Genomic DNA, 51161 nt, shown 5'->3' with positions numbered 1-51161 from the left:
GGGCATAGAACGAGCCGACGATCAGGCCGTTCCAGAGAAGTTGCATCATGGGCGGGTCTCCGTTCCACCGCACTCCGTCGGGGCGGAGCGGCCGCGCGCTCGCGCGGGCGCTCCGCCGAGGCGGATCAGCCCTGCAGGTCGTCCGCGAGCACGAAGTTGCCCGATGCCGGGTCGATCTTCACGATCACGAACCCGCCGCTGGTGCGCGTGCCCTGATCGGTGAACGTCAGCGGGCCGGCGAACGTCTTGAAGTCCTTCAGGCCCTTCAGCCCGGCCACGACCTTGTCGAAGTCGGTGCTCCCGGCATCCTTGATCGCCTGCGCGGCCACGCGCACGGCGTCGTACGACTGCGTCGAGTACGGGCCGGGCTCGGCGCCCGCGAGCTTCTTATAGTCGGCGATCCAGGTGTCGGCGCCGGTGAGCATGTCGGGCGTCTGCGTGAACGTGCCGAGCACCTTGTCGGTGTAGCCCTTGCCGGCGATCTGGGCGAACTTCGCGTCCACCGATCCGTCGCCGACGAGGAACAGCCCCTTGAACCCGGCGTCGGTCGCCTGACGGACGATCAGGCCGCCCTCCTGGTAATAGCCGGTCCAGTAGACCATGGCGGGCTGCTGCTTGGCCAGCTGCGTGGCGACCGCTGAGTAGTCGCTCTCGCCCGGGGTCACGGTGGAGGTGAACTGCACGGCCAGGCCGGCCTGCTTCGCCTGGTCGGCGAACGACTTCGAGAGGTCGACCGAGTACGCGGTCGAGTCATCCACCGTGGCGACGGTCTTGATGCCCGACTTCTGCGCGTACTTGACCGCGGCCTGCGCCTGCTGGGTGCCGGTGCCGTTGATCAGGAAGACCCCGGGCAGCTTCGCGTCGACGAGCTTGTTGGAGTTTGCCGCGGGGATCACCATCGGGATCTTGGCGGAGTCGAAGATCGGCAGGGTCGGCAGCGTCGAGCCCGAGCAGTACCCGCCGACCGAGACCGAGACGCCCTCGGTGACGAGCTTGTTGGCGGCGGCCACGGCGGTGGTCGCATCGCACGCGCCGTCCTCGACGACGAGCTGCAGCTTGCGGCCGTCGATCCCGCCGTCGGCGTTGAGCTCGTTGATCGCGAGCTGCGCGCCGTTCTTCATGTAGTCGCCGAACGCGGACTCGCTGCCGGAGAACGGCGCGATCATGCCGAGCTTGATCGGCCCCTTGTCGGCGGCGGCCTTGTCACCCCCGCCGGCGAGCCCGCTCGAGCAGCCCGCGGTGGCGAGCACGAGCGCTGCCGCGGCAGCGATCTGCAGAAGACGCGTGGCGCGTCGAGAACCGTGTGGCATGAGAACACTCCTTGTCAGCGACATTGCTTGACTGCACAGTAGTGCGTGACATATCACGCAGCAACCAGAGCCATGCTACTCGACTGATCCGCCACCACAAGTCGCGCTCATCACGATCGGGAAACGATCAGCCCTCGTCGCGCCCGCTCCACACACCCGTGACGTGCCCGATGTGCCGCCGCATGAGCTGCTCGGCATCCTCACCGCGCCCCGCGACAAGCAGTGCGATGAGTTGGGCGTGCTCCAGCGAGGTCGTCACGAGCGCGTCGGAGTCGGCGAGGCTGACCAGGCCCACCAACCGGGTCTGCTGCCGCAGCTCGCGCACCAGCCGCACCAGGTGTGCGTTGCCGGTCTGCTCGAGCAAGGTGAGGTGGAAGTCGGTGTCGGCCTCGAGATAGTCCTCGAACCGCCCCTTCTCGGCGGCCTCGACGATGCGATCGGCGAAGCCGGAGAGCTGGTCGACCACGGGCGCGGACAGATGCCCGGCCAGCCATCGCATCGGCGGCGCCTCGAGCAGCACGCGCACCTCGCCGAGGGCGGCGAGCTCGTCGGGCGAGACATCGGTGACCCGGAAGCCGCGATTGCGGATGGGGGTCAGGAACCCGCGCCGGGCGAGGTTGAGCATCGCTTCGCGCACGGGCGTCGCGCTGACGCCGAACTCCCCCGCGAGCGTCGGCACCGTCAGCACGGTCCCGGCGGCGAACTCGCCGCTGACGATCCTGGCTGACAGCGTGCGCTCGACCTGCTCACGCAGGCTGACCACCTCGAAGACCCCGCTCGAACTCACCGCGCTCACCTCCCCGTGTCACGTAGTACGTGACATCTTACGGTGCGCGGCGCGGTCAGCGCTTGCCGAGGAGCTTCTGGATGTCCGCCATGTCGGGCTCACCAGGCCCCTTCGCGCCGCCCAGGCCGAATCCCGACCCGGTCGGCGTCGTGTTCGAGGGGGCGGCAAGACCCGCGTTCTCGGCCGCGCGCTTGGCGGGATTACCCGAGCGCGACCCCTTCTTCTTCTGCTGCTTGCCGCGCTTGCTCGAAGCCCCCGGCTTGCCCATCGACCCCATGCCGGGGATGTTAGGCACTCCCCCGCGCGCGACGGTCTTCATCATCTTGGCAGCCTGCTCGAAGCGCTGCACGAGCTGGTTCACGTCGGTGACGGTCATGCCCGATCCGCGCGCGATGCGCAGCCGCCGCGAGCCGTTGAGGATCTTCGTGTTGCGCCGTTCACCGGGCGTCATCGACCGGATGATCGCCTCGGTGCGGTCGATCTCGCGCTCGTCGAAGTCGTCAAGCTGCTGCTTCATCTGGCCCATGCCCGGCAGCATGCCGAGCATCTTCTTCATCGAGCCCATCTTGCGCATCTGCTGCATCTGGTCGAGGAAGTCCTCGAGCGTGAACTGCTCGGTCGCGAGCTTCTCGGCGACTTTGCGCGCCTCTTCTTCGTCGAACGCCTGCTGCGCCTGCTCGATGAGGGTGAGGATGTCGCCGAGATCGAGGATCCGGCTGGCCATCCGATCCGGGTGGAACGGCTCGACGTCGTCGAGCCCTTCGCCCGTGGACGCGAAGATGATCGGGCGCCCGGTGACCGAGGCCACCGACAGCGCGGCGCCGCCGCGTGCGTCGCCGTCGAGCTTGGAGAGCACCACGCCGGTGAAGTCCACTCCGTCCTGGAAGGCCTTGGCCGTGTTCACGGCATCCTGACCGATCATCGCGTCGATGACGAACAGCACCTCATCGGGGTCGGTGGCCCTGCGGATGTCGGCCGCCTGCTGCATGAGCTCGGCGTCGACACCCAGGCGCCCCGCGGTGTCGATGATCACGACGTCGTGCTGGGCGCGCCGCGCGTGCTCGACGCCGTCGCGCGAGACGCGCACCGGGTCGCCGACGCCGTTGCCCGGCTCGGGAGCGTAGATCGCGGCGCCGGCCTGCTGGGCGACGACCTGCAGCTGGTTCACGGCGTTCGGACGCTGCAGGTCGGCGGCCACCAGCAGCGGCGTGTGGCCGTCCTTCTCGAGCATCTTCGCAAGCTTGCCCGCGAACGTCGTCTTGCCCGAGCCCTGCAGCCCCGCGAGCATGATCACCGTCGGCGGGTTCTTGGCGAACTGCAGCCGGCGCTGCACGCCACCGAGGATCGCGACGAGCTCTTCGTTGACGATCTGCACGACCTGCTGCGCCGGGTTCAGCGCGCGATTGACCTCGTCCGACAGGGCGCGCTCGCGCACCTTCGCGGTGAACTCCTTGACCACCGTGAGCGCGACGTCGGCATCCAGCAGGGCGCGCCGGATCTCGCGGACGGTGCCGTCCACGTCGGCGGGCGAGAGCTTGCCCTTGGTGCGGAGATTCCGGAAGGTCTCGGTGAGCCGGTCGGAGAGCGTGCCGAAAGTAGCCATGATCCCCCGATTCTACGTGAGTGGATGCCGCGTCCCGGCCGCGCGCCGATCGTCACCCGTCGGCGGGGCCGAGCTCCTGGAAGAGCGTGAGCTGCAGGTCGGCCGGGCCCGCCAGGCGCGCGTTCAGCGACCGCCACGGCGTCTCACGAGCGGAGGCCAGCACCTCGACCCCGGCGTCCGCCAGCCGCTCGGTCTCGCGGACGGCGTCGGCCACCTCGAACGCGAGACGGATGTGCGGGCTCGTCACGCCGCCGGTCTCGACGCGGTCGATGAAGCGCACCTGCGCCGGATTCGACAGTTCGAGCGTGGCTCTGCCGGCGCCGAGGATCACGACACGAGCGCCCTCGTCGCCGGCGTACGACTCCTGTTCCACGAGGCCGAGCGCGTCCCGGTACACGGCGAGGGCAGCGTCCAGGTCGTCGGCCTGCACGACCACGCGCAGCTGCGCGACCCGCCCTTCCGGCGCGATCCCGGGCACGATGTCGGGCACCATGGCCAGGGCGCGCGCCATCGTCGGCTCCAGCGGTGCGCGGCCCGCCCCCTGGTGCGCCCAGGCCCACACCGCCGAGAGCACCGCGGCCGCGTACGTCGCGCCGGCGATCTCGGCGCGCATCGGCTCGACGCCGTCGCGCTCCAGGCGCCGGGCGACGGCGTCGGCGATCCGCGCGCGGCGCAGCGACGCCTCGCGCGCGAGCTCCGCCCCGATCCCCATCGCCTCGGCGTTGACGATTGCCAGCGCCAGGCTGTCGGGCGCGAAGCCGGCCAATGCGTGCGACAGGACGGCGTCGACCTGGCCGGCGTCGTCCAGGCGGGCCGTGGCATCCCGCAGTCGCTCGTCCAGCCCGTCCCACAGGATGTCGGCCTTCGACGAGAAGTAGTTGAAGAAGCTCGACCTGCTGACGCCGGCGCGGGCCGCGATGTCGTTGACCGACGTCGCCGCATAGCCGCGCTCGAGGAACAGCTCGCAGGCGGCTTCGGCGAGTGTCTCGCGCGACGACGCCTTCGGCCGGCCGGCCCGTGCCTCACCCATGTCCCCACCCTACGGGGCGCCGCGTCGCCGTCGACCACGCGCGTCTGTCGGGTATTGTTGGATCCCGTTCATCAATACTGTGGGAGCAAGGGAGCATCATGCTCGAGATCCTGAATGCGGGCCTCGGACCCGATTTCGTGCCCTACCTGGACGGGTGGGCGCTGCAGCGCCGCATCCACGACGAGGTCGTCGCGGGCACCCGGCCCGACACCATGATCGTGCTCGAGCACGAGGCGGTGTACACCGCCGGCAAGCGCACCGAACCGCACGAGCGCCCCCAGGACGGCACGCCCGTGATCGACGTCGACCGCGGCGGCAAGATCACCTGGCACGGCCCGGGTCAGCTCGTCGGCTACCCGATCGTACGGCTGCCCGAGCCGATGGACGTGGTCGAGCACGTGCGCCGCATCGAGCGCCTGCTCATCGCGGCGCTCGGCGAGCACGGGGTGAACGGCTACCAGGTCGCCGGCCGCAGCGGGGTCTGGGTGCGCCGCCCGCTGTCGGAGGACAAGGTCGCGGCGATCGGTGTCAGGGTCGAGAAGGGCGTGACGATGCACGGGTTCGCGATCAACTGCGACAACACGCTGGCCGGGTTCCGCGGCATCATCCCGTGCGGGATCACGGATGCCGGGGTCACGACGGTCAGCGAGGTCGTCGGGCGCGACGTCTCCCCCGCCGACATCCTCGACTCCGTGGTGCGGGTCTTCCAGGCCGAGCACGCGGCGGTGGCGGCATGATCGCGGCCCATCCCGACGGGCGCAGGCTGCTGCGGCTCGAGGTCCGCAACGCCCAGACGCCGATCGAGCGCAAGCCCGAGTGGATCAAGACCAAGGCGAAGATGGGCCCGCAGTACACCGAGCTGCAGCATCTCGTGAAGGACGAAGGCCTGCACACGGTGTGCCAGGAGGCGGGCTGCCCCAACATCTTCGAGTGCTGGGAGGACCGTGAGGCGACCTTCCTCATCGGCGGGTCGCAGTGCACCAGGCGCTGCGACTTCTGTCAGATCGACACGGGCAAGCCCGCCGACTACGACACCGACGAGCCGCGCCGCGTGGCCGAGAGCGTGCAGCGGATGGGCCTGCGCTATGCGACCATCACGAGCGTCGCCCGCGACGACCTTCCCGACACGGGCGCGTGGCTGAACGCCGAGACGGTGCGGCAGATCCACGAGAAGAACCCGAACACCGGGGTCGAGCTGCTCGCCAACGAGCACAACGGAGACCCGGCCCTGCTCGGGCAGATCTTCGATGCGCGCCCCGAGGTGTTCGCGCACAACCTCGAGACGGTGCCGCGCATCTTCAAGCGCATCCGCCCCGCGTTCCGGTACGAGCGCTCGCTCGACGTTCTTACCCAGGCGCGCAACGCCGGCCTCATCACGAAGTCCAACCTGATCCTCGGCATGGGCGAAGAGCCCGAAGAGGTCGTGCAGGCGCTGGAGGACCTGCACGAGGCAGGGTGCGACATCATCACGATCACGCAGTACCTGCGACCCACCCCGCGGCACCATCCCGTGGACCGCTGGGTCAAGCCCGACGAGTTCGTCGAGTTCAAAGAAGAGGCCGAGCGCATCGGCTTCCTCGGCGTTCTGGCCGGCCCCCTGGTGCGCTCGTCGTACCGCGCGGGCCGCCTGTGGGCCCAGTCGATGATCTCGAGGGGCCGCGACATCCCCGCCCACCTCTCGCACATCGCGGCCGACGTGCACGTCGAGCGGGGGTTCGCCCAGGCCGTGTGACACCCGCGCCGCGACGGCGGCGTCAGTCGGCGCTGGTCACCGACTGCACGTCGCCGTCGGTGTTGAGGTTCACCAGCAGCACGTCGTCGGTCTCGTCGGGGTCGAGCCCGTATTCGAGCACTGCGAACGGATCGGTGCCGCCGTGCTCGTCGGCGAGGATCGTGAGGCTGATCAGGCGCAGCGAACGGATGATGTCGATGTGCGCGTCGCCGGAGATGTCGACGAGGTGGTCCTCGAGCGTGTCGCCGAGCGTCTCCTGCTGCTGCAGGATGAACTCGATGACCTCGCTCGTGCGATCGTCGAGTTCCGAGACCATCGCATTGCGGGCGGTGCGATCGATCGCCTCGAGCGACGCGATCATGCCGGCGGCGACGTCGAGGGCCGCCTGCGAGACATCGTCTTCGTCCGGCGCGGTCAGATCGACCGTCACCGCCTGATCACCCAGTTCGACGGTCTCGGACCAGAAGATCGAACCGTCCGGTCCGGATTCCAGCAGTCCGAAGTAGTCGTGTTCGATCGCCATGAACTTATGCAAGCAGACTCGGCGCGGATGCGGTAGCCCGCGCGGTCACTCTACAAGGGACGCCGCGAACACGTGCGGCGTGAAGCCCGTGAGATCGCCGATGCCCTCGCCCTGCCCGAGCAGTTTGACGGGGATGCCGGTGCGCTCCTGCACCGCGAGCACGAAGCCCCCCTTGGCCGATCCGTCGAGCTTCGTCAGCACGAGTCCGGTCACTCCGGCGTGCTCGAGGAACGCTTCGGCCTGCATGACGCCGTTCTGCCCGGTCGTGGCATCCAGCACCAGCAGCACTTCGCTGATGGGCGCCTGCTTCTCGATCACACGGCGGATCTTGGTCAGCTCGTCCATCAGCCCGCCCTTGGTGTGCAGGCGCCCGGCGGTGTCGACGATCACGATCTCGGTGCCGGTGCGCTTGGCGAAGTCGATGGTCTGGAAGGCGACGGATGCCGGGTCCTGGCCCTCTTGCTGCGGCCGTACGATCGCCGCGCCCGAGCGGTCGGCCCACGTCGCGAGCTGGTCGACCGCGGCGGCGCGGAACGTGTCGGCGGCCCCGACGACGACGGAGCGCCCGTAGCGCTGCAGGAACTTCGCGAACTTGCCGATCGTGGTCGTCTTGCCGACGCCGTTGACGCCGACCACGAGGACGACCGCGGGCCGCTCGGTGAGCTTGAGCGTGGTGTCGAACTTCGCGAAGTGCTCTTCGAGCGTCTCCTTCAGCATCCGCTGCAGGTCGCGGGGATCGGTCGTGTGGAACCGCTCGACCTTGTCTTTCAGGTCGTCGACGATGCGCTCGGTGATGTCGGGGCCGAAGTCGGCGGTCAGCAGCGCCGTCTCGAGGTCGTCCCATGTCGTCTCGTCGATGGTGGGTTTGACGAACATCCCGCGCAGCGCGCGCCCCAACGACCACTTCTCCGCCATGCCCCCAGCCTACGGGGCGGCGCCCGCCGCCCCCGCGCGAAGCGACCATACGGGACGGCAGACGCGGGTGCGGATGCCGCCGTCAGGCCGTGGCCGCCTCGGACTCGCGCGCCTTGCGGTCGCCGACGCGCTGGCCGACGACGGCCGATACGCCGTCCTGGCGCATAGAGACGCCGTAAAGGGCGTCGGCGATCTCCATCGTGCGCTTCTGGTGCGTGATCACGATCAGCTGACTCGAGGCGCGCAGCTGCTCGAACACGCCGAGCAGCCGTCCGAGGTTCGCGTCGTCGAGCGCCGCCTCGACCTCGTCGAGGATGTAGAACGGGCTCGGCCGGGCCTTGAAGATCGCCGTCAGCAGCGCGACGGCCGCAAGCGACCGCTCGCCGCCGGACAGCAGCGACAGCCGCTCGATCTTCTTGCCGACCGGGCGCACCGCGACTTCGATGCCGGTCGTCAGCGGGTTGTCGGGATCGTTCAGCGTGATGCTGCCGGTGCCGCCGGGGAACAGGATCGGGAAGACCTCGGTGAATGCGATACGGGTGTCTTCGAACGCGGCGAGGAAGATCGTCTGCATCCGTTCGTCGAGCTCCGCGATGATCGTCAGCAGGTCCTTGCGGGTCTGCGTCAGATCGGCGAGCTGCTCGGTGAGGAAGCTGTGCCGCTGCTCGAGCGCCTCGAACTCCTCGAGCGCCAGCGGATTGACCCGGCCGAGCTGAGCGAGCTTGCGTTCGGCATCGGCGAGCCGCCTGCGCTGCGCGGCCCTGTCGAACGCCTGCGGCTCGGCAGAGGCATCCGTGTCGTCCTCATCGCTCTCGGCCGGGAGCGGCTGATCCGGTCCATATTCCGAAACGAGAATATCTTCGTCGACACCGAGCTCGGACTGCACCCGTTCGAGCAGGCTCGTCACGTGCAGCCGCTTCTCGTGGATCTGCAGCTCGAGAGAGTGCACGTTCTCGGTCAGGCCGGCCAGGCGTTCTCGCACCGCCGACTCCTGAGCGCGCAGTTCGGCGAGCTCCGCGGTCAGCGCCGTCCGCGCGGTCTCGGCCGCGGCCAGCTCCACCCGTGCCTGGCTGACCGACCGATCGACCGAGTCCAGCAGCGGGGGCAGTCGGCCCGCGACCCCGGCGGCGACGTCCCGCTGCGCACGCCGGATCACCGCGCGCCGCGCGGCCTCTTCGGCCGCCGCCTTCTCGCGCTCGCGCTGCCGTTCGAGCCCCACCGCGCGCGCCTCTTCGGCGCGGATCCGCTCCTTGAGCGTCTCGACTTCGAGGCGTGCCCGCATCTCGCCGTCACGCCTGTCGTCGAGCTCCTGCAGCAGACCATCGCGCGCCGAGGCGTCGAGGATCGGACGCGGCGCCTCGAGCGCGGCGTCGAGCTGCTCCTGCGCCACGCGAGCGGAGTCCCTCGCATCGTCGACCGCCGCCTGCGCCTGGCGCAGCGTCGCCTCGAGTCGCTCGCATTCGGCGACCGCCGCCTCATGGCGCACGGTCACCCGGTTCGCCGTCTCGGCCTGCGAGGCCAGAGCGGCGTCGTGCGCACGCAGCGCCTCGAGGGCGGCCTTGGCATGCGTGCGGGCCGCGTCGTGGACGGCGACCTTCTCGGCCAGAGCCTCCCGCATCGAGTCGACGACGACCTCGAGGCGCTCGCGCTGCTCGGCTGCGGCATCCCGTTCCGCCGACAGCTCGAGGCGCGAGCGTCCCTGCCCCGATCCCGCCCGCACCGAGAAGGGCGTCACGAGCTCGCCCGCCCGCGTCGCGACGGTGATCGTGCGATCGGCTGCGGCGACGGCCTCGAGCGCACCGGCCAGATCGTCGGCGATGTACACGCCGTGCAGCAGCCCCAGCACGCCGTCGGGCGCCGACACGACGTCGCGCGCCACCCGCAGACCCGCGATCGGCGGGGTGGGGTGGGATGCCGCGGCCCCGGCGATCGCGATGTCGACGACGCCGTAGTCGCCCGATCGGGCCGCACCGGCCGCGGCCAGGGCGTCGGCGGCACCGTCCACGAGCACGCCCTCGGCGAGCGGACCGAGAACGCCGGCGATCGCGGCTTCGAACCCCGGCTCGACCTGGACCGCGTCGGCGACGAGGCCGAGCAGGCCGTCCCCTCCCTCGGCGAGCAGCTGCGCGGCGCCGTTGCGCACGTCCAGGGCACGCGAGAGGGCGGCCGTCTGCGCGGTGAGCGCGTCCTTCTCGCGCTCGGCGGCGTGCAGCCGCTCGCGCAGCTCGGCGACCGCCGCCTCGCCGTCGGCGACCGCGCGCTGGCTGCGCTCGTAGCCGGCGGCGTGCTCGGCCGCCGCAGCGTCGGCGGATTCCTGGGGCTCGAGCGCGGCGAACGCGGCTTCGGCCTCGGCGCGCCTGGTCAGGGCCGCATCCAATGCGGATTGCTGGCGCGCGACCGCCTTCTCGACCGCGGCGAGGGCGGATGCCGCGGCCTCGGCGGTCCCGCGCAGGGCGGTGATCCGCATGTCGTGCTCAGAGACCAGTGCGCTCTGCGCGGCGATGTCGGCGTCCAGTGCGTCCAGCTCGGCCCGTGCGCGGCTCACGTCCCGGCCGGCCGCGGCCGCGGCATCCTGCGCAGCGCCCAATCCGGACGCGATCTCGTCGATGCCCGCGCGGACTTCGTCGATCGCCGCCTGTGTCACGGTCTGCTGCGGCGCGAGCGCATCGTCGTCGTCGGCCAGCAGCGCCAGGCGCTGCCCCGCCAGCGTGTACAGCCCGCGCAGACGCTCCTGCACCTGCTCCAGCCCGAATGCGACGCCGCGCGCCCGGTCGACGGCTTCGGAACGCTGATCGGACTCGAGCTCCTCGATGCGCGCGTGCAGGCTCTCGACCCGGTCTTGCAGCACCAGCCTCTCGGCGTGCCGCTCGTGCTCGTTCTGCGCGGCGGCGGCGAGCTCTCGTCGCAGGCCCACGAGCTCGTCGGCGAACAGCCGTGCCTTCGCGTCGCGGACGACCGCGGCGATCGTCGCGGCCTCGCGCGCGATCTCGGCTTGGCGCCCCAGCGGCTTCAGCTGGCGCCGCAGTTCGCCGGCCAGATCGCTCAGGCGGGTGAGATTGGCCTCCATGGCCTGCAGCTTGCGAACGGTCTTCTCTTTGCGACGGCGGTGCTTGAGGATCCCCGCGGCCTCCTCGATGAACCCGCGGCGCTCCTCGGGGGTCGCCTGCAGCACGGCGTCCAGACGCCCCTGCCCAACGATCACGTGCATCTCGCGGCCGAGTCCCGAGTCGCTGAGCAGCTCCTGCACGTCCAGCAGCCGGCACTGCTCGCCGTTGATCGCATACTCGCTCGCGCCATTGCGGAACAGGATCCGGCTGATCGTCACCTCGGCGTACTCGATCGGCAGGGCGCCGTCGCTGTTGTCGATCGTCAGCTGCACCTCGGCACGACCGAGCGGCCCGCGCGTGGACGTACCGGCGAAGATGACGTCTTCCATCTTGCCGCCGCGCAGGGTCTTGGCGCCCTGCTCCCCCATCACCCAGGCCAGGGCGTCGACGACATTGGATTTGCCCGATCCGTTCGGGCCGACGATGGCGGTGACCCCGGGCTCCAGCGCGAACGTGGTCGGCTGCGCAAAGGACTTGAACCCCTTGAGCGTCACGCTCTTCAGGTGCATACCCGCGCCTTCCCGCCCCTACCGGTCACCGCAACACGTTATCGGATGCGGACCGGATCGCCGGAACGGCGAGCCGCACAGCCCCCGATTCGATGCGCGACACGCCCGGAGTTCTGCGATTTCTGGAGAATCGCTTGACGCGGTGTCTTCCGCCGCGCTAGTGTCGGTGCTCGCACATTCGAGCCGGAAGGAGGCCGCCATGATGATGATCACCGAACCAATCGCGTTCGCAGGCATTTCGCGTTCAGACGCCATGTCGGCGGCCACCCGCTCCGCGGTCTCCCTCCCTGTCGCGGGCTAGCGCTCCGCCCTTCTCGCTGACGAGGACTCCGCCCTCCGCGCGCACGGCACTCGCCGGCGTCGCCCCGTCGTTCTGACGGCTCCCGCACGAGCATCCCATCGTGCCTCTCCGGTCGCATCAGCGGCCCCGGTGCCCCGCACCCAGTTCCATCGACATCGAAAGCACAGATCATGCATACCTTGCTGTCCGATGTGCGGTCCGACGAGCACCAACGGCTCCAGGACTACGCACAGCTCACGCACGACACCCATGTTCCCTACACCGACCGCATCGCCCTGCGGCTCGGCCTGTGGCTGCTGCTGGCCGGCGCTCGACGCGCCGACGCCCGCGCCGACCGCAGCGCGCGAGACCGACGGGCCCTCGCCCGAGACACGTACGCGCGTCTCGAACGAGAGGCAGCCCTCACGCGGGCCGCGATGCTGTCCCACTACCGCTGATCGGAGAAATCATGAAGAACCTGACGACGACCGAAGGCACGGAGGTCCGGATGCCGGACCTCCCCGCCGGGGTCGAACTGCGGCGCCTCGTCGTCCCCGTCTCGGTGGACGCCCCCGACGCCGGGGACTTCGTCGCCATGATCGAGGCCCGCAACGCGATCTACCGCGAGATCAACGGCCACGACGACGAGCGCATCGGCCCCGCCGAGCTTCTGCCCCGCTACACGAACCAGAAGTACGAGCGGACGCTGATGTGGCTCGTCGTGGCGGACGACGAGGTGGTCGGCCGGGCGCAGGTGAACCTGCCGCTCGAGGTCGGCTCGCGGGTCGCCTACCTGAACATCGAGCTTCTGCGTCGCGTGTGGGGCCGCGGGATCGGGTCAGCCGCGCACGAGCTGCTCGTCGCCACGGCCGCCGCGAACGGACGCACGGTGCTGCAGGGATGGGCGTCGCACCCCGACGCTCCCGGCGACCGTCTCGAGGCGCCGACCGGATTCGGGTCGGTACCGAACGATCATGCCGCGCGGTTCCTGCACTCGCACGGCTACACGCTGGAGCAGATCGAACGCAACAGCGCTCTCGTGTTGGACGATCGGACGCATCAGCGCCTGGGCGAGCTGCTGGCCGACGCGCAGAAGGCGGCGACCGGCTACCGGATCGTGCAGTGGATGGTGCCCACCCCGCCCCAGTTCGTCGCCGGCTACGGCTGGATGAAGTCACGGATGATCACCGACGCCCCGGCGGCGGGGATCGAGTTCGACGAAGAGGTGTGGGACGCCGCGCGGGTCGCCGAACACGACGCCAAGTACGTGGATGCCGGACTGACCCTGCAGGTCACCGCGGCGCAGCACGTCGAGACGGGCGACCTGGTGGCGTTCAACGAGCTCGTGGTCGGCAACGACCGGACCGAGGCGACGCATCAGGAAGACACGCTGGTGCTCGCGTCGCACCGTGGTCACCGGCTCGGGATGCTGGTGAAGTGCGCCGGTCTGCTCTCGTGGGCCGACGTCGCGCCCGACTCGCCGCGCGTGCTGACCTACAACGCCGAAGAGAACCGGCCCATGCTCGACATCAACGAGGCCATGGGGTTCGTCCCGATCATGTACAACGGCGCGTGGAAGCGGACGCTGCCGGCGTGACGGTCTCTCTGGCCTATCCGTTCCCTCGCGTCCGAGGACGCGCCCGGACGCGAGGGAACGTCGGTCGCGTCAGCGCAGCCGTTGGCACCGCGGGCAGAAGTGGCTGGAGCGGTTCATGAACGACATCCGCGTGATCGCGCGGCCGCACCGGGCGCACGGCAGTCCGGAACGCCCGTAGGCGTTCAGCGAGTGCGCGAAGTAGCCCCACTCCACACGTTTGTGACATTGATGCTCGACGAGTCGAAGATCGCCGTGTTTCCGCAGGTGAGAGGCGGTTTGGGCGGGGCATGGATCGATCTTCTGGCGAGCAGCGCTCTTCCCAGTCGGACATGAGCACTCGACCATCATGACATTAAATGGACACGCTGTGGGTGGTCAGACACCACCCGCGTGACTACAGCAGTGTCCCTCCTTGGAGGTCTCGAGAAGGAGATGTCTGCGAGACGCCGATGACGCTACACCGTCTCGCTCTCGTCGAACACGATCTCGACCAAGGGGCTGCCCGTCGTCCAGGCGTCGATGTTCTCCGGCGACGCGCTGGCCCAGCCGTCCATCTCCTCCAGGCCCTGCAGGATCAGCGCGATGACCCGGCGCTTCTCGTCGGGGTCGGTGATCGGCGCGCCCCGGGCCGGCAGGTCTGCCGTCACGCCGTGCTTGAGGTGCACGATCATCCGAGGGTCCTTGCGCAGGTTGGCGTACCAGTCGCGGCGGCCGGGGCTGCCGGAGAGGAACCAGCGCCCGTCGACGTGGTGGAACCAGATCTCGATCCGCCGGGCCCTGCCGCTCGACGCCCCGTAGGTGGTGATGTCGACGGTGTGGTCCCGGGACGGGGCGTTCGGGGCGATCTCGAGGGCTGCGCTGGTCCTCTCGTCCATGGTCACCAGGCGTAGGACATCGGAGCGACGCCCGGCCCCGGCCAGATGCGGTCCAGCTCAGCCAGTGCATCCTCGTCGAGCTCCACGCGCAGCGCGTCGACCGCGGCCTCCAGCTGCGCCTTGGTCCGCGAGCCCGCGATCAGAGTCGACACGACCGGCTGGTGCAGCAGCCACGCCTGGGCGACCGCGGCCGGGCTGTGGCCGAGCTTCGCGCACAGCGCCTCGTAGGCGTCGAGCTGGTCGGACAGCGCCTCGTACGTCTCGCCCTGCAGCGCGCGCCGCTCGGTCCTCTCCCCCGACTTCGGGCGGCCAGCGAGGACGCCCATCGCCAGCGGGCTCCACGGGATCAGCCCGATCCCGAAGTGCTCCAGGGCCGGGACGAGCTCCTGCTCGATCGCCCGGTTGGTGAGGTTGTACAGGCTCTGCTCCGAGACCAGGCCGAAGGAGCCGCGGTGCTGGGCGGTCAGCTGCGCGGTGGCGACGTCCCAGCCGGCGAAGTTGGACGAGCCGACGTAGCTGATCTTGCCCGCGGCGACCAGCTGTTCCATCGCCTGCCAGATCTCCTCGAACGGGGTGGCCCGGTCGACGTGGTGCATCTGGTAGACGTCGATGTGGTCGGTCTGCAGCCGGCGCAGGCTCGCGTCGACCGCGCGGCGGATGTGGTAGGCCGAGAGCCGGCGGTCGTTCGGCCCGAGGCCCATGGGCTGGTACAGCTTGGTGGCGAGCACGATGTCGTCGCGGTGGCCGGACTTCTTCAGCCAGCTGCCGACGATCTCCTCGCTGGTGCCGAAGCCCTTCTCCATGTCCGGGGTCTGCGGGCCGCCGTAGACGTCGGCGGTGTCGAAGAAGTTCACGCCGAGCTCGATGGCCCGGTCCATGATCTCGAACGCCTCGGGCTCGGCAGTCGCGTCGCCGAAGTTCATGCAGCCCAGTCCGACCGCGCTCACCAGCAGCCCCGAGCGTCCCAGGTGCCTGTATTCCATCGTGTTCTCAGTCATGTCTTCCACGCTAGGCAGGCGCGTCCGCGGGAGGGAGTCCTTGTCGTGGGGGGTAACGGCAGGGTCTCCCACACCGCTTCGACTCGGCTCGAGGGCGTGAGTCTCAGGCCGCCGGAAGGGTCGCGGTGTCGATCACGAAGCGGTAGCGGACGTCGGAGGCCAAGACCCGCCGGTAGGCGTCGTTGATCTCCGCTGCGGTGATGATCTCGACGTCGGCCCCGATGCCGTGCTCGCCGCAGAAGTCGAGCATCTCCTGCGTGATGGGGATCCCGCCGATCATGGAGCCGGTCACCGATTTGTGCCCTGCCAGGAACATCCCGCCCACCGGCATCGGGGCGGGTGCCGCGCCGAGGTTGACAATCGCGCCGTGCAGGTCGAGGAGACCCAGGTAGGCGTTGATGTCGATGTCCGCGCTGACGGTGTTGATGATGATGTCGAAGCGCCCGGCGAGCTCGCTGAACGTGGCCGGGTCGGCGGTGGCGTAGTAGTGGTCGGCACCCAGCCTGAGCCCGTCGTCCTTCTTGCGCAGCGACTGGGAGAGCACGGTGACCTCCGCGCCCATCGCATGGGCGATCTTCACCGCGATGTGACCGAGGCCGCCGAGGCCGACGACAGCAACCTGCTTGCCGGGTCCCGCGCCCCAGTGCTTCAGCGGGTTGTAGGTCGTCACACCCGCGCACAGCAGCGGGGCCGCCTGGGCGGGGTCGAGGGCGTCGGGAATGGAGAGCACGAACCCGGCGTCGACGACGACGTGAGTCGAGTAGCCGCCCTGGGTGGTGGTGCCGTCGCGGTCAGGTGAGCCGTAGGTGAAGACGGTCCCGTTCAGGCAGAACTGCTGCTCCCCGCGCAGGCAGTTGATGCACTCGCCGCACGAGTTGACCATGCAGCCGACCCCGACCCGGTCACCGACCTCGTGGGTGGTGACCGAGGCACCGACCTCGGTGACTCGGCCGACGATCTCGTGGCCAGGCGTCAGCGGGTAGGGCTGCGGACCCCAGTCCCCCGCGACGGTGTGGATGTCTGAGTGGCAGATGCCGGCGTACTCGATCTCGATGAGGACATCGTTCTCACCGACCGTACGGCGTTCGACAGTGGTGGGGATGAGCGGTTGCCCGGCAGCCGGGGCGGCGTATGCATTGACGCGCAAGAGAATTACTCCGTGACTTTCTGCCCGCCATCGGCGGGTGGGCTGGATTGAAATAGTGAGGCAGCTGAGTGCTCGGCGGCACCGCGCACCCGCAGCAGGTCGTCAGGTCGGATCGGGCTCGGCTACCGGCCGCAATGCCTCGGTGAAGAAGCTCTGGAGCTTGTCGAACGGGATGAGATCGACCCGGTCGTACATGTCGATGTGTCGGGCACCGGGCACCCAGTGCAGTTCCTTCGGCTCGGACGCCTGCTCGTACAGATGCTCGCTGAACCACGAAGAGAACGACTTGTCGCCGGTGATGAACAGCACCGGGCGAGGAGAGATGTCCGCGAGGTGACGGACTTCCCCTGCGTAGGCGTGGGCGGGGCCGCTGGTGACGGTGAAGCCGCCGATCGAGCGCGGGTGGTGGCCGCGGTCGGTGACGTAGAACTCGTGGAATTCCGCCGTCATCGGGTCGAACTTCTCCGGTGTGAACTCGTCCGGGAACACCGGAGTCAGGGCCGGCTCACCGCTGTCGACATCCGCCCACCGCTGTGCCGCGATGTCGGCGAGGTTCTTGCGGACCTGCTCCTCGCTGACCGTGTCCGCGATGCTGTTGCGGTTCAGACGACTGATGTCGACGACGGCGCTCGTGGCGACGGCCTTGATCCGCGGATCGATCGCAGCAGCATTGAGTGCGAAGCCGCCGGAACCGCAGATGCCGATCACGCCTATGCGCTCCCGGTCCACATACGCCAGAGTGCCAAGGAAGTCGACGCCCGCCGAGAAGTCCTCCGCGAAGATCTCCGGCGAGGTCACGTGGCGCGGCTCGCCGCCCGACTCGCCGTTGTAGGAAGGATCGATCGCGAGCGCCACAAAGCCGCGCTGGGCGAGCTGGTTCGCGTAGACCCCGGGTCCCTGCTCCTTGACCCCGCCGTGCGGCGGCCCGACGACGAGCGCGGAATGGAGTTCCCGCTCATCGACATCCCTCGAGGTGTACAGGCCGGCGGCAATCTCAATGCCGTAACGGTTGGTGAACCGCACCGGGGTGCGCGTCACCTCGGGCGAGATCTCGAAGATGAGGCCATCGTCATACAGCGGCATAGTTCGCTCCCCGCAGGTATGTGGATGTCGGAGCGGCAGATGCCGGCGTAGTGACCACCGGCAGCCGACGCCGCAAAATCGAGGCTAGACGCGCCGCCGGCATCTCTGGGAGTCCCTGCCGGTACCCCTCTCCGTCGGGACTCCCTCGCGCGCGATCAGCGTGGTCGAGTTGGAGTCGGACACCCGCAAACGTAAACCCGAGCCAGCGCGGCTCGAGCCAGCATGAGGACGGAGACACCATGACCGCCTGGCACACGGAGACGATCGAGACGATCGCGGCGACCGACGACTTCCACATCGCCCCGTATCACCCCGACGGCGAGACCACCGGGACGCCGACCTGGATCTGGTCCGTCGTCGTCGACGGCCGGCTGTTCGTGCGGGCCTGGAACGGGGTGAACGGCAGGTGGTACCGCGCCGCGACCGCGCAGAAGGCCGGCCGGATCACAGCCGGCGGGGCCGAGCACGAGGTCGAGTTCGCCCCGATCGCCGATGCGGCGTTGAACGAGAAGATCGACCAGGCCTATCGGGCCAAGTACGACGGCAGTCCGTATCTGCCGCCGATGGTCGCCGCCGGCCCGAGGGCCGCCACCGTCGAAGTCACCCCACGCAGCAACTGAGCACACGAAGGACACACCGAAATGAAGATCACCGTCCTCGGCACCGGCATGGTCGGCCGCACCCTCGCCGGCAAGCTCGACGAGCTCGGCCACGACGTCGCCATCGGCACCCGCGATCCGCGGGCCACCCTCGCCCGCGACGAGTGGACCAAGACCGGCGACGTCGACACCCCGCCCTACGCCGTCTGGCAGGCCGAGCACACGGACGTGCGGCTGCTGGCCTTCCCCGACGCCGGCGCGCACGCGGAACTCGTCCTCAACGCCACCAATGGCGCGAACACGCTGGCCGCATTGGAGGCGGTCGGCGCGCAGAACCTGGCCGGCAAGGTGCTGCTGGACCTGGCGCTGCCGCTGGACTTCTCCGAGGGCTTCCCACCGGTCCTGACGGTGGCCAACACCGACAGCCTCGGCGAGCAGGTCCAGCGCGCCTACCCGGACACCAAGGTCGTGAAGTCGCTGACCAGCGTGTTCTGCCAGGTCATGGTCGACCCGTCCCGGGTGCCCGGCCAGCACAGCATCTTCGTCGCAGGCGACGACGCCGACGCCAAGCGGACGGTGCGCGGGATCCTGGAGAGCTTCGGCTGGCCAGAAGCCAAGACCATCGACCTCGGCGGCATCACCGCCGCCCGCGCCGTCGAGATGTACTCGCGGCTGTACTTCACCCTCGTCGGCGCGCTCGGCACCTTCGAGCTCAACATCGACGTCGTCCGCGCAGCGGGCTGACCCGACAGGAGGGCGACACCATGGCGCTGATCCTGGTCACTGGGGCCGCGGCCGGCCTCGGACAGCTGACCGCCCGGGCGCTCATCGAGCAGGGCCATCGGGTGGTCGTGCACGCCCGCAGCCGCGCCAGGCTCGACGAGCCGGCCGTGGCGGGAGCTCGCGGCGTCGTCCTCGGGGACCTCGCCCGGGACGACGAGACCCGCCGGGTCGCCGAGCAGGCGAACGAGCACGGCAGGTTCGACGCGGTCATCCACAACGCCGGCGTCATGGGCTCGCCGGAGGTCTACGCGGTCAACGTCGTCGCGCCCTACCTGCTCACGGCGCTGATGACGCCGCCGCGGCGCGCGATCGTGCTCTCCAGCTCGATGCACCGCACCGGTGGCACCGAGCTGGGCGGCCTCTCCTCCCCCGGTGCCGGGGAACGCGCCCGCGCCTATGACACCAGCAAGCTGATGATCACCGCGTTCGCGATGGCCATGGCCGAGCGCCGGCCCGAGACGCTGTGGCACGCCGTCGACCCCGGATGGGTGCCCACCCGGATGGGCGGCCCGGGCGCGAGCGACGATCTCGAGGCCGGCCACCGCACCCAGGAGTGGCTCGCCACCGCCGACGCAGACACCATCGACCCGAGGACCGGCGGCTACTGGCACCACCGGCGGACCCAGCGTCCGCACCCGGACGCCCTCGACGAGCGCTACCAGGCCGAACTGCTGGCACGGCTCGCCGAACTGACCGGCACCGAACTGCCCTGACCCCTGCGCACCCGTGCGCGCCGAATCCGCATCGCGACAAGGAGCACCATGACCGCCTCGCCCACCATTACCTTCCACGACGGCCGCTCGATCCCCCAGCTCGGCTACGGCGTCTGGCAGGTCCCCAGCGACATCGCCGCCGACGTCGTCGGCCAGGCCCTGTCCGCCGGATACCGGCACGTCGACACCGCACGCTCCTACGGCAACGAGGCCGGCGTCGGCCAAGGGGTCAGGGACTCGGGCCTGGACCGCGACCAGGTCTTCGTCACCTCCAAGCTCCGGAACTTCGAGCATGGCCGTGACAAGGCATTCAAGGCGTTCGACGCGACCATGGACGCCCTCGGCCTGGACGAGCTCGACCTCTACCTGATCCATTTCCCCGTGCCGACGCAGGGCCTGGCCGTCGAGACCTGGAAGGCGCTGGTCGAGCTGCACGAGCAGGGCAGGGTCCGCTCCATCGGCGTCTCCAACTTCCGCATCCAGGACTTGGAGCGGATCGAGGCCGAGACCGGCGTGCTACCGGTGATCAACCAGATCGAACTGCACCCCTACTTCGCCCAGGACGAGCTGCGCTCCTACCACGCCGACAAGGGCATCGTCACCGAGTCCTGGTCCCCGCTGGGCATGGGCGGCGGCGAGCTCACCGACCCCGTCATCACCGACATCGCCGCCGCGCACGACGCGACCCCGGCCCAGGTGATCATCGCCTGGCACCTGGCCCTCGGCCTCGTCGTGATCCCCAAGTCCGTCACCCTCGAGCGGATCGTGTCCAACCACGCCGCCCTCGACCTCGCGCTCACCGACGACGAGGTGCGGGTGATCAGCGCGCTCAACAAGGGCGAGGCCGGCCGGCAGGGAGCGGACCCGAACACCTTCGCCTGACGCCGCGGATGGCCGGCCTGCTGACTCGGCGCGTCGTCAGGACCGCGGGAACGGCACGCCCGTGGCCGATTCGAGCGCGTCCAGCAGACGGCCCTGGGCCGCCGTGTCGTGGATGACCGGGTTCACGTCGCCGTAGGGCTCCCGGTGGAACAGGAACCGACCGGACACGCGGCTGCCGGGCTCGGTCGCCTCGGCCAGCCACGTCTGGGTCGTGTAGCCTTGGCGCAGGTCGTCGGTCGGTGTGCCGGTCAGCTCGCCCATCCGGGTGGGCACCCAGCCCGGGTGCACGAGGTTGACCCACACGCCCGGCCACAGCCTGTCCACCGCCATCGCCAGTGTGGAGACCTCCGCCTTGGACTCGCCGTAGGAGACGCCCGCGCCCCGGCGGCCGATGTCGTCCAGCCGGAGGTCGCCGTGGTGGGCGTTGGAGGACAGGTACACCAGCCGCTTCGGCTTCTCGACAAGGCTGGTGAGGATGTAGGGCGAGAGCACGTTGACCGCCAGCGTCTCCTCCGGCGTCCCGTCGTACACCCCGACGTTGTGGACGACCACGTCGAACGGGCCCAGCCCGTTGACTTCTTCGGCCAGCCGCCGCGTGCGGTCCAGGTCGGCGAAGTCCCCGACCACCACGTCCTCGAGTCCCGGGACGTCGCGGCGGACGTCGGCGGCGCGCTGCTCGCTGCGGGCGTGCGCGACCACGTGATGGCCGCGATGGGTCAGGTAGGAGGCGGTCAGCTGGCCGAGGCCGGCGGTCGACCCGGTCACCAGGACGCGCAGGCCGCTGCCGGAGCCCGCGGGCTCGATGTCGTCCTCGATGTGCTGCAGCTCTGCTGCCATCGCCGCGGTGTTGTAGGTGCCGGCACCGAACCTCGAGGATCCTGACGCCGCCGACGCGGCCGGACTCCTCCGGCCGCTGCTCGTCGGGGTCGGCTCCGTGGTGCAGCCGGTGAGCAGCAGGCCGCCGCCCAGCAGGACGGCTCCGATGGCTTCGCGTCTGGTGATCATGGGTGTCCTTCGCTCGGTCAGTCGGCTCGCTGGATGGTCACGGCGAACGGCTCGTCCCGGTGGTCCAGCACCGTCAGGTCGCCGTCGATGCGCCCGAGCCGGGCCGCGCCCTCCCACTCCCCGAGGTCGGAGTAGGTCAGCGACACGACACCGGTGGGCGCGTAGAAGCTCAGGTCGCCCGCGACCGGGGAGTCGCGCTCCGGCATGCCCTCCATCGTCAGCGGACGCGGCGGCTCCGCGACCGCCTCCCGTCCGCCGTAGTCGGAGAACTCCAGCGTCAGCGGCAGCTGCTCCAGCAGCGAGTCGGCCGCCGGGTTGTCCCACAGCCTCGCCTCGAGGGTCTGCTCGCCGACGACGATGCGGACCGGCGTCCCGACGCCAGAGCTGTCCGAGTCGCTGGAGGACGCGGCGGACGAAGTGGGAGACGACGAGCGCTCCGGCGCGCCTGGGCCTGGCGAGGCGCAGGAGGCGAGGCCGAGGCCGGCCAGCAGCAGGGCCGTGGCGACCGCGGCGAGCCTTCCGGCGGCGCTTCGGGGAGCAGTGGTCTGGTCGGGCACGCGTTCCACGCTAGGCACGGACTGCGCGGGTCGGGAGCCCCTGTCGGTGGGAGTACCCGCAGGGGCCCCCACCGCAGCGAGGTCGTCCGGCGTCGAAGAGAGGGGGACCCGGATGCGGTCCTTCAGGTCCGCCGGCTGTCCGGCCGCTGCTTCTGGTGATGACTCATGTCGCCGAGGCCGTCGGTCAGGATCCACCGCTCGGTGAACCGCCACTCGCCGTCGATGATGGCGAAGCGGTCGTCGTAGCGGGCCTGCGACAGCAGCTGCAGCGGAAAGGCCTCGGTGACCTGGGTCAGGTGCACGTACGACACGGCGCTGGCGGTCCTTCCGTCGTCGGCGACGTCGACCAGGACGTTGGTGACCATGTGCCGGGTGCCCAGACGCCCGCCGTGCACCTGCAGGTTCTCCCTCAGCCAGGCCAGCTTCGCATCCGCGCCGCGCAGCGACGTCTCCGCGGAGAAGTGCCAGGTCGCGTCGGAGAACAGCTCCGCGACGGCCTCGAAGTCGGCGGCGTCGAGCCGGTGGCAGTAGGCATAGATCAGGCGGGTGATCCGGTGCTCGGCCTCGAGCCGCTCCAGCGCAGAGATCATGCGACGCTCCTCAGGTCTCCGGGACGGACGCCGTCGCATCGTCACCCATCGATGTTGTGGTCCGGCTCAGTCGGCGAGCTCGATCCTGCCGGGCTTGGAGCCGTCCCAGCCCTGGAAGGCCGCCACGTCGACGTCCATGTGGCCGAGCACGGCGGTGCCGGGGAAGTAGCCGATCTTGGAGTAGTGGAAGACGATCACCTGGCCGCCGTGGTTGTAGCCGATGTCGGCGATCTCCGGGTCGCAGCCGGCGGGCATGCCCTCCATGGCGAGCCGCTCGGGCAGCTCGGCCAGGACCTCCTGCCGGGCGTAGTCGCGGAACTCCAGGTCCAGCGGCAGCTGGTCGCGCAGCGCGTTCGCCGCGGGATTGTCGTGCAGGACTGCCTCGATCACCTGGTCGTCCAGACTGATGCGGAGATCGGGGTGTCGCTCATCGTGGATCTCCTTCGGCTCAGGCCGGCTCTTCGCCGACGGTGGTGCGGAACGGACCGGGCTGGGCGTGGAGCTGCCACAGCCGATCGGCCAAGGCGTCGGAGGCGAACAGCGGGTCCCCTCCGTCGATGCCACCGGGGATGATCAGCTGGGCGACGCGGATGCCATCCGGCTCCAGGGCATCGTGGAGCATCTGCCCGTAGGCCGACTCACCGGCGAACGCGACCGAAGTGCCGGTCACGCTCCCGTTCGGGGTCGCGGCGCTGGAGCCGTTGGGGAACAGGATCGTGCCCCGCCCCGCCTCCTGCATGGCCGGCAGCACAGCGCGCACGGCGGTGACCGGGGCGTAGACCGACTGCTCGACCGGGCCCACCAGGTCCTCGGCGGTGGTCTCCAACACAGGCTTCATGAACTCCTTGGCCGGCACCGGGCTGTACTGCAACACCTCGATCGTGCCCAGGTCGGCGGACGCGGCATCAAGCGCCGCGGTGAGGGCATGCGGATCGCGGGCGTTCGCCGCGTAGCCACGGGCGGTGATGCCCTCGGCGGTCAGCTCGGCGGCGAGCCTGTCGACGTTGGCCTGGGTGCGGGAGACGAGGGCGACGGAGTAGCCCTCGCGTCCGAACCGGCGGGCGGTGGCGATGCCGAGCCCGGGGCCGGCACCGATGATGGCGATCGTGGGCATGGAGTCCTCTTCTGTCGACGCTGGTTGCGCGGGCTGCTCCCGCCCGATCAACGCTAGGTGCGGGGCCTGGCTCGAGGGAGACCCTCCGGGTACCCCCACCGACCGGGGCTCCTTCATCCGCCTCGGAGGTGGTTGCGTGGAGGCTCAGGACCACCGCATCGCGAGGAGCGACCCATGACGAACGCACGCGGCATCGCTGCCATCTCGACCGCCGCGGCCATCGCCGCACTCCTCGCCGCCTGCAGCGCGCCGGGCCCCCAGGACAGATCGGCCCCGTCGACCACCGCCGCACCGTCCACCCGGCCCTCCCCGTCGGCCTCGGAGACCTCGGCGGCACCAGCGGACCAGGTCGAAGGCACCCGCGTGCATTTCACCGCAGGGTCCACCGTGGTGGAAGCGACGATCACCGAGGACAGCGCGACCACGCGGGACTTCCTGTCCCGGCTGCCGATGACCCAGGAGTTCGAGGACTTCCACGGGCAGGAGAAGATCACCTACCCCGAGGAGCCGTTCGACTACACCGGGACCGCGGGTATGACACCGAAGGTGGGCGACCTCTTCTCCTACAAGCCCTGGGGCAATCTCGGCTTCTTCTACGACACCGACGGCCTCGGGCACTCCGACGGCCTCGGGCACTCCGACGACCTCGTCCGCCTGGGCACCACCGACGACCTCGACGCCGTCAAGAAGCTCGACGGCCAGCAGGTCACCATCTCCGCCGCTCGATGACGCGGACTCCGGGCCCGATGATCCAGTCGGCTCCGTCCGGGCCGGGGTGGCGCACACGATGACGGGGCTCGCAGGGAGGTCGTGACGGACGGCTCGGAGATCATCGCCCTGCAACCAGGCCACCCAAAACCGATCCGCCCTCGATCGCTAGGAATCCGTCCGTTCGAAGTCGAGGATGATCCGGCCCCGCAGTCCGCCCGCGTCGAGGAGCGCGTGCGCGGTGCTCGCCTCGGCCGCCGGGAGCACCCTCGCGACCCGCAGCGGCAGCACGCCCTCCGACGCCTGCGCGCCCAGCACCGTGATCGCGTCGTGGTCGGTCACGCGGTCGCGGACGTTGACGTGCACGATCCGGACGCCTCGGCCGGGGTCTGCGTCGGACCAGGGGCGCAGCGCGATCAACGCTCCGCCGTCGCGCACCGCGGGCAGGATCTGCGCGCCGAGCCCGGCCGCGTCGATGACCGCGTCCACGCCGCCGGGGACCAGAGATCGCACGCGCGCCGCGGGGTCGCCGCCGCGCGGGACGACCCCCGACGCGCCGACAGAGCTCAGGAACTGCTCATCCGCCGGCGATGCCAGCGCCACCGGGCGCAGCCCGTCGGCGGCGGCCAGCGCGACGGCGTACCCGCCGACGGCCCCGGCCGCGCCGGTGACCAGCACCGTCGATCCGGATGGGAGGTGGAGCGCGTCCAGGGCGCAGCGGGCGGTCAGCGCGTTCATCAGGAACGACGCGCCCTCGGGGAAGGTCGCCCCGTCCGGCATGGGGATCACCGAGGCTGCCGGCAGGCAGACGAACTCGCTGTAGCCGCCGTGGGAGCCGATGTTGTCCACGACCCCGGTCACTGCCTGACCGGGGCGGATCCCGGGGCCGGGTTCGACATCGTCGCCGATCTCGTCGATCGCTCCGGCGACATCCATGCCGGGGATGAACGGCGGGGCCATCCCTTCGTACCAGGATGCCAGCGCGCCGGTGCGCAGCACCGCGTCGGCCGGGTTGACGCCGGCCGCGTGCACCCGGATCCGCACCTGCCCGGAGCCCGGGTGCGGGTCGGGCAGCTCGACCGGGCCCAGGACCTCCGGGCCGCCGTAGCGGGACAGGCCCACCGCCTGCATCGTCAGTCCGCCTCGAGGAGTGCGACCTCGTCGGCCGTGAGCGCGAGGTCGGCAGCGAGGGCCGAGTCCTGGATGCTCGCGGGCCGGGAGGCACCCGGGATGGGGATCACGACCGGCGACAGCGCCAGCTCCCAGGCCAGGCAGACCTGCTGCGGGCTGACGCCGTGCTGCTCGGCGACCCGCGCGAACGGCGCGAAGCGCTCACCGAGCTGCCCCGCCTTGCCGATGCCGCCCAGCGGGCTGTACGGCAGGAAGGCGACTCCCAGCTCGGTGCACAGCTCCAGTTCGGGCCGGCTGGAGCGGAACGCGGGCGAGAACTGGTTCTGCACCGACGCGAGACGACCGCCCAGGATCTCGTGGGCCGCGCGGATCTGGTCCGGGTCGGCGTTGGAGATCCCGGCCATGCGGATGACGCCTTCGTCGAGCAGCTCGGCCAGCGCCCCGATCGACTCCTGGTACGGAACCTGCGGGTCGGGCCGGTGGTGCTGGTAGAGGCCGATGGCGTCGACGCCGAGCCGGGCCGCGGACGCCTTCGCGGCCTCTTTGAGGTGCTCGGGCCGACCGTCGACGGCCCACGGCCCGCCGGTGGGGCGCAGGTGGCCGCCCTTGGTCGCCACCAGGATGGTGCTCTTGTCGCCGGTCCAGGTCGACAGGGCCTTGGCGATCAGGTGCTCGTTGTGTCCGACCGTCTCTCCGTCCGCCTCGTCCAGCGGAAGGTGGTAGGCGTCTGCGGTGTCGATGAGCGTGACCCCGGCGTCCAGGGCCGCGTGGATGGTCGCGATCGAGCGCGACTCGTCCTGGGGCCGGCCCTCGATGGACATCGGCATCGCGCCGAGCCCGATCGCGCCGACGTGCACATCACCGATCGTGCGCTGCTGCATACTTCCGTCTTCCTTCTCGTTGTTCATCGATCAATTCCCGGTCGCAGCCAGCGCATCAGAGGACGGAGGTGCGCTGTGCAGGCAGCAGTGCCGAACGGGCGCTCGGCGCACCGGTCGCGGGGGCCGCACCAGCCCGAGGCGTGTCGAACCGTGGTTCAGCTCTTGGACTTCTTCTCGTCGAGCGCCGGCTCCTCGATCGCCGACACGGGGTACTCGCTGGCCGCCCACGAGGCGAGCAACTGCATCTTCTCCTCCGACTCCGAGCCCGGTTCGGCGGCGTAGATCGTGATCGACAGGCCCGGCTCGGACTCCATCTCCATGCCCTCGTAGGCCAGGGTCATCTCGCCGACCACGGAGTGGTGGAACGTCTTGAACCCGGTGCCGTGGTGGCGGACGTTGTGCGAGCCCCACCGTGCCCGGAAGTCGGTGCTGCGGGTGGACAGCTCCCCGATCAGGTCGTGCAGCTCCTTGTTGTGCGGGTCACGGCCCGCCTCGGTGCGCAGGATCGCCACCGTCACGTCGGCGAACATGTCCCAGTCCGGATAGAAGTCGTAGGCCCGCTCGTCCAGGAAGGTGAACCGGGCGATGTTCGGCGGCTGGCCCTGGATGCGGCCGGGCATGTCGTAGACGTCCTTGTAGAACGCCCGCGCCAGCGTGTTGGCCGCGAGGATGTCCATGCGCCCGTTGCGCACGAACGCTGGTCCGGCGGTCACGGCGTCGAGGATCCACTGCAGGCTCGCATGCGGTTGCCAGCACTTCGGGTTGCGCCGCCGCGGCGGACGGGCCACCGGGCTGGCCGCGTGGGCCAGGTCGAACAGGTGGGCCCGCTCGGCGTCGTCCAGCCGCAGCGCCTTCGAGATCGCGTCGAGGATCTCCGGGGACGCGCCGCTGATCGCGCCGCGCTCGAGCTTGGTGTAGTACTCCACGCTCACCCCGGCCAGGGTCGCCACCTCGGTGCGGCGCAGCCCCTCCACGCGGCGGTTCGCGCCGCCCGGCAGGCCGACGTCGTCCGGCGTGACCCGAGCGCGCCGGGACGTGAGGAACTCACGCACTTCAGCTCGATTGTCCATGCCGTCAACGGTAGGCCGGTGCGCCGTGCCGATGGGAGTCCCTCGCGGTACCCCTCTCGAGCGGGACTCCCGCGGACGCGAGAAGCGAAGAAGCATGGATGTATGCCGGCAGCGAGGGAAGAGCCCGTGGCCGCCGGCGCACGAATCGACACAGAAGCCAAGAGGAGATCCCACATGCGCGCCGTCATTCTGCAGGCACCCCGCGAAGTCAGCGTCGAGACCGTCGAGGACCCGACGATCGTTGACCCCGCCGACGCCGTCATCCGCCTCACCGCTACCTGCATCTGCGGCTCCGACCTCTGGCCCTACCGCGGCATCGAGCACAAGGACGGTCCTGAGCAGATGGGTCACGAGTACATCGGCGTCGTCGAGCAGATCGGCCCCGACGTGAAGGAGATCCAGGTCGGCGACTACGTCGTCGGCTCGTTCGTCGCATCCGACAACACCTGCGAGATCTGCCAGGCCGGCTACCAGTCCCGCTGCGTCCACCAGGTCATGATGGGCGCGATCGGCACTCAGTCCGAGAAGGCCCGGATCCCGCTGGCCGACGGGACACTCGTCAAGGTCCCCGGCGAGCCCACCGAAGCCCAGGCCAAGAGCCTGCTGGCCGCCTCCGACGTCCTCGGCACGGGCTGGTTCGCCGCCGTCGCCGCCGAAGCCGGACCCGGCAAGACCGTCGCCGTCGTCGGCGACGGGGCCGTCGGCCTCCTCGGCATCCTCGCCGCCAAGCGCCTCGGCGCGGACCGGATCATCGCGATGTCCCGCCATGCCGACCGCCAGGCCCTCGCGAAGAAGTTCGGCGCGACCGATGTCGTCGAGGAGCGCGGCGAGGAGGGGATCGCCAAGATCAAGGAGCTCACGAACGGCTACGGCGCGCACTCCACCATCGAGGCCGTCGGTACCCAGGAGTCGATGGAGCAGGCCATCCACGCCACCCGGCCCGGCGGCCACGTCGGGTTCGTGGGCGTCGGCCACGGCGTCGAGCTCGACGGCCTGGACCTGTTCTTCTCCTCGGTACACCTGCACGGTGGCCCCGCCCCGGTGCGCCGGTTCCTGCCCGAGCTCATCGACCTGATCATGACCGACCAGATCGACCCCGGAGCCGTCTTCGACCTCACCCTGCCCCTCGACGAGGCCGCCGAGGGCTACCGGGCGATGGACGAACGCCGCGCCACCAAGGTGCTCCTCACCGTCTGATCCTCGTCCGCGGTGCGGGGCCCCGGACTTCCCCGGTCCGCACCGCCCAACCCCTTTCCCTACTCATCTGAAAGAGACATGACAGACACCGCCTCCTCCCGCCGCGTCGGCACAGCGCTGGCCACCCTGCTGATGCTGCTGACCGTCTTCGGGCCCATCTCGATGGACCTCTACCTCCCGGTTCTGCCCGCCTTGACCGGCGACCTGGGCGCGTCGACCTCGGCCGCCCAGTTCACCCTCACCGCCTGCCTGGTCGGGCTGGCCGTCGGGCAGGTGATCGCCGGGCCGCTGTCCGACCGGTTCGGCCGCCGGACGCCGCTGATCATCGGCATCGTCGCCTACGTCGCCGCCTCCGCGCTGTGCGCGGTCAGCCCGAGCATCGCCACCCTCGTCGTCGCCCGGCTCGTCCAGGGCCTGGCCGGCGCGGTCGGCATCGTCATCGCCCAGGCCGCCGGCCGAGACGTCTACGAGGGCGGGGCACTCATCCGCTACTACGGCCGGCTCACGGTCCTCGGCGGCCTGGCCGCGATCGTCGGCCCGGTCATCGGCGGGCAGCTGGCCGGCGTCACCGACTGGCGCGGCATCTTCGCCTTCCTCGCCGGCATCGGCGTGCTCCTGCTCCTGGCGACGCTGCTCATCTTCAGAGAGACCCTCCCCGCCGACCAGCGCACCAGCGGCGGGCTGAAGCAGACCGGGCGGGACTTCCGCCGGCTCTTCTCCGACCGGCTCTTCGTCGGCGCGATCGCGATCTGCGGCCTGACCTACGCCGCCCTGTTCGCTTACCTGTCCGGAGCCGCCTACATCCTGCAGGGCACCTACGGCCTGTCGCCCCAGGCCTACTCGATCGCGTTCGGCGCGAACTCCGCCGGCTTCATGGTCTTCGGATGGATCGCCGGGCGTGCCGCCGAGCGCTGGTCCGAGCGCGGCACCCTGGTGATCGGCATCGCGATGAGCGGACTCGGTGCCCTGGGCCTGCTCGCCACCGGGCTGTGGCAGCTGCCCCTGCCGGTCGTGCTCGGCTCGCTGTTCGTGGTGGCATCCGGCGTCGCGTTCGCCTCGCCCCCGTCGACGTCCCTGGCACTGGCCGACTACCCCGAGCTCGCCGGGACGGCCTCCTCGGTCCTGGGCTGTGCCCGGTTCGGCCTGGGCGGCGTCGCCGCGCCGCTGGTCGGGATCGGCGGCGGCCAGAGCGTGCTCCCGCTGGGCATCGTCACCGTCGCTTCGGTCGCCCTCGCGGGGATCGCGTATCTGCTCTTCGTCGGCAGGCGGCACGGGCATCGCGGGCCCGTCGACCGCGCGGCCATCGCGGAGACCGGCTCCGTCCAGGCCGTCACCGCCGAATGACCGATCACGCCCGACGCCACCGAGCCGCAGCACGACCAGGAGGAACGATGGCCGAACAGGCCCTCGAGGCAGAGCCCGGCGAGGTGCGCCGCGACGCAGCCGTCGAGCCGACGGCGCGGTGGGGCGGGGTCATCGCGATGTCGGTGTGCGCCTTCGCCCTGGTCGCCTCGGAGTTCATGCCCGTCAGCCTCCTGACGCCGATCGCTGCAGACCTCCACATCACCGAAGGAATGGCCGGCCAGGGCATCGCGGTCTCGGGACTGCTCGCGGTGCTGACCAGCCTGTCGATCTCCCGGATCGCCGCCCGCGTCGACCGGCGGACGCTCCTCCTTGCGCTGACCGCCGCGATGGCGGTCTCCGGCGCGGCCGTCGCGCTCGCCCCGAGCTTCCCCGTGTACCTGATCGGCCGGGCGCTCATCGGCGTCGTCGTCGGCGGGTTCTGGTCCCTGTCCGCGGCGACCGCCATCCGGCTCGTCCCGGCCGAGCAGGTGCCGAGGGCACTGGCCGTCTTCAACGGCGGCAACGCCCTGGCCACGGTCCTGGCCGCCCCGCTGGGCAGTTACGTCGGATCGATCGTCGGGTGGCGCGGCGCGTTCTTCGCCCTCGTCCCGATCGCGCTGATCACCCTGGTCTGGCAAGGCGTCAGCCTGCCCAGGATGCCCGCCGTCCCGCGCGCCGACGGCACCGGCGGCGTCCTCGCGGTGTTCGGCGCGCTCAAGCGCCGACCCATCGCCCTGGGCATGGCCGCGTGCGGCCTGTTCTTCATGGGCCAGTTCCTCGCCTTCACCTACGTCCGGCCCTTCCTGGAGACCGAGCCCCAGGCGGGCTCCGCCACGGTCTCCCTGGTGCTGCTCGTCATCGGGGCCGCCGGACTGCTCGGCACCGCCCTCATCGGCAGGTTCCTCGCCCGCGACCTGTACCGCACGCTGACGGTGATCCCGATCCTGATGGCGGTCATCGCGCTGGCCGTGATCCCCGTCGGCGGCTGGATCGCCCCCGTCGTAGTGCTGCTCGGCCTGTGGGGCCTGCTCGCCACCGCGGCACCCGTGGGCTGGTGGAGCTGGGTCGCCCAGGCCATGCCCGACGACGCCGAAGCCGGAGGCGGCCTCATGGTCGCCGTCGTCCAGACCTGCATCGCCCTGGGCTCCACGCTGGGCGGACTGCTCTACGACGCCGCAGGATTCCGCGGCACCTTCCTGTCCAGCGCCCTGGTCCTCACGATGGCCGCCGCGACGGCGCTCATCACCGCCCGCGCGAGCCGCGCGTCGCAGTAGCGCCTCATGCCGGCGGACCTGGGCAACAGGGGTACTGACGAGGACTCCCACCGGAAGCCCACCGCGCCTAGCGTTGGAAGACGGTGCACGGACCGCCGGCCACGCAGGTGGCGGGCCTCGACGAAGGAGAACCACGTGACCGACGAGCAGTTCGACCAGATCTTCCCGCTCGGAGATCCGAACGACGCGTTCGCGCAGTACTTCACCGGCCAGAGCTACCTCGCCCCGCTGGTCGGCGAGGGAAACGTCGCCGTCAGCAACGTGAGCTTCGAGCCCAGCTGCCGGAACAACTGGCACATCCACCACGGCGAGGACGGCGGCGGGGACCAGATCCTCATCTGCACCGCGGGATCAGGCTGGTACCAGGCCGACGGCGAGGAGCCGGTGAGCATGGTGCCGGGATCGGTGGTTCGCGTCCCGGCGGGGACGAAGCACTGGCACGGCGCAAAGGCGGACTCGTGGTCCAGCCACCTCGCCTTCATCACCCCTGGCGAGGGCGTCAGCAACGAGTGGCTGGAGCCGGTCACCGACGAGGAGTACGACGCGCTGCCGACCAGCAGCGAGGACGGAGAGAACGCATGAGCATCCTGGACGAGACCTACACCCTGTCCAACGGCGTCGAGATCCCCCGGCTCGGGCTCGGCACCTGGTTCATCGACGACGACAAGGCCGCCGATGCCGTCAAGGCCGCCATCGAGATCGGCTACCGCAACATCGACACCGCCCGGGCCTACGGCAACGAGCGCGGCGTCGGCGAAGGCGTCCGCACCTCTGGCGTGCCCCGCGAGGAGCTGTTCGTCTCCACCAAGCTCGCCGCCGAGATCAAGGACTACGACGGCGCGGTCACCGCGATCGACGAGTCTTTGCAGAAGCTCGACATCGGCTACATCGACCTGATGCTCATCCACTCCCCGCAGCCCTGGGACGACTTCCGCGGCGGCGACTACGCCGAGGGCAACCTCGCCGCCTGGAAGGCCCTCGAGGAGGCCCACCAGGCAGGCAAGATCCGCGCCATCGGCGTCTCCAACTTCCTGCAGGCCGACCTGGAGAACATCCTCCGGAACGGCACCGTCGCGCCGCACGCCAACCAGGTCCTCGCCCACGCGGGCAACACGCCCACCGAGCTGATCGACTACTGCCGCGAGAAGAGCATCCTCGTCGAGGCGTACTCCCCCATCGCCCACGGCGAGATCCTCGACAACGAGGCAGTCAAGGCCATCGCAGAGAAGTACTCCGTGACCGTGCCGCAGCTGTGCATCCGGTACACCCTCCAGCTCGGCACCGTCTCCCTGCCGAAGACCGCCAACCCCGAGCACATGCGCTCCAACGCCGACGTCGACTTCGAGATCTCCGACGAGGACATGCAGGCCCTCCGGGACCTCGACGAGCGCGACTACGGCGACTCCAGCGCGTTCCCGGTCTACAGCGGCAAGTAGGAGACGAAGGAGATCGTCATGGCTGAGAAGGTCACCGCCGGCCGCGATGCATTGGGAGAGTTCGCGCCGACGTTCGCAGCGCTGAACGACGACGTCCTCTTCGGACAGGTCTGGGCGCGCGAGGAACAGCTCCCGCCCAGGATCAGGAGCATCGTCACCGTCACTGCCCTGATGTCCAGCGGTGTGCTGGACGGCTCGCTGCAGCACCACATCGAGCGGGCGAAGAGCAACGGCGTCACCGCCGAGGAGATGGCCGAGGTCCTCACCCACGTGGCCTTCTACGCCGGCTGGCCCAAGGCCTGGGCGGCGTTCCGCATGGCCAAGGAGGTCTACGAGGGCTGAGGCAGGAGTCGCTCGATCCGTGTTAGTCTGAGAGCACTACATCCCCCACGCCTCTCCACGATGCGCACTTGGGGGATTTTCTCTGCCCGCGTCCAGGAGGAGCGCCGATGTCCCAGTCGCGTCGTCCTTCCCGTCCGCCCCGCCCGCGTGGGACCTTGCACTACGACAAGCCGCCCATGGAGCTGGACGACCTTGCCGACCGTCTCACCGACCGCGGACTGATCGTCCCCGATCGGGACCGGGCCCTCCGATACCTGCGCCACATCGGCTACTACCGGCTCTCCCCGTACACGATCCCCTTCCAGCAGGGCGGCGCGGACCACCTCCTGCGCGACGGGACGTCCTTCGACGACGTGCTCGACCTCTATGTCTTCGACCGCGCGCTCCGCCTGGTGGTCATGGACGCCCTCGAGCGGGTCGAGGTCGCTGTGCGCGCGGCGCTGACCGACCACATGTCCACCGCTTACGGCGATGCGCACTGGTACATGGACGCCTCTCACTTCCGCGACCGCGGCAAGCACGCCGGGCTCCTGAAGATCGTCCGAGACACCTGCGACGAAAGGCTCCGCGGCACTCCCGACGCCGGCGAGGACTCACTCGTCCACCGCTCCGCCCTTGAGCACTACCTGACTACCTACGGCTCCCCCGAACTCCCGCCCTCCTGGCTCATGGTCGAGACCCTCACCGTCGGCCAGCTCACCAGCGCGTACCGCAATCTCAAGCGGCGCGCCGATCGGACGGCCGTCGCCCGCAGCATCGGCCTGACGGCCCCGGTGCTCGAGTCCTGGATGCAGACCTACGTCCGAGTCCGCAACGTCTGTGCCCATCACGGCCGGCTCTGGAACGTCGGCCTCGGTGTCTATCCGGCGATCCCGAACTCCTCGACGGTGTCCTGGCTCGAAGCAGACGATGCGCTGCCGGAGCGATCCAGGAAGCGGCTCTACCCCGTTCTGGTCTCGCTGCAGACGGTCCTCGAGACGATCTCACCGCGCAGCGGCTGGGCGCACCGACTTCACGAGCTGCTCCGTACGAGACCCACGATGAACCTCCGCGGCATGGGCGTCCCCGAGGGCTGGGCAGACGATCCGTTCTGGCGTCGACACCTCGACTGAACCACCCGATCGCCTGACGAATGTCCCTCAGGAGCTGTCGTCGAACAGGGTGCGGCGACAGCTTCCTAGCACCCGCAGTCGCGCCGGGCCCACCATTCAAACTAGCGTTTTCGCTGGCAGGCTGGGCAAAAGTGGCTCGAGCGGTTCATGAACTGCTTCCGCACGATGGGAGCGCCGCAGCGCGGGCAAGGCTGCCCGGCGAGTCCGTAGGCGTTGAGGCTGCGGGCAAAGTATCCGCTGCTGCCGGCCACGTCGACATAGAGCGAATCAAACGAGGTCCCGCCCTGGGCGAGTGCCGCAGCCATGACGTCTCGCGCTGCGTCGATCACGGCAGAGATCCTCGGCTTGCTCATCGACGATGCCGTCGTCTCGCCATGCACTTTGGCCGCCCACAAGGCCTCGTCGGCGTAGATGTTGCCGATGCCGGACACCAGCGTCTGGTCCAGCAACGCACGCTTGATCCCGGTCCGCCTGGTCTTGATCCGCGCAACTGCAGCCGCTTGATCGAACTGCGGATCGAACGGGTCCGGCGCGATATGCGCGATGGGCGAGGGCAGCACGGCTCCGCCCTCGTCGTACATCAGGTGACCGAACGTGCGCTGATCATCAAAGCGCAGATCGTGGCCGCCGTCGGTAAAGGTGAACCGCGCCCGTTCGTGCGCAGCGATCGGTGTATCCGACGAGGTGATGAGCATCTGCCCACTCATCCCCAGATGCGCGAGCAACGCGTCCCGATTGTCCAGGACCAGCCAGAGGTACTTGCCGCGGCGCGCAATCCCCGTAACCGTCGTACCGGCCATCTGCGCTGCGAGATCTTCAGGACCGGCCATGTGCCGGCGTGCGGCCCGCGGATGCCGAATGATCGCCGAGGCAATCGTCCGGCCACGGACATGATCGTCGAGCCCTCGACGCACAACCTCGACTTCGGGAAGTTCAGGCATGGCCAACTACTTCCAGTCCCCGGACGACAGACCGGCTGCGATCTGTCACATCACCCACCACCAGCCCTCGATTCCACCCGTACACCTTCAACTCCCGCGTCGCGCTACCAAGCGCTATGCATTGACGTACAGTCGATCGAACCGTTGGGCCGGGTGAGAACTCGCGAGCCCTGATCATGAGTGATGCTTCGACGAAGGTTTCCGCTGGCAAACCAGGCAAACACGGCTCGAGCGGTTCATGAACTTCTCCCGTAGGATCAGGGTCCCGCAGCGCTTGCATGGCAGTCCCTCACGCCCATAGATATTGAAGTCTGCGTGTAAAGAACCGGCCTGACCGTTGACGTTCACGTACTGGGCGTCGAAGCTCGTGCCGCCCTCGGCCAGCGCTTTGTCGAGCACGGCGCGGATCTCGGCCAGCAGTCGCCCCACGGCCCGCGTCGACAGGGTGTCCGCAGCGGTCTCGGGGTGGATGCGCGCCGCCCAGAGCGACTCGTCGGCGTAGATGTTGCCCACACCGCTGATGGCCGTCTGGTCCAGCAGCACGCGTTTGATGCCCGATCGTTTGCGCGACAGAGCGCGGCGGAAGCCCGCGTCGTCGAAGGCCGGGTCCAGCGGGTCGCGGGCGATGTGCGCGACCTGCGTCGGCACCCGGGCCGACGGGTCGCCCAGGCCACCGGCCGCGCCATCGGGTGTGTCCACGAGCGTGTCGACGGCGAGCGAGCCGAACGTGCGCTGGTCGGCGAAGACCGCGGCCAGCTCGCCGTGCACGGGATGCTCGAGGTCGATGCGGATGCGTTCGAACCGCTCGACCGGCGCACCAGCGGGCCGCAGCAGGATCTGTCCGCTCATCCCGAGATGGGCGATCAGCGCTCGATCGGCGCCGACGAGCGGCAGCCAGAGGAACTTGCCCCGGCGGACTGCGGAGGTGAGCTGCATCCCGGCAAGCTGCGACTCGAAGTCGGCGGCGCCGCCGATGTGGCGGGTGAGCGCACGCTCGTCCCACACCGTGACAGCTGCCACCCGCGCGCCGGCCACGGCGGGAGCCAGGCCCAGGCGCACGACCTCGACTTCGGGCAGTTCGGGCACGTCAGACGCGGTCCGACAGAGTGCGCCAGAGCAGCAGCGCGGCCGCCATCTCGGCATGCTTCTTGCTCGTGCCGATGCCAGTGGCCGAGCACTCGCCCACCGTGACGGTCGCTGTGAACGTACGGTCGTGATCCGGCCCGTCGGCCTCGATCATGTACACCGGCGGGGTGTGCCCGAGGTGGGCGGCCAGCTCCTGCAGGCTCGTCTTGGGATCGACGGCGGCACCGTACCGGTCGGGATCGGCCAGCAACGGCTCGACCAGTCGATGCACCAGCGCGGTCGCGGCATCCTGCCCCGCCGACAGGTAGGTCGCACCGATCACGGCCTCCATGGTGTCGGCGAGGATCGAGTCCTTGTCGCGGCCGCCGGTCTGGTCCTCGCCGCGCCCCAGATGCAGGAACGAGCCGAGGCCGATACCGCGGGCGACCTCGGCGAGGGCGACCGTCGACACGACGCTGGCACGGCGCTTCGCGAGCGCGCCCTCGTCGAGATCGGGATGGCGGGTGTACAGCAGCACCGTCACGGCCTGTCCCAGCACTGAGTCGCCGAGGAACTCGAGGCGCTCGTTGTGCGGCAGATGGCCGTGCTCGTACGCGTAGGACCGATGCGTCAGAGCGAGCGAAAGAAGCTCGGGGTCGATGTCGACCCCGAGCCCTTCGATCAGCCGGGAGGCGTCTCCCGCTGCAGACGTCATCGGACGCGGATCAGATGTCTGCGACCTTGCGGCCCTTGTACTCGAGGAACAGCTCGGTGCCCTGCGAGTCCGTCACGACCTTCGCCTGGTGCGGGCGGCTGTAGACGACCTTGCCGTTCTCGACGGTCTTGACCAGCGTGGGCGCTTCGGCCTTCCACTGCGCGCGACGCGTGCGGGTGTTCGAACGGGAGACCTTCCGCTTCGGGGGGTTACCTGCCATGGCTGTTCTTCCTTCGTGTGTGAGGTCTAGGATTCGGGCGCAGAACTGTCCGTGCCCTCGGCCGGGTCGGAGGCCAGGTCCGCCAGTGCGGCCCAGCGCGGGTCGATGTTCTGACGAGGTCCGGCTTCCGGAGACTCGGCCAGACGCGCGCCCGTGATCGGGTCCAACCCCGGGCAGTCCGGCCAGCACACCGGCTGAAACGGAAGCGACAGGACGATGGCGTCCCTGACCAGAGTTTCAAGATCCACGTGGTCGTCTTGAACCTCGAAGTCATTCGCTTCTTCATCAGGATACGCGAAAAGCTCCTGGAACTCGACTTCGACAGGCGCCTCGATGTCGGTCAGACACCGGCCGCACTCGCCCGCATACCGCGTGAAGGCGGTTCCGGAGGCGAGGATGCCCTCGTGCACCGACTCGAGCCGAGCGTCGATCTGCACCGTCTCGCCCTCGGGAATGGCCACCAGGCCCTCTCCCCAGTGCTCGCGCAGAGCCACATCGAAGGAAACCTCGCGCATCTCTCCGGGATGCCGGACGAGATCGCGGACGAGCACGCTGAAAGCTCCGGGACGGGGATTTCTCACCCAGCGAGTCTACCGTGCGCCCTCGCTGCCGGGGCCGAGGTCAGATGCCGCGGGCGCCCGTGTCGAGGAAGCGTGCGACCGGGCCGGGCACATAGGGAGAGACGTCGCCGCCGAGGCTCGCCACCTGTCGCACCAGCGAGCTCGACACGAGCGCGTGGGCCGGGTCGGGCAGCAGGAACACCGTCTCGATGTCGGCCAGGTGCCGGTTGACGATGGCCATCGGCGTCTCGTAGGCCACATCGACCTGCGAGCGGATGCCCTTGATCAGCACTCCGGCGTCGACGTCGACGGCGTAGTCGACCAGCAGGCCCATGCTCCACGACGCGACGACGATGTCGCCGGCGACCTCGAGTTCGGCGATCGACTGCTCGAGCAGCGACAGACGTTGGGCGATCGGCAGCATCGCCTGCTTGTCGGGGTTGTGCACGACCAGCACATGCACGGTGTCGTACAGCGCGGCGGCTCTGCTGATCACATCGAGGTGACCGAGGGTGGGCGGGTCGAAAGACCCCGGGACGACGGCGATCCGGTTGCTCACGCCCCCAGCCTACCGGGCCGTCTTTGAGGTTCCTGAACGCGAAGGTCAGCTCTTGGCGAGGGCGGCGCGCTCGGCGGTGTCCAGCCGCCGTTCGATGGCCTGGCCCAGTCCCGGGTGTCGCACCAGCGCCGGGTCGTCGGCAAGGATCGACTCGGCCTCTTCGCGGGCGAGCGCGATCAGATCGGCATCCTTGACGACGCGGAGCATGCGCAGCGACGTGCGCGCGCCGGACTGGGCGTCGCCGAGCACGTCGCCTTCGCCGCGCAGCTCGAGATCCTTCTCGGCCAGTTCGAACCCGTCGGTGGTGTGCGCCACCGCCTCGATGCGCTCGCGGGCGGGCGTGTGCGGCACGGCCTCGGTCACCAGCAGGCACAGTCCCGGGATCGCGCCACGCCCCACACGCCCGCGCAGCTGGTGCAGCTGCGAGACCCCGAAGCGGTCCGCGTCGAGAATGACCATGGTCGACGCGTTCGGCACGTCGACGCCGACTTCGACGACGGTCGTCGCCACCAGGACGTCGATCTCGCCGTCGGCGAACGCGCGCATCACGGCGTCCTTGGTCTCGCCGGGCATGCGCCCGTGCAGGGTCTGTACGCGGATGTCGTGGAACGCGGGGTGGTCTGCCAGCAGGCGCGACGCCTGTTCCACGCCCCAGGTGATCGGCTTCGCGGCCGCCTCGTCGGCGACCAGTGCGTCCGGGTCTTCCACCGCCTTCGCGGCAGTGGCCTCGGCGTCGATCGCCGGACACACGACGAAAGCCTGCCGGCCCCGTGCGACCTCTTCGGCGACCCGATCCCACACCCGCGAGAACCACCCGGGCCGTTCGGCCACGGGTGCGACGAACGTCTCGATGCCCGCTCGTCCGGGGGGCATCGACCGGATGGTCGAGACGTCCAGGTCGCCGAACACGGTCATGGCCACGGTGCGCGGGATGGGCGTCGCTGTCAGCACGAGCGCGTGCGGGCTGGATCCCTTCGCCCGCAGGGTCTCGCGCTGCTCGACCCCGAAACGGTGCTGCTCGTCGACGACGACCAGGCCGAGGTCGGCGAAGGTCGTGCTGTCGCTGAGCAGCGCATGCGTCCCCACCACGATGAGCGCCTGCCCCGCCGCCACGCGCAGCGCCGCCCGGCGCCGCTCGGCCGCGGGCATCTGACCGGTCAGCAGCGTCGGCATGATCTGCGGGGCCAGCCCGGGACCCAGCATCCTGGCGATCGAGCGCAGGTGCTGGCCGGCCAGGACCTCGGTCGGGGCGATGAGTGCGGACTGGCCGCCGGACTGGGCGACCTGCAGCATGGCACGCAGCGCCACGAGCGTCTTGCCCGAGCCGACCTCGCCCTGCACGAGGCGGTTCATCGGCCAGTCGCCGACGAGGTCGGCCGCGATCCGGTCGCCGACCGCGACCTGATCGGGGGTGCGCTCGAACGGCAGCGCCGCGTCGAATGCGGCCAGCAGGTCGCCGGCCGGGCGCGCCGTGGCCGACATCGCGCGCACCAGACCGCGCTGCTGCAGCAGCGCGGTCTGCAGCACCAGCGCCTCGTGCATGCGCAGCGTGTGCCGGGCCGGACCGATCTGGTCTTCGAAGTCCGGGCGGTGGATGCGCTCGAGCGCGTCGCGTGCGCCGATCAGCCCGTGCCGGGCCCGCACGTCGGCCGGCACCGGATCGTCGATCTCGCCCAGCCCGTCGAGGATCAGTGCGACCATCTTCGCGAAGCGCCAGCTCGGGATCGCGGCGGTGGCCGGGTAGAGCGGGATGGGCTCGTTCGCCTTGGCCTCGGCCGTCATGCGCGCCGTGTCGACGTCGTCGAACAGCTCGTAGTCGGGGTGCGCGAACTGCAGGCCGCGCTGGTAGCGGCCGACCTTGCCCGAGAAGATGCCCTGGCGGCCGACCGTCAACTCGTTCCTTCGCCAGCTCTGGTTGAAGAACGTGAGCTTCAGGTCGCCGTGCCCATCGGTGATGACGACCTCGAGGATGCTGCCCCGGCGCTGGCGCATCGGTCGGTCGCCGACGTGTTTGACCTGGGCGACGATCGTCACCTGCTCGCCCTCTTCGAGCGACTCGATCGGCGTGAGCTGGCCGCGGTACGCGTAGCGGCGCGGGTAATGGGCGAGCAGATCGGCCACGGTGCGCATGCCGAACGCCCGCGCGAGGGCGTTGGCGGTCTTGTCGCCGAGTGCGCCGTCGAGTCGCATGGACAGCGAGTAGACCGTCATGGGTTCGAGTCTAGGCATCCCGTGCGACACGCTTTGTAGGCTGTGACCATGACGCGCATCATCGCCGGCGGCGCCCGCGGCATCGCGATCGCCGTTCCGTCGGCGGGCACCCGGCCCACCAGCGACCGGGTGCGCGAGTCGCTGTTCGGCGCGCTGGACTCCGCAGACGCCGTAGCCGGCGCTCGCGTGCTGGACCTGTACGCCGGCTCGGGCGCCCTGGGACTCGAGGCGCTCAGCCGGGGCGCTGCGGCGGTCGACCTCGTCGAGCGGGCGGCCCCTGCCGCCCAGGTGGTGCGCGCGAACACCGCGAAGGTCCTCGCCGCGTCGGGGTCGAAGGCTCCGGTGCGCGTGCACCGGGCGGCTGTGGCATCCTTCCTCACGACCGCCTCCGGCCCATACGACCTGGTGTTCGCCGACCCGCCGTACGACGTCTCGGGCGCCGAGATCGACGCGATGCTCGCAGCACTCGGCTCCGCGGTCGCACCGGACGGACTCATCGTGCTGGAGCGGGCGGTGCGATCGGCCGACCCCGCACTGCCGCCGACGCTGGTGCTCGAGCGGCACAAGCGCTACGGCGACACCGTGCTGTGGTGGCTGCGGCGCGACGGCGCCTGATCAGCCGCGCTCGGCGTCCCAGTCCTGGTAGGGGTCCCATCCCCCGCGCCCGGCGTACGGGCGGCCGTCCACGCCGACTGCGTGCGCCAGACGCGGTGTGACGCGCCCGATCCGGCGGAACCCCTCCGGCAGCGGCTGCCGCGCCGAGAAGGTGGCGAGCAGGGCGTGGTCCTCGCCGCCGGCCAGCGCCCGCTGCGGGTCGGGGCCGAGCGCGTTCGCGTCCAGGTCGATCGTCACGCCCGACGCCGCGGCCAGCCGCGACGCGTCAAGCGCGAGCCCGTCCGACACGTCCATCATCGCCGTCGCCCCGGCACGCGCGGCCGCCGCGCCGAGCGCGACCGGGGGGCGCGGGCGCAGCTGCACGCCGACGGCGGATGCCTCGTCGACGCTGAGCTCATCGGGTCGCACTGCGACCGGATGACCGTCGGCGTCGCGAAAGCGGTCGAACAGCAGCTGCAGCCCGAGCGCGGCGCGACCGACATCGCCCGCGATCGCCACGACATCACCGGCGCGGGCCCCCGCCCGCGTCACCGGGGCGGCGCCGTCGAGGACGCCGAGGGCCGTGACCGCGACGGTCAGCGTGTCCGACACGGTCAGGTCGCCGCCTTCGACCGCGCAGCCGGGCGCGAGCGCGTCGCACGCGTCGCGCAGCCCGTCGGCCATCGCTGTCACGAACGACAGCCGTGTCGCGTCGGGCATCGCGAGGGCGACCAGCAGTGCGGTGGGCCGGGCACCCATGGCCGCCACGTCGGCGAGGTTCACCGCGGCCGCCTTCCAGCCCAGGTCGTAGCCGCCCGTCCACGCCAGGCGGAAATCGGGGCCGTGCACGAGCGAGTCGACCGTCGCGACGATCCGTCCGTCGCCGGCGTCGAGGACGGCGGCATCGTCGCCGGGGCCGATCGCCGCCAGCGACGGGGGGAACCGTTCGAGGATCGCGCGCAGCACGTCGCCTTCGCTCAGCTCGCCCACGGTCGGATCGGTCATCCTCTCACGCTATCCGGTCCCGCCGGTCGCCCGTCGCCGCCGGGTTAGCCTGGAAGGGTGACAGGAACCTCCCGCTCCGGCGCGCTGCGCCGCATCGCGCTCGCCGCCGCCGCCACGCTCGCCGCGACCGTCGCGCTGACCGGATGCGCGACCGAGGTGTCGCTGACCCCCGGCCCCGATGCGAACAACCCGAAGTGCGCCGAGATCATGGTGCGCCTGCCGGGCGATCTGAGCGACCAGTCGCGCGTGTGGACCGATGCGCAATCCACCGCGGCGTGGGGCTCGCCGACCCGGATCATCATGGCGTGCGGCGTCACCCCGCCGGGACCGACGACGCTCAAGTGCGTGTCGCTGGGCGGAGTGGACTGGATCGTCGACGAGTCGAAGCAGCCGAACTTCCGCATCACGTCTTACGGGCGCACCCCCGCCGTCCAGGTGTTCCTGGACGGCGCCGACAAGTCCGTCGACCCCAATTCGGTGCTGACCCAGCTGGGCCGCCTGGTGTCGGCGCAGACCACGCGCACCGGCACCTGCTCGAATCCCGACACCGTCGGCAAGTGAGGCCGGGCTCGGGCGGCGCAGCCGGGCCGCCCCTCAGGCGCGGGTCAGCGCCGTGTCGATGAGGTCGGAGATCAGCTCCGAGTAGGTCATGCCGCTGGCGATCCAGCACGTCGGGAACATCGAGATCGGGGTGAACCCCGGCATCGTGTTGATCTCGTTGACGAAGAACTCCGTACCGGTGAAGAAGAAGTCCACGCGCGACAGTCCCTGCCCGCCGAGCGCTTCGAACGCCCGCGCCGCGATCCGCTGCATCTCGCGCAGCTCGCCGTCGTGCAGATCCGCCGGGCACACCAGATCGATGCCGGGGGCGTCGAGGTACTTCGCGGCGAAGTCGTAGAAGTCGCGGCCGCTGATGACGACCTCGCCGGCGACGCTGACCCGCGGCAGTCCGTCTTCCCGCGCCTCGAGCACGCCGCATTCCAGCTCGCGCCCGACGACGGCCTGCTCGACGAGCACGGTGCCGTCCTCGGCGAACGCGGTCTCGAGCGCGTCGTCCAGCTCGCTCCAGTCGGCGACCTTCGACACCCCCACGCTCGACCCGGCGCGGGCGGGCTTGACGAACACCGGCAGCCCGAGCCCGCGCATCCGCTGCTCCCACATCCGGCGGTCGCGGGCGAGATCCGCGCGCGTGACCGACACCCACGGCACGACCGGAACGCCCGCGGACTTGAGCACGTTCTTGGTCGCGTTCTTGTCCATGCCCAGCGCCGACATCAGCAGTCCCGCGCCCGCGTATGGGATGTCGAGCAGCTCGAGGAAGCCCTGGATCGTGCCGTCCTCGCCCCACTTGCCGTGCAGGATGGGCAGGACCACGTCGACGTCCCCGAGCGAGCGCGTGCCCGCGGCATCCGTCACCCGCAGTTCACGGCTGCGCGCCGAGTCGGGCCAGACCACCCGGGTGCCGTTGTCGACCACCTCGGGAAGGTGGGCGGGATCCAGCGCGAACTTGTCGGGGTCGTCGTCCTCGAGCACGAAGGCGCCGTCGCGGGTGATCCCGACCGGAATGACCCGGAAGCGGTCGCGGTCAATCGCGCGCAGCACTCCCCCCGCCGTTGCGGAGCTGATCGAATGCTCGCTGGATCGTCCGCCAAAGAGCACCGCCACCGCCGGCTTGTCCATGCTGCGTCCTCTCACCCTTCGGTGTGTCATCGTCGGTCGTCAGGTGGGGCGCGATGTGCCGCGGGTCCATGGTGCCGTCCAGCACGCGCTTGACCTGCTCCACGATCGGCATCTCGACGTGCGACGCGCGCGCCAGATGCAGCACGGGAGCCACCGACGCCAGGCCTTCGGCCGTCTGCTGCATCTGCTTGACGACGTCCTGGAACTTATAGCCCTGTCCGAGCAGCCGCCCGGCCGTGTTGTTGCGGCTCAGCGGCGACTGGCAGGTCGCGATCAGATCGCCCAGGCCCGCCAGGCCCTGCAGCGTCTCGGGCTGCGCGCCCTGTGCGACGGCGAAGTCGGTCATCTCGACCAGGCCCCGGGTGATGATCGACGCCTTCGTGTTCTCGCCGTACCCGACGCCGTCCACGATGCCGATCGCGACGGCGATGAGGTTCTTGAGCACGCCGCCGAACTCGGTGCCGATCACGTCCGTGTTCACGAACGTGCGGAAGTACTTGTTGCGCGCGCGCCGGGCGACCGCGTCCGCGGTCTCACGGCTGGTGGATGCCACGACCGCCGCGGTCGGCTGCTCCCGCGCGATCTCGAGGGCGAGGTTCGGGCCCGACGCCACCGCGATGCGGTCGGGATCGCACCGCAGCTCCTGCTCCAGCACCTGGCTCATGCGCAGCCCGGTGCGCCGTTCGATGCCCTTCATCAGCGACACGATCGGCGCCGTCGACCCGGAGACCAGAGGGCGCGCCTCTTTCAGGATGTCGCGGGCCGACTGGCTGGGGATGCACACGTACACCTGTTCGGCGCCGTCGAGCGCGGCACGCAGGTCGGAGGTCGCGGCGATCGACCGCGGCAGGTTGATCCCGGGCAGGTACTGGCTGTTGCGCTTGGCCTCGCCGATCTCGTGCGCGAGCTCGGGACGGCGCGCCCATACGGTCACGCGGGCGCCGCCGTCGGCGAGGATCTTGCCGAACGTCGTGCCCCAGCTTCCGGCGCCGAGCACGGTCACCCGGCTCGGCGCTTCATGTCTCGGTGTCAAAGCGACCCGTCTCCTTCTGACCGTGCGCGACCGGGTCCCACCGTTCGGCGGGGGCCGGGATGCCGCGCAGCTGCGCGAGCAGGTCGGCAATGGCATCCATCGTCTTCGTCGTCGCGCGTGCCAGAGTGGCCGGCTGACTGCGGGTGCCCGTGAACTCCGACACGTCGATCGGGTCGCCCAGCAGCACGGTCATGCGCTTGCGCAGCGGCCACAGGCTGAGCTTGCCGTATCGCGGCAGCAGCTCCTGCGCGCCCCACTGTGCCATCGGGATGAGCGGGATCTCGCCCGACAGCGCCAGCCGAACCGCGCCGGACTTGCCGCGCATGGGCCACAGGTCGGGGTCGCGGGTGAGCGTGCCCTCGGGGTAGACGATGACTCCGCGGCCGTGCTCGACCAGCGCCCGCGACTGCTTGATCGTCTCGCGGGCCGCGGCGGCGGTCGTCGCGCGGGCGACGGGCACCATGCCGGTGGCACGCAGCGCCGCGCCCACGACCGGGATGCGGAACAGGCTCTCTTTGGCCATGAACCGCGGTGCCCGGCCGAGGCGCCATACCGCGATGGCCACCACGAGCGGGTCGATCTCGCTGTGGTGGTTCACCGCGATCACGAAGGGGCCCGTGCGCGGGAGCTTGTCAGCACCGCGGATCTCGATGCGTGCGAACAGCCCGAACACGGGCAGCACGATCGCGGCGAGCAGCCAGAAGACGCTCGGTCTGCGGGTCTCGTGGGGCGTCTGTGCAGGGGCGCGCCGCGCCCGGTCACCGGCCACCCGCGTCACCCCAGGACGTCGAAGTCGGCGCCGAGTGCCTCGAGCTTGGCGAAGAACTTCTCGTAGCCGCGGCTGATGATCCCCACATTGTGCACGGTCGACTCACCCGTGGCGGTCAGCGCGGCGATCACGTGGCTGTAGCCGCCGCGCAGGTCGGGCACCGTGATGTCGGCGCCGGTCAGCGCGGTCGGCCCGCTGATGACCGCCGCCTGTTCGAGGTTGCGCCGCGGGACGCGGCGGGGCCCTTCCTGCAGTCCGTGCGGGTGCACGACGATGCGCGCGCCCATCTTCACGAGCGCATCGGTGAACCCGAACCGGTTCTCGTACACGGTCTCGTGCACGATCGACTCGCCGTGCGCCTGCGTCAGGGCGACGATCAGCGGCTGCTGCCAGTCGGTCATGAAGCCGGGGTGCACGTCGGTCTCGACCGTGACCGGCCGGAGGGCCCCGCCGCGACGGAAGAGGATGCCGTCCTCGCGGATCACGAAGTCGCCGCCGACCTTGCGCACGACGTTCAGGAACGTCAGCATCTCGGGCTGGCGGGCGCCGCCGACGAAGATCTCGCCGTCGGTCGCCAGCGCCGCGCTGGCCCAGCTCGCGGCCTCGTTGCGGTCGAAGATGGCGCGGTGGTCGTAGCCCTCGAGCCGGTCGACCCCCTCGATGAGGATCGTGCGGTTCGGCTCGTACGAGACGATGGCGCCCATCTTCTGCAGCACCGCGATGAGATCCATGATCTCGGGCTCGATCGCGGCGTTGCGCAGTTCGGTGGTGCCGGCCGCCCGCACCGCGGTCAGCAGCACCTGCTCGGTCGCCCCGACGCTCGGGTACGGCAGGTGGATGTTCGCCCCGCGCAGGCCGGCAGGAGCCGACAGTCGGATGCCGCTGGGGAGCTTCTCGACCACCGCGCCGAACTTGCGCAGCGCGTCGAGGTGGAAGTCGATCGGGCGGTCGCCGATGCGGCACCCGCCGAGATCGGGGATGAACGCCTGGCCGAGGCGGTGCAGCAGCGGCCCGCAGAACAGGATCGGGATGCGGGATGCCCCGGCGTGCGCGTCGATCTCCTCCATGTGCGCCGACTCCACGTCCGACGGGTCGAGCACGAACGTGCCCTCTTCGTCGCCATCGGTGACCCGCACGCCGTGCACCTCGAGGAGCGAGCGCACCACGGCGACGTCGCTGATGTCGGGGACGTCGCGCAGCACGCTCGGCGTCTCGCCGAGCAGGGCTGCGACCATCGCCTTGGTGACGAGGTTCTTCGCGCCCTTGACGTCGACGCGACCGTGCAGCGGACGACCGCCGCGGATCGCGAGAGTCTCACCGGACCCTCCCGTCCGACCGCCCGTGGATGCCAAGCCGTTCAGGAGTGTCATTCAGTGTGCCTCACATTGTCAGTGGATCAATCGGCGTGCTGGGGCTGCACCGGGAGGGTGCGGGGCCGCCAGCTCTCACGGCGCGCCTCGTAAGCGGCGATCCTCTCTTCGTCACGGAGGGTGAGCCCGATGTCGTCGAGACCCTCCAGAAGCCGCCACCTAGTGTAATCGTCGATCTCGAAATCGACCTGGAGGTCTCCCAGGACCGCCGTGCGCGCCGTCAGGTCGACGGTCATCTGCACGCCCGGGTCCGCCGTGACAGCCGCCCACAGTCGCTCCACGTCCGCCTCCGAGATCACTCCGGTGACCAGGCCCTGCTTGCCCGCGTTGCCGCGGAAGATGTCGGCGAACCGCGGGCTGAGCACGACCTTGAAGCCGTAGTCGCGCAGCGCCCAGACGGCGTGCTCGCGGCTGGATCCGGTGCCGAAGTCGGGGCCGGCGACGAGGATGGATGCCGCGCGGTAGGGCTCCTGGTTCAGGACGAAGGCGGGATCCTGCCGCCAGGTGGCGAACAGCGCGTCGTCGAAGCCGGTCTTGGTGACCCGCTTCAGGTACACGGCGGGGATGATCTGGTCGGTGTCGACGGCCGAGCGCTGCAGAGGTGCTGCGACGCCGGTGTGCGTGGTGAACTTCTCCATGTCAGGCGCCCTTCACATCGGTCGTCGCGCGGGCGGACGAAGTCGAAACGCCCTCCGCCTCGTCCAGGTCGCTCGGGCTCGACAGCGTGCCGCGCACCGCGGTCGCGGCCGCCACCAGCGGTGAGACGAGGTGGGTCCGACCGCCCTTGCCCTGGCGGCCCTCGAAGTTGCGGTTGCTGGTCGAGGCGCAGCGCTCCCCCGGAGCGAGCTGGTCGGGATTCATGCCCAGGCACATCGAGCAGCCGGCGAACCGCCACTCGGCGCCGAACTCCTCGAACACCTTGTCGAGGCCTTCTGCCTCGGCCTCCAGCCGCACACGGGCAGAACCCGGCACGACCATGACGCGCACGCCGTCGGCCTTCTTGCGGCCCTTGACGATCGAGGCGAACTGGCGCAGGTCCTCGATGCGGCTGTTCGTGCACGAGCCCATGAAGACGGCGTCCACCGGGATCTGCTTCATCGGCGTGCCCGGCTGCAGGTCCATGTACGCCAGGGCCCGCTCCGCCGCGGCCTTCGCGTTGGGGTCGTCGAAGTCGGCCGGCGAGGGCACGGCCGCCGACAGCGACACCCCCTGGCCGGGGTTCGTGCCCCACGTGACGAACGGCTCCAGCTCGGCCGCGTCGATGAACACCTCGGCGTCGTAGACGGCGCCCTCGTCCGACGGCAGGGTGCGCCAGTAGGCGACGGCGTCCGCCCAGTCCTGCCCCTTGGGTGCGTGCGGCCGGCCCTCGAGATAGGCGAAGGTCGTCTCGTCGGGGGCGACCATCCCGGCGCGGGCGCCGGCTTCGATCGACATGTTGCACATCGTCATCCGGCCCTCCATCGACAGGGACCGGATCGCGCTGCCGCGGTACTCGAGCACATAGCCCTGGCCGCCGTTCGTGCCGATCTTGGCGATCACGGCCAGGATGACGTCCTTCGCGGTGACGCCGGGCCTCAGCTCGCCCTCGACGGTGATCGCCATGGTCTTGAACGGCTTGAGCGGCAGGGTCTGCGTGGCCAGGACGTGCTCGACCTCGCTGGTGCCGATGCCGAACGCCATTGCGCCGAACGCGCCGTGGGTCGAGGTGTGGCTGTCGCCGCAGACCACCGTGATGCCCGGCATCGTCAGGCCCAGCTGCGGGCCGACCACGTGCACGATGCCCTGCTCCTTGTCGCCCAGCGAGTGCAGCCGGACGCCGAACTCCGCACAGTTGCGGCGCAGGGTCTCGATCTGGGTGCGGCTGGTCAGATCGGCGATCGGCTTGTCGATGTCGACCGTCGGCGTGTTGTGGTCCTCGGTGGCGATCGTCAGATCCAGACGGCGGACGCCACGACCCTCGGCGCGCAGACCGTCGAACGCCTGCGGGCTGGTCACCTCGTGCACGAGGTGCAGGTCTATGTAGATGAGATCGGGTCTGCCGTCCTCGCCCTTGACCACCAGGTGGTCGTCCCAGACCTTCTCGGCGAGGGTCCTCGGGTGCTCCGGGATGACGGATGCGGGTGTGCTCATTGCTGTTCGTGCTCCTTGAGAGAGGGGGTCACGCCCACGACGAACTCCGCGACGAGCCTGGGCTGTGGGTCAGAACTCGCCGCGGCAGCTAAGAAGGAGCCGCACGCTTTGCACCCGCCAAGAGTAACACCGCGTCACTGTGCCCCCGCCCACGATGACACCCGGCGCAACATGTCACGCGGTCATTCGGCGTCGTCGGGACCGGTCACCGCCGAGCTCGCCCGATCTCGGCGCGAGGCGATCAGACTCGCTCCGGTGGCGACGGCCATGGCCACCACGATGACCACGAGTGACGCCACGGTCGAGATCTCGGGCGCCCAATCGACCGGCTCGCCGCCATTGATGAACGGCACCTCGTTCACATGCAGCGCGTGCGCGAACAGCTTCACGCCGATGAAGGCGAGGATGAACGCGATGCCGTAGTGCAGGTACTTGAGCCGGTCCAACAGCCCGCCGAGCAGGAAGTAGAGCTGGCGCAGGCCCATCAGGGCGAAGACGTTGGTCGTGAACACGATGAAGGCGTGGTGCGTGATGCCGAAGATCGCCGGGATCGAGTCGATCGCGAAGATCAGGTCGGTGACCCCGATCGAGAGGAACACGAGCAGCATCGGGGTGAACATGCGCTTGCCCTCGACCGTGGTGCGCAGCTTCGCCCCTTCATAGTGGTCGCTGATGTCGATGAACCGGCGCAGGAACCGGACGATGCCGGTCTCGGTCTCGGCATCCTCGTCCTCGTTCGAGAAGGCCTGACGCCAGGCGGTGTACACGAGGAACAGCCCGAAGATGTAGAAGATCCAGCTGAAGTTCTCGATGAGGGCCGCCCCGAGCAGGATGAACACGCCGCGCAGCACGAGCGCGATGATGATCCCCACCATGAGCACTTCCTGCTGGTAGCGCCGCGGCACCGCGAACTGGCTCATCAACAGGACGAACACGAACAGGTTGTCGATGGACAGGCTGTACTCGGTCAGCCAGCCGGCGACGAACTGGCCCGCGGCATCCGTGCTCCCCGTCGCCCACAGCAGCAGAAGGGCGAACAGCAGCGCCAGAGCGACGTAGAAGCCGACCCAGGCCGACGCCTCTTTCATCGAGGGGATGTGGGGTCGCTTGAGGATGATGAGCAGGTCGGCGGCGAGGATGAGCACCACGACCGCCATTGCGGTGATCTCGAACCACGCGGGGATGACGAAGTCCATGCAGGCCTTTCGAGGGTCGGCTGTCCGTCGAAAGTCTCTCCCCCGCCTCGGCGGTGCGCGCCCGGGGATCCTCCGACGGATCCCGTGATGACGGACGCGCGATATCGGGATACTCCCTCTCGCTCGCCCAGTCTACCGGGCGCGCGAGGCCGCAATCGACCGGCGGTCAGCCGGCGAGCAGGGCGTCGTGCCCGGCGATCTCGATGCCGCCGGCCCAGCGCCGCACCGATCCGTCGGCGGCCACGATCAGACCGCTGCGCGACGCGGCCACGACGAGCGGGTCGACTCCCCCGGCCACGACCGCGGTGGTGGCCCAGACGTCGGCGTCGGTCAGGCTGCCGGCGACGACGGTGGCCGAGAGCACCGAGGCGGCGGGGCGCCCGGTGCGCGGGTCGCGGATGTGCATTCCGCGCTGGGCGGTGCCGGATGTGGCGACCGCGCCGTCGCGGACGGTCACGGTGGCCACGAGCCGGCCGGCCTGCGACGGATGCTCGATGCCGATCCGCCACGTCCATTCTGCGCCGCGAGCGGTGAACAGCTGCATGTCGCCGCCCGCGTTGATGCCGGCGGCCACGACGCCGGCCCGGGCCACCAGCGGCTCGAGGACGGCGCGTGCGACGCCTTCGACCGCCCAGCCCTTGACGTAGCCGGTGGGGTCGAACCGGCCGTCCCACAATGCGCTGAACCGGCCACCGGTCGCCTGCGCCGCACGATCGCAGGCGGCGGCCACCTCCGCCACACGGGGATCGGCCGTGTCGACCGACAGCTCGCCGCGGCGGATGCGCGACACGTCGGAGTCTGGCCGGTACGTCGAGAAGACCCGGTCGATCTCGACCAGCCGCGACCAGCAGTCGGCGGCTGCGGCATCCACCATGGCGT

Annotated in this window: 53 protein-coding genes and 1 pseudogene (1 of these 54 only partly in view); 18 read left to right on the top strand and 36 right to left on the bottom strand. The window is 70.1% G+C overall.

The features are described 5' to 3' along the window. Positions 1–125: 125 nt before the first annotated feature. From AC3RX0_RS04895 to AC3RX0_RS04880, 4 genes are all read right to left on the bottom strand, one after another. Positions 126–1310, bottom strand: coding sequence for a branched-chain amino acid ABC transporter substrate-binding protein (locus AC3RX0_RS04895; protein WP_491504803.1), 1185 nt, complete (start codon positions 1308–1310; stop codon positions 126–128). A gap of 127 nt (positions 1311–1437) precedes the next feature. After that, positions 1438–2097 carry a GntR family transcriptional regulator gene (locus AC3RX0_RS04890; protein WP_491504802.1) on the bottom strand — a complete coding sequence of 220 codons (660 nt, stop codon included), beginning with the start codon at positions 2095–2097 and terminating at the stop codon, positions 1438–1440. Positions 2098–2152: 55 nt separating this feature from the next. After that, positions 2153–3700 carry a signal recognition particle protein gene (ffh, locus tag AC3RX0_RS04885; protein WP_491504801.1) on the bottom strand — a complete coding sequence of 516 codons (1548 nt, stop codon included), beginning with the start codon at positions 3698–3700 and terminating at the stop codon, positions 2153–2155. Positions 3701–3752: 52 nt separating this feature from the next. After that, positions 3753–4730: a TetR family transcriptional regulator gene (locus AC3RX0_RS04880; protein WP_491504800.1), complete on the bottom strand. Its 978-nt coding sequence runs from the start codon at positions 4728–4730 to the stop codon at positions 3753–3755. Between the two features lie 98 nt (positions 4731–4828). Here AC3RX0_RS04880 and lipB point away from each other — a divergent pair, with 98 nt between their 5' ends. Together lipB and lipA are read left to right on the top strand one after the other, a co-directional pair. Beyond that, complete coding sequence (lipB, locus tag AC3RX0_RS04875) at positions 4829–5467, top strand: lipoyl(octanoyl) transferase LipB (RefSeq protein WP_491504799.1); 639 nt, start codon at positions 4829–4831, stop codon at positions 5465–5467. Further along, entirely contained in the window at positions 5467–6462 is a 996-nt protein-coding gene (lipA, locus tag AC3RX0_RS04870; RefSeq protein WP_491505385.1) for a lipoyl synthase, read from the top strand. Before lipB ends, lipA begins: the two co-directional genes overlap by 1 nt. Positions 6463–6484: 22 nt before the next feature. Here lipA and AC3RX0_RS04865 read toward each other — a convergent pair whose 3' ends face one another. The 3 genes from AC3RX0_RS04865 to smc form a co-directional block, all read right to left on the bottom strand. Further along, positions 6485–6985 (bottom strand): DUF2004 domain-containing protein, encoded by a 501-nt coding sequence (locus AC3RX0_RS04865; protein WP_491504798.1) that lies wholly within the window; start codon positions 6983–6985, stop codon positions 6485–6487. 45 nt (positions 6986–7030) lie between these two features. Beyond that, entirely contained in the window at positions 7031–7900 is an 870-nt protein-coding gene (gene ftsY / locus AC3RX0_RS04860; protein WP_491504797.1) for a signal recognition particle-docking protein FtsY, read from the bottom strand. Between the two features lie 82 nt (positions 7901–7982). Further along, the gene (gene smc, locus AC3RX0_RS04855; RefSeq protein WP_491504796.1) at positions 7983–11516 is read right to left on the bottom strand and encodes a chromosome segregation protein SMC; all 3534 of its coding nucleotides are present in this window, start codon (positions 11514–11516) and stop codon (positions 7983–7985) included. A 471-nt stretch (positions 11517–11987) separates the two neighbouring features. On the opposite strand from smc, the gene AC3RX0_RS04850 reads away from it, so the two are divergent. Further along, positions 11988–12254, top strand: a complete 267-nt coding sequence (locus AC3RX0_RS04850) for a hypothetical protein (protein WP_491504795.1) — start codon at positions 11988–11990, stop codon at positions 12252–12254. Between the two features lie 11 nt (positions 12255–12265). Further along, complete coding sequence (locus AC3RX0_RS04845) at positions 12266–13393, top strand: GNAT family N-acetyltransferase (protein ID WP_491504794.1); 1128 nt, start codon at positions 12266–12268, stop codon at positions 13391–13393. Positions 13394–13462: 69 nt separating this feature from the next. On the opposite strand, the pseudogene AC3RX0_RS04840 reads toward AC3RX0_RS04845, so the two are convergent. From AC3RX0_RS04840 to AC3RX0_RS04820, 5 genes and pseudogenes are all read right to left on the bottom strand, one after another. Further along, positions 13463–13597, bottom strand: a pseudogene (locus tag AC3RX0_RS04840) (zinc finger domain-containing protein); the annotation flags it as partial. Between the two features lie 251 nt (positions 13598–13848). Beyond that, on the bottom strand, positions 13849–14268 hold the full coding sequence (locus AC3RX0_RS04835; RefSeq protein WP_491504793.1) for a nitroreductase/quinone reductase family protein: 420 nt from the start codon (positions 14266–14268) through the stop codon (positions 13849–13851). Positions 14269–14270: 2 nt separating this feature from the next. Beyond that, on the bottom strand, positions 14271–15251 hold the full coding sequence (locus tag AC3RX0_RS04830; RefSeq protein WP_491505384.1) for an aldo/keto reductase: 981 nt from the start codon (positions 15249–15251) through the stop codon (positions 14271–14273). Between the two features lie 118 nt (positions 15252–15369). Continuing rightward, positions 15370–16413 carry an NAD(P)-dependent alcohol dehydrogenase gene (locus AC3RX0_RS04825; protein WP_491504792.1) on the bottom strand — a complete coding sequence of 348 codons (1044 nt, stop codon included), beginning with the start codon at positions 16411–16413 and terminating at the stop codon, positions 15370–15372. A 102-nt stretch (positions 16414–16515) separates the two neighbouring features. Beyond that, positions 16516–17496: an alpha/beta hydrolase gene (locus AC3RX0_RS04820; protein WP_491504791.1), complete on the bottom strand. Its 981-nt coding sequence runs from the start codon at positions 17494–17496 to the stop codon at positions 16516–16518. Positions 17497–17735: 239 nt separating this feature from the next. Between AC3RX0_RS04820 and AC3RX0_RS04815 the strand changes: the two genes are divergently transcribed. From AC3RX0_RS04815 to AC3RX0_RS04800, 4 genes are read left to right on the top strand one after another with little or no spacing between them, the layout of a single operon-like run. Further along, the gene (locus AC3RX0_RS04815; RefSeq protein ID WP_491504790.1) at positions 17736–18116 is read left to right on the top strand and encodes a DUF2255 family protein; all 381 of its coding nucleotides are present in this window, start codon (positions 17736–17738) and stop codon (positions 18114–18116) included. A gap of 21 nt (positions 18117–18137) precedes the next feature. Beyond that, positions 18138–18839, top strand: a complete 702-nt coding sequence (locus tag AC3RX0_RS04810) for an NADPH-dependent F420 reductase (RefSeq protein WP_491504789.1) — start codon at positions 18138–18140, stop codon at positions 18837–18839. A gap of 20 nt (positions 18840–18859) precedes the next feature. Beyond that, on the top strand, positions 18860–19591 hold the full coding sequence (locus tag AC3RX0_RS04805; RefSeq protein WP_491504788.1) for an SDR family NAD(P)-dependent oxidoreductase: 732 nt from the start codon (positions 18860–18862) through the stop codon (positions 19589–19591). A 48-nt stretch (positions 19592–19639) separates the two neighbouring features. Then, complete coding sequence (locus AC3RX0_RS04800; RefSeq protein ID WP_491504787.1) at positions 19640–20473, top strand: aldo/keto reductase; 834 nt, start codon at positions 19640–19642, stop codon at positions 20471–20473. 36 nt (positions 20474–20509) lie between these two features. On the opposite strand, the gene AC3RX0_RS04795 is transcribed toward AC3RX0_RS04800, so the two are convergent. The 5 genes from AC3RX0_RS04795 to AC3RX0_RS04775 form a co-directional block, all read right to left on the bottom strand. Next, a complete protein-coding gene (locus AC3RX0_RS04795; protein WP_491504786.1) occupies positions 20510–21478 on the bottom strand; it encodes an SDR family NAD(P)-dependent oxidoreductase in 969 nt (322 codons plus the stop codon). Between the two features lie 17 nt (positions 21479–21495). Further along, positions 21496–22035: a cyclophilin-like fold protein gene (locus tag AC3RX0_RS04790; protein WP_491504785.1), complete on the bottom strand. Its 540-nt coding sequence runs from the start codon at positions 22033–22035 to the stop codon at positions 21496–21498. Between the two features lie 122 nt (positions 22036–22157). Then, positions 22158–22625 (bottom strand): nuclear transport factor 2 family protein, encoded by a 468-nt coding sequence (locus tag AC3RX0_RS04785; RefSeq protein WP_491504784.1) that lies wholly within the window; start codon positions 22623–22625, stop codon positions 22158–22160. 66 nt (positions 22626–22691) lie between these two features. Next, the gene (locus AC3RX0_RS04780; protein ID WP_491504783.1) at positions 22692–23189 is read right to left on the bottom strand and encodes a cyclophilin-like fold protein; all 498 of its coding nucleotides are present in this window, start codon (positions 23187–23189) and stop codon (positions 22692–22694) included. After that, complete coding sequence (locus tag AC3RX0_RS04775; RefSeq protein ID WP_491504782.1) at positions 23074–23739, bottom strand: SDR family NAD(P)-dependent oxidoreductase; 666 nt, start codon at positions 23737–23739, stop codon at positions 23074–23076. Before AC3RX0_RS04775 ends, AC3RX0_RS04780 begins: the two co-directional genes overlap by 116 nt. Positions 23740–23913: 174 nt before the next feature. Here AC3RX0_RS04775 and AC3RX0_RS04770 point away from each other — a divergent pair, with 174 nt between their 5' ends. Beyond that, positions 23914–24468, top strand: coding sequence for a cyclophilin-like fold protein (locus tag AC3RX0_RS04770; RefSeq protein WP_491504781.1), 555 nt, complete (start codon positions 23914–23916; stop codon positions 24466–24468). A gap of 147 nt (positions 24469–24615) precedes the next feature. Here AC3RX0_RS04770 and AC3RX0_RS04765 read toward each other — a convergent pair whose 3' ends face one another. From AC3RX0_RS04765 to AC3RX0_RS04755, 3 genes are all read right to left on the bottom strand, one after another. Next, entirely contained in the window at positions 24616–25569 is a 954-nt protein-coding gene (locus tag AC3RX0_RS04765; protein ID WP_491504780.1) for an NADP-dependent oxidoreductase, read from the bottom strand. An 11-nt stretch (positions 25570–25580) separates the two neighbouring features. Then, positions 25581–26459 (bottom strand): aldo/keto reductase, encoded by an 879-nt coding sequence (locus AC3RX0_RS04760; RefSeq protein WP_491505383.1) that lies wholly within the window; start codon positions 26457–26459, stop codon positions 25581–25583. A gap of 155 nt (positions 26460–26614) precedes the next feature. Continuing rightward, entirely contained in the window at positions 26615–27529 is a 915-nt protein-coding gene (locus AC3RX0_RS04755; RefSeq protein ID WP_491504779.1) for a helix-turn-helix transcriptional regulator, read from the bottom strand. A gap of 174 nt (positions 27530–27703) precedes the next feature. On the opposite strand from AC3RX0_RS04755, the gene AC3RX0_RS04750 reads away from it, so the two are divergent. The 7 genes from AC3RX0_RS04750 to AC3RX0_RS04720 all read left to right on the top strand — a co-directional run bounded on the left by AC3RX0_RS04750 (position 27704) and on the right by AC3RX0_RS04720 (position 34234). Further along, complete coding sequence (locus AC3RX0_RS04750; protein ID WP_491504778.1) at positions 27704–28726, top strand: zinc-dependent alcohol dehydrogenase family protein; 1023 nt, start codon at positions 27704–27706, stop codon at positions 28724–28726. 78 nt (positions 28727–28804) lie between these two features. Then, positions 28805–30070, top strand: coding sequence for a multidrug effflux MFS transporter (locus AC3RX0_RS04745; protein WP_491504777.1), 1266 nt, complete (start codon positions 28805–28807; stop codon positions 30068–30070). Between the two features lie 47 nt (positions 30071–30117). Continuing rightward, entirely contained in the window at positions 30118–31344 is a 1227-nt protein-coding gene (locus tag AC3RX0_RS04740) for an MFS transporter (protein ID WP_491504776.1), read from the top strand. Between the two features lie 135 nt (positions 31345–31479). Continuing rightward, a complete protein-coding gene (locus tag AC3RX0_RS04735; protein ID WP_491504775.1) occupies positions 31480–31926 on the top strand; it encodes a cupin domain-containing protein in 447 nt (148 codons plus the stop codon). Beyond that, the gene (locus AC3RX0_RS04730; protein WP_491504774.1) at positions 31923–32780 is read left to right on the top strand and encodes an aldo/keto reductase; all 858 of its coding nucleotides are present in this window, start codon (positions 31923–31925) and stop codon (positions 32778–32780) included. Before AC3RX0_RS04735 ends, AC3RX0_RS04730 begins: the two co-directional genes overlap by 4 nt. Before the next feature lie 18 nt (positions 32781–32798). Then, positions 32799–33122 carry a carboxymuconolactone decarboxylase family protein gene (locus AC3RX0_RS04725; RefSeq protein WP_491504773.1) on the top strand — a complete coding sequence of 108 codons (324 nt, stop codon included), beginning with the start codon at positions 32799–32801 and terminating at the stop codon, positions 33120–33122. Between the two features lie 176 nt (positions 33123–33298). Continuing rightward, positions 33299–34234 (top strand): Abi family protein, encoded by a 936-nt coding sequence (locus AC3RX0_RS04720; RefSeq protein WP_491504772.1) that lies wholly within the window; start codon positions 33299–33301, stop codon positions 34232–34234. Positions 34235–34335: 101 nt separating this feature from the next. On the opposite strand, the gene mutM (AC3RX0_RS04715) is transcribed toward AC3RX0_RS04720, so the two are convergent. From mutM (AC3RX0_RS04715) to AC3RX0_RS04685, 7 genes are all read right to left on the bottom strand, one after another. Continuing rightward, entirely contained in the window at positions 34336–35175 is an 840-nt protein-coding gene (mutM, locus tag AC3RX0_RS04715) for a bifunctional DNA-formamidopyrimidine glycosylase/DNA-(apurinic or apyrimidinic site) lyase (RefSeq protein ID WP_491504771.1), read from the bottom strand. Positions 35176–35349: 174 nt separating this feature from the next. Next, positions 35350–36261 carry a bifunctional DNA-formamidopyrimidine glycosylase/DNA-(apurinic or apyrimidinic site) lyase gene (gene mutM / locus AC3RX0_RS04710; RefSeq protein ID WP_491504770.1) on the bottom strand — a complete coding sequence of 304 codons (912 nt, stop codon included), beginning with the start codon at positions 36259–36261 and terminating at the stop codon, positions 35350–35352. 1 nt (position 36262) lies between these two features. Further along, a complete protein-coding gene (gene rnc, locus AC3RX0_RS04705; protein WP_491504769.1) occupies positions 36263–36955 on the bottom strand; it encodes a ribonuclease III in 693 nt (230 codons plus the stop codon). 10 nt (positions 36956–36965) lie between these two features. After that, positions 36966–37175, bottom strand: a complete 210-nt coding sequence (gene rpmF, locus AC3RX0_RS04700) for a 50S ribosomal protein L32 (protein WP_491504768.1) — start codon at positions 37173–37175, stop codon at positions 36966–36968. 26 nt (positions 37176–37201) lie between these two features. Further along, on the bottom strand, positions 37202–37690 hold the full coding sequence (locus AC3RX0_RS04695) for a YceD family protein (protein WP_491505382.1): 489 nt from the start codon (positions 37688–37690) through the stop codon (positions 37202–37204). 106 nt (positions 37691–37796) lie between these two features. Beyond that, positions 37797–38294 carry a pantetheine-phosphate adenylyltransferase gene (coaD, locus tag AC3RX0_RS04690; RefSeq protein WP_491504767.1) on the bottom strand — a complete coding sequence of 166 codons (498 nt, stop codon included), beginning with the start codon at positions 38292–38294 and terminating at the stop codon, positions 37797–37799. A 45-nt stretch (positions 38295–38339) separates the two neighbouring features. Beyond that, positions 38340–40505: an ATP-dependent DNA helicase RecG gene (locus AC3RX0_RS04685; protein ID WP_491504766.1), complete on the bottom strand. Its 2166-nt coding sequence runs from the start codon at positions 40503–40505 to the stop codon at positions 38340–38342. Positions 40506–40553: 48 nt separating this feature from the next. Here AC3RX0_RS04685 and rsmD point away from each other — a divergent pair, with 48 nt between their 5' ends. Beyond that, positions 40554–41120 (top strand): 16S rRNA (guanine(966)-N(2))-methyltransferase RsmD, encoded by a 567-nt coding sequence (gene rsmD / locus AC3RX0_RS04680; RefSeq protein ID WP_491504765.1) that lies wholly within the window; start codon positions 40554–40556, stop codon positions 41118–41120. Here the strand turns inward: rsmD and thiL are convergent, their stop codons facing one another. Then, the gene (gene thiL / locus AC3RX0_RS04675) at positions 41121–42104 is read right to left on the bottom strand and encodes a thiamine-phosphate kinase (protein WP_491504764.1); all 984 of its coding nucleotides are present in this window, start codon (positions 42102–42104) and stop codon (positions 41121–41123) included. A gap of 57 nt (positions 42105–42161) precedes the next feature. On the opposite strand from thiL, the gene AC3RX0_RS04670 reads away from it, so the two are divergent. Then, positions 42162–42665 (top strand): DUF3515 family protein, encoded by a 504-nt coding sequence (locus AC3RX0_RS04670; protein ID WP_491504763.1) that lies wholly within the window; start codon positions 42162–42164, stop codon positions 42663–42665. A 33-nt stretch (positions 42666–42698) separates the two neighbouring features. Here the strand turns inward: AC3RX0_RS04670 and AC3RX0_RS04665 are convergent, their stop codons facing one another. From AC3RX0_RS04665 to AC3RX0_RS04630, 8 genes are all read right to left on the bottom strand, one after another. Further along, positions 42699–43784, bottom strand: coding sequence for a D-alanine--D-alanine ligase family protein (locus AC3RX0_RS04665; RefSeq protein WP_491504762.1), 1086 nt, complete (start codon positions 43782–43784; stop codon positions 42699–42701). Then, on the bottom strand, positions 43690–44781 hold the full coding sequence (locus tag AC3RX0_RS04660; protein WP_491505381.1) for an NAD(P)H-dependent glycerol-3-phosphate dehydrogenase: 1092 nt from the start codon (positions 44779–44781) through the stop codon (positions 43690–43692). Before AC3RX0_RS04660 ends, AC3RX0_RS04665 begins: the two co-directional genes overlap by 95 nt. A 19-nt stretch (positions 44782–44800) precedes the next feature. Beyond that, positions 44801–45595 carry a lysophospholipid acyltransferase family protein gene (locus AC3RX0_RS04655; protein ID WP_491504761.1) on the bottom strand — a complete coding sequence of 265 codons (795 nt, stop codon included), beginning with the start codon at positions 45593–45595 and terminating at the stop codon, positions 44801–44803. Further along, on the bottom strand, positions 45592–46956 hold the full coding sequence (murA, locus tag AC3RX0_RS04650; protein ID WP_491504760.1) for a UDP-N-acetylglucosamine 1-carboxyvinyltransferase: 1365 nt from the start codon (positions 46954–46956) through the stop codon (positions 45592–45594). Before murA ends, AC3RX0_RS04655 begins: the two co-directional genes overlap by 4 nt. 26 nt (positions 46957–46982) lie before the next feature. Then, the gene (gene leuD / locus AC3RX0_RS04645) at positions 46983–47594 is read right to left on the bottom strand and encodes a 3-isopropylmalate dehydratase small subunit (protein ID WP_491504759.1); all 612 of its coding nucleotides are present in this window, start codon (positions 47592–47594) and stop codon (positions 46983–46985) included. 1 nt (position 47595) lies between these two features. Then, positions 47596–49086 carry a 3-isopropylmalate dehydratase large subunit gene (gene leuC, locus AC3RX0_RS04640; protein ID WP_491504758.1) on the bottom strand — a complete coding sequence of 497 codons (1491 nt, stop codon included), beginning with the start codon at positions 49084–49086 and terminating at the stop codon, positions 47596–47598. 182 nt (positions 49087–49268) lie between these two features. After that, positions 49269–50282 carry a TerC/Alx family metal homeostasis membrane protein gene (locus AC3RX0_RS04635; protein ID WP_491504757.1) on the bottom strand — a complete coding sequence of 338 codons (1014 nt, stop codon included), beginning with the start codon at positions 50280–50282 and terminating at the stop codon, positions 49269–49271. A 166-nt stretch (positions 50283–50448) separates the two neighbouring features. Then, on the bottom strand, positions 50449–51161 hold the 3' portion of the coding sequence (locus AC3RX0_RS04630) for an FAD:protein FMN transferase (protein WP_491504756.1). The gene runs 103 nt beyond the window's last position; only the last 713 of its 816 coding nucleotides appear in the window; its start codon lies off the right edge, out of view; the stop codon is at positions 50449–50451.

It is taken from the genome of Microbacterium sp. W1-4-2 (assembly GCF_058349885.2).
The sequence above is the reverse complement of the archived record's forward strand: the minus strand, read 5'-3'. Positions and strand labels throughout refer to the sequence as shown.

What these genes read in the sequence shown, in the direction of transcription:
- AC3RX0_RS04895 (WP_491504803.1), bottom strand. Translation starts at nt 1,310, where the DNA reads ATGCCACACGGTTCTCGACGCGCCACGCGTCTTCTGCAGATCGCTGCC.
- ffh (WP_491504801.1), bottom strand. Translation starts at nt 3,700, where the DNA reads ATGGCTACTTTCGGCACGCTCTCCGACCGGCTCACCGAGACCTTCCGG.
- AC3RX0_RS04880 (WP_491504800.1), bottom strand. Translation starts at nt 4,730, where the DNA reads ATGGGTGAGGCACGGGCCGGCCGGCCGAAGGCGTCGTCGCGCGAGACA.
- lipB (WP_491504799.1), top strand. Translation starts at nt 4,829, where the DNA reads ATGCTCGAGATCCTGAATGCGGGCCTCGGACCCGATTTCGTGCCCTAC.
- AC3RX0_RS04865 (WP_491504798.1), bottom strand. Translation starts at nt 6,985, where the DNA reads ATGGCGATCGAACACGACTACTTCGGACTGCTGGAATCCGGACCGGAC.
- ftsY (WP_491504797.1), bottom strand. Translation starts at nt 7,900, where the DNA reads ATGGCGGAGAAGTGGTCGTTGGGGCGCGCGCTGCGCGGGATGTTCGTC.
- smc (WP_491504796.1), bottom strand. Translation starts at nt 11,516, where the DNA reads ATGCACCTGAAGAGCGTGACGCTCAAGGGGTTCAAGTCCTTTGCGCAG.
- AC3RX0_RS04850 (WP_491504795.1), top strand. Translation starts at nt 11,988, where the DNA reads ATGCATACCTTGCTGTCCGATGTGCGGTCCGACGAGCACCAACGGCTC.
- AC3RX0_RS04845 (WP_491504794.1), top strand. Translation starts at nt 12,266, where the DNA reads ATGAAGAACCTGACGACGACCGAAGGCACGGAGGTCCGGATGCCGGAC.
- AC3RX0_RS04835 (WP_491504793.1), bottom strand. Translation starts at nt 14,268, where the DNA reads ATGGACGAGAGGACCAGCGCAGCCCTCGAGATCGCCCCGAACGCCCCG.
- AC3RX0_RS04830 (WP_491505384.1), bottom strand. Translation starts at nt 15,251, where the DNA reads ATGGAATACAGGCACCTGGGACGCTCGGGGCTGCTGGTGAGCGCGGTC.
- AC3RX0_RS04820 (WP_491504791.1), bottom strand. Translation starts at nt 17,496, where the DNA reads ATGCCGCTGTATGACGATGGCCTCATCTTCGAGATCTCGCCCGAGGTG.
- AC3RX0_RS04815 (WP_491504790.1), top strand. Translation starts at nt 17,736, where the DNA reads ATGACCGCCTGGCACACGGAGACGATCGAGACGATCGCGGCGACCGAC.
- AC3RX0_RS04810 (WP_491504789.1), top strand. Translation starts at nt 18,138, where the DNA reads ATGAAGATCACCGTCCTCGGCACCGGCATGGTCGGCCGCACCCTCGCC.
- AC3RX0_RS04805 (WP_491504788.1), top strand. Translation starts at nt 18,860, where the DNA reads ATGGCGCTGATCCTGGTCACTGGGGCCGCGGCCGGCCTCGGACAGCTG.
- AC3RX0_RS04800 (WP_491504787.1), top strand. Translation starts at nt 19,640, where the DNA reads ATGACCGCCTCGCCCACCATTACCTTCCACGACGGCCGCTCGATCCCC.
- AC3RX0_RS04795 (WP_491504786.1), bottom strand. Translation starts at nt 21,478, where the DNA reads ATGATCACCAGACGCGAAGCCATCGGAGCCGTCCTGCTGGGCGGCGGC.
- AC3RX0_RS04785 (WP_491504784.1), bottom strand. Translation starts at nt 22,625, where the DNA reads ATGATCTCTGCGCTGGAGCGGCTCGAGGCCGAGCACCGGATCACCCGC.
- AC3RX0_RS04775 (WP_491504782.1), bottom strand. Translation starts at nt 23,739, where the DNA reads ATGCCCACGATCGCCATCATCGGTGCCGGCCCCGGGCTCGGCATCGCC.
- AC3RX0_RS04770 (WP_491504781.1), top strand. Translation starts at nt 23,914, where the DNA reads ATGACGAACGCACGCGGCATCGCTGCCATCTCGACCGCCGCGGCCATC.
- AC3RX0_RS04760 (WP_491505383.1), bottom strand. Translation starts at nt 26,459, where the DNA reads ATGCAGCAGCGCACGATCGGTGATGTGCACGTCGGCGCGATCGGGCTC.
- AC3RX0_RS04755 (WP_491504779.1), bottom strand. Translation starts at nt 27,529, where the DNA reads ATGGACAATCGAGCTGAAGTGCGTGAGTTCCTCACGTCCCGGCGCGCT.
- AC3RX0_RS04750 (WP_491504778.1), top strand. Translation starts at nt 27,704, where the DNA reads ATGCGCGCCGTCATTCTGCAGGCACCCCGCGAAGTCAGCGTCGAGACC.
- AC3RX0_RS04745 (WP_491504777.1), top strand. Translation starts at nt 28,805, where the DNA reads ATGACAGACACCGCCTCCTCCCGCCGCGTCGGCACAGCGCTGGCCACC.
- AC3RX0_RS04740 (WP_491504776.1), top strand. Translation starts at nt 30,118, where the DNA reads ATGGCCGAACAGGCCCTCGAGGCAGAGCCCGGCGAGGTGCGCCGCGAC.
- AC3RX0_RS04730 (WP_491504774.1), top strand. Translation starts at nt 31,923, where the DNA reads ATGAGCATCCTGGACGAGACCTACACCCTGTCCAACGGCGTCGAGATC.
- AC3RX0_RS04725 (WP_491504773.1), top strand. Translation starts at nt 32,799, where the DNA reads ATGGCTGAGAAGGTCACCGCCGGCCGCGATGCATTGGGAGAGTTCGCG.
- AC3RX0_RS04720 (WP_491504772.1), top strand. Translation starts at nt 33,299, where the DNA reads ATGGAGCTGGACGACCTTGCCGACCGTCTCACCGACCGCGGACTGATC.
- mutM (WP_491504771.1), bottom strand. Translation starts at nt 35,175, where the DNA reads ATGCCTGAACTTCCCGAAGTCGAGGTTGTGCGTCGAGGGCTCGACGAT.
- rnc (WP_491504769.1), bottom strand. Translation starts at nt 36,955, where the DNA reads ATGACGTCTGCAGCGGGAGACGCCTCCCGGCTGATCGAAGGGCTCGGG.
- rpmF (WP_491504768.1), bottom strand. Translation starts at nt 37,175, where the DNA reads ATGGCAGGTAACCCCCCGAAGCGGAAGGTCTCCCGTTCGAACACCCGC.
- AC3RX0_RS04695 (WP_491505382.1), bottom strand. Translation starts at nt 37,690, where the DNA reads ATGCGCGAGGTTTCCTTCGATGTGGCTCTGCGCGAGCACTGGGGAGAG.
- AC3RX0_RS04685 (WP_491504766.1), bottom strand. Translation starts at nt 40,505, where the DNA reads ATGACGGTCTACTCGCTGTCCATGCGACTCGACGGCGCACTCGGCGAC.
- rsmD (WP_491504765.1), top strand. Translation starts at nt 40,554, where the DNA reads ATGACGCGCATCATCGCCGGCGGCGCCCGCGGCATCGCGATCGCCGTT.
- thiL (WP_491504764.1), bottom strand. Translation starts at nt 42,104, where the DNA reads ATGACCGATCCGACCGTGGGCGAGCTGAGCGAAGGCGACGTGCTGCGC.
- AC3RX0_RS04665 (WP_491504762.1), bottom strand. Translation starts at nt 43,784, where the DNA reads ATGGACAAGCCGGCGGTGGCGGTGCTCTTTGGCGGACGATCCAGCGAG.
- murA (WP_491504760.1), bottom strand. Translation starts at nt 46,956, where the DNA reads ATGACACTCCTGAACGGCTTGGCATCCACGGGCGGTCGGACGGGAGGG.
- leuD (WP_491504759.1), bottom strand. Translation starts at nt 47,594, where the DNA reads ATGGAGAAGTTCACCACGCACACCGGCGTCGCAGCACCTCTGCAGCGC.
- leuC (WP_491504758.1), bottom strand. Translation starts at nt 49,086, where the DNA reads ATGAGCACACCCGCATCCGTCATCCCGGAGCACCCGAGGACCCTCGCC.
- AC3RX0_RS04635 (WP_491504757.1), bottom strand. Translation starts at nt 50,282, where the DNA reads ATGGACTTCGTCATCCCCGCGTGGTTCGAGATCACCGCAATGGCGGTC.